Source organism: Vibrio breoganii, assembly GCF_001677275.1.
GTDB lineage: Bacteria > Pseudomonadota > Gammaproteobacteria > Enterobacterales > Vibrionaceae > Vibrio > Vibrio breoganii.
The window spans coordinates 2766139-2807405 of the sequence record NZ_CP016177.1; the positions used below are offsets into that span (position 1 = coordinate 2766139).

Annotated in this window: 32 protein-coding genes, 4 tRNA genes, 3 rRNA genes and 1 riboswitch; of the genes, 13 read left to right on the plus strand and 26 right to left on the minus strand. The window is 45.5% G+C overall.

Annotated elements, in window-relative coordinates; genetic code table 11:
* Nucleotides 1-31: 31 nt before the first annotated feature.
* Entirely contained in the window at nucleotides 32-2203 is a 2172-nt protein-coding gene (uvrD, locus tag A6E01_RS12860) for a DNA helicase II (RefSeq protein WP_017027086.1), read from the minus strand.
* 279 nt (nucleotides 2204-2482) lie between these two features.
* Here uvrD and A6E01_RS12865 point away from each other — a divergent pair, with 279 nt between their 5' ends.
* The 4 genes from A6E01_RS12865 (at nucleotide 2483) to A6E01_RS12880 (ending at nucleotide 4893) form a co-directional block, all read left to right on the plus strand.
* Nucleotides 2483-2743: a BufA1 family periplasmic bufferin-type metallophore gene (locus tag A6E01_RS12865; RefSeq protein WP_017027087.1), complete on the plus strand. Its 261-nt coding sequence runs from the start codon at nucleotides 2483-2485 to the stop codon at nucleotides 2741-2743.
* A gap of 83 nt (nucleotides 2744-2826) precedes the next feature.
* Nucleotides 2827-3681, plus strand: coding sequence for an MNIO family bufferin maturase (bufB, locus tag A6E01_RS12870; RefSeq protein ID WP_065210321.1), 855 nt, complete (start codon nucleotides 2827-2829; stop codon nucleotides 3679-3681).
* Nucleotides 3678-4436 carry an HvfC/BufC N-terminal domain-containing protein gene (locus A6E01_RS12875; protein WP_017027089.1) on the plus strand — a complete coding sequence of 253 codons (759 nt, stop codon included), beginning with the start codon at nucleotides 3678-3680 and terminating at the stop codon, nucleotides 4434-4436. Before bufB ends, A6E01_RS12875 begins: the two co-directional genes overlap by 4 nt.
* A 1-nt stretch (nucleotide 4437) precedes the next feature.
* Nucleotides 4438-4893 carry a DoxX family protein gene (locus A6E01_RS12880; RefSeq protein ID WP_017027090.1) on the plus strand — a complete coding sequence of 152 codons (456 nt, stop codon included), beginning with the start codon at nucleotides 4438-4440 and terminating at the stop codon, nucleotides 4891-4893.
* 28 nt (nucleotides 4894-4921) lie between these two features.
* On the opposite strand, the gene tsrA is transcribed toward A6E01_RS12880, so the two are convergent.
* Nucleotides 4922-5203 (minus strand): H-NS-like global regulator TsrA, encoded by a 282-nt coding sequence (tsrA, locus tag A6E01_RS12885; protein ID WP_026012783.1) that lies wholly within the window; start codon nucleotides 5201-5203, stop codon nucleotides 4922-4924.
* Between the two features lie 223 nt (nucleotides 5204-5426).
* On the opposite strand from tsrA, the gene A6E01_RS12890 reads away from it, so the two are divergent.
* Nucleotides 5427-7208 carry an aminopeptidase P family protein gene (locus A6E01_RS12890; RefSeq protein ID WP_017032899.1) on the plus strand — a complete coding sequence of 594 codons (1782 nt, stop codon included), beginning with the start codon at nucleotides 5427-5429 and terminating at the stop codon, nucleotides 7206-7208.
* Nucleotides 7209-7297: 89 nt separating this feature from the next.
* Here the strand turns inward: A6E01_RS12890 and thiH are convergent, their stop codons facing one another.
* The 16 genes from thiH to A6E01_RS12970 form a co-directional block, all read right to left on the minus strand.
* Nucleotides 7298-8410: a 2-iminoacetate synthase ThiH gene (gene thiH / locus A6E01_RS12895; protein ID WP_017027093.1), complete on the minus strand. Its 1113-nt coding sequence runs from the start codon at nucleotides 8408-8410 to the stop codon at nucleotides 7298-7300.
* Nucleotides 8407-9189, minus strand: a complete 783-nt coding sequence (locus A6E01_RS12900) for a thiazole synthase (protein ID WP_017032898.1) — start codon at nucleotides 9187-9189, stop codon at nucleotides 8407-8409. The genes thiH and A6E01_RS12900 overlap by 4 nt, the downstream gene beginning before the upstream one ends.
* 2 nt (nucleotides 9190-9191) lie before the next feature.
* Entirely contained in the window at nucleotides 9192-9401 is a 210-nt protein-coding gene (gene thiS, locus A6E01_RS12905) for a sulfur carrier protein ThiS (RefSeq protein WP_065210322.1), read from the minus strand.
* Nucleotides 9394-10155: a HesA/MoeB/ThiF family protein gene (locus A6E01_RS12910; RefSeq protein WP_065210323.1), complete on the minus strand. Its 762-nt coding sequence runs from the start codon at nucleotides 10153-10155 to the stop codon at nucleotides 9394-9396. The genes thiS and A6E01_RS12910 overlap by 8 nt, the downstream gene beginning before the upstream one ends.
* Nucleotides 10145-11329, minus strand: coding sequence for a thiamine phosphate synthase (locus A6E01_RS12915; protein WP_065210324.1), 1185 nt, complete (start codon nucleotides 11327-11329; stop codon nucleotides 10145-10147). The genes A6E01_RS12910 and A6E01_RS12915 overlap by 11 nt, the downstream gene beginning before the upstream one ends.
* Before the next feature lie 79 nt (nucleotides 11330-11408).
* Nucleotides 11409-11522: riboswitch (TPP riboswitch) on the minus strand.
* A 39-nt stretch (nucleotides 11523-11561) separates the two neighbouring features.
* Complete coding sequence (gene crcB, locus A6E01_RS12920; RefSeq protein ID WP_017027098.1) at nucleotides 11562-11945, minus strand: fluoride efflux transporter CrcB; 384 nt, start codon at nucleotides 11943-11945, stop codon at nucleotides 11562-11564.
* 229 nt (nucleotides 11946-12174) lie between these two features.
* A tRNA-Ser gene (locus A6E01_RS12925) sits at nucleotides 12175-12265 on the minus strand.
* Nucleotides 12266-12347: 82 nt separating this feature from the next.
* Nucleotides 12348-12463: ribosomal RNA gene (rrf, locus tag A6E01_RS12930) — 5S ribosomal RNA — on the minus strand.
* 91 nt (nucleotides 12464-12554) lie between these two features.
* Nucleotides 12555-15444, minus strand: a 23S ribosomal RNA gene (locus tag A6E01_RS12935).
* Between the two features lie 338 nt (nucleotides 15445-15782).
* Nucleotides 15783-15858: transfer RNA gene (locus tag A6E01_RS12940), tRNA-Val, on the minus strand.
* Nucleotides 15859-15922: 64 nt separating this feature from the next.
* Nucleotides 15923-15998 (minus strand) — tRNA-Lys (locus A6E01_RS12945).
* A 2-nt stretch (nucleotides 15999-16000) separates the two neighbouring features.
* A tRNA-Glu gene (locus A6E01_RS12950) sits at nucleotides 16001-16076 on the minus strand.
* Nucleotides 16077-16206: 130 nt separating this feature from the next.
* Nucleotides 16207-17759 (minus strand): 16S ribosomal RNA (locus tag A6E01_RS12955).
* Together the 16S, 23S and 5S rRNA genes with 4 tRNA genes alongside form the textbook arrangement of a ribosomal RNA operon.
* A 501-nt stretch (nucleotides 17760-18260) precedes the next feature.
* Entirely contained in the window at nucleotides 18261-18797 is a 537-nt protein-coding gene (hemG, locus tag A6E01_RS12960) for a menaquinone-dependent protoporphyrinogen IX dehydrogenase (RefSeq protein WP_017029826.1), read from the minus strand.
* An 11-nt stretch (nucleotides 18798-18808) separates the two neighbouring features.
* Complete coding sequence (locus A6E01_RS12965; protein ID WP_017029825.1) at nucleotides 18809-20266, minus strand: TrkH family potassium uptake protein; 1458 nt, start codon at nucleotides 20264-20266, stop codon at nucleotides 18809-18811.
* 7 nt (nucleotides 20267-20273) lie between these two features.
* Complete coding sequence (locus tag A6E01_RS12970) at nucleotides 20274-20891, minus strand: YigZ family protein (RefSeq protein WP_017029824.1); 618 nt, start codon at nucleotides 20889-20891, stop codon at nucleotides 20274-20276.
* Between the two features lie 197 nt (nucleotides 20892-21088).
* On the opposite strand from A6E01_RS12970, the gene fadB reads away from it, so the two are divergent.
* From fadB to acuI, 3 genes are all read left to right on the plus strand, one after another.
* The gene (gene fadB / locus A6E01_RS12975) at nucleotides 21089-23260 is read left to right on the plus strand and encodes a fatty acid oxidation complex subunit alpha FadB (protein ID WP_065210325.1); all 2172 of its coding nucleotides are present in this window, start codon (nucleotides 21089-21091) and stop codon (nucleotides 23258-23260) included.
* A 20-nt stretch (nucleotides 23261-23280) separates the two neighbouring features.
* Nucleotides 23281-24444, plus strand: a complete 1164-nt coding sequence (gene fadA, locus A6E01_RS12980; protein ID WP_017029822.1) for an acetyl-CoA C-acyltransferase FadA — start codon at nucleotides 23281-23283, stop codon at nucleotides 24442-24444.
* Between the two features lie 177 nt (nucleotides 24445-24621).
* Nucleotides 24622-25605, plus strand: a complete 984-nt coding sequence (gene acuI / locus A6E01_RS12985) for an acrylyl-CoA reductase (NADPH) (protein WP_017029821.1) — start codon at nucleotides 24622-24624, stop codon at nucleotides 25603-25605.
* A gap of 46 nt (nucleotides 25606-25651) precedes the next feature.
* On the opposite strand, the gene A6E01_RS12990 is transcribed toward acuI, so the two are convergent.
* Nucleotides 25652-26593: a LysR family transcriptional regulator gene (locus A6E01_RS12990; RefSeq protein WP_017029820.1), complete on the minus strand. Its 942-nt coding sequence runs from the start codon at nucleotides 26591-26593 to the stop codon at nucleotides 25652-25654.
* 297 nt (nucleotides 26594-26890) lie between these two features.
* Between A6E01_RS12990 and tusA the strand changes: the two genes are divergently transcribed.
* Nucleotides 26891-27139: a sulfurtransferase TusA gene (tusA, locus tag A6E01_RS12995; RefSeq protein ID WP_017029819.1), complete on the plus strand. Its 249-nt coding sequence runs from the start codon at nucleotides 26891-26893 to the stop codon at nucleotides 27137-27139.
* Between the two features lie 10 nt (nucleotides 27140-27149).
* Here the strand turns inward: tusA and A6E01_RS13000 are convergent, their stop codons facing one another.
* Nucleotides 27150-27704: a TMEM165/GDT1 family protein gene (locus A6E01_RS13000; RefSeq protein WP_017033081.1), complete on the minus strand. Its 555-nt coding sequence runs from the start codon at nucleotides 27702-27704 to the stop codon at nucleotides 27150-27152.
* A 376-nt stretch (nucleotides 27705-28080) separates the two neighbouring features.
* On the opposite strand from A6E01_RS13000, the gene glyQ reads away from it, so the two are divergent.
* The 3 genes from glyQ (at nucleotide 28081) to A6E01_RS13015 (ending at nucleotide 32465) form a co-directional block, all read left to right on the plus strand.
* On the plus strand, nucleotides 28081-29004 hold the full coding sequence (gene glyQ, locus A6E01_RS13005) for a glycine--tRNA ligase subunit alpha (RefSeq protein ID WP_017029817.1): 924 nt from the start codon (nucleotides 28081-28083) through the stop codon (nucleotides 29002-29004).
* Nucleotides 29005-29006: 2 nt separating this feature from the next.
* Entirely contained in the window at nucleotides 29007-31073 is a 2067-nt protein-coding gene (gene glyS / locus A6E01_RS13010; RefSeq protein ID WP_065210326.1) for a glycine--tRNA ligase subunit beta, read from the plus strand.
* A gap of 129 nt (nucleotides 31074-31202) precedes the next feature.
* Nucleotides 31203-32465 (plus strand): valine--pyruvate transaminase, encoded by a 1263-nt coding sequence (locus tag A6E01_RS13015; RefSeq protein WP_065210327.1) that lies wholly within the window; start codon nucleotides 31203-31205, stop codon nucleotides 32463-32465.
* A gap of 53 nt (nucleotides 32466-32518) precedes the next feature.
* Here the strand turns inward: A6E01_RS13015 and A6E01_RS13020 are convergent, their stop codons facing one another.
* Nucleotides 32519-32875, minus strand: a complete 357-nt coding sequence (locus tag A6E01_RS13020) for a group I truncated hemoglobin (protein WP_065210328.1) — start codon at nucleotides 32873-32875, stop codon at nucleotides 32519-32521.
* 15 nt (nucleotides 32876-32890) lie between these two features.
* A complete protein-coding gene (locus tag A6E01_RS13025; RefSeq protein ID WP_065210329.1) occupies nucleotides 32891-33412 on the minus strand; it encodes a hypothetical protein in 522 nt (173 codons plus the stop codon).
* Between the two features lie 137 nt (nucleotides 33413-33549).
* On the opposite strand from A6E01_RS13025, the gene A6E01_RS13030 reads away from it, so the two are divergent.
* The gene (locus A6E01_RS13030; protein ID WP_065210330.1) at nucleotides 33550-35496 is read left to right on the plus strand and encodes a winged helix-turn-helix domain-containing protein; all 1947 of its coding nucleotides are present in this window, start codon (nucleotides 33550-33552) and stop codon (nucleotides 35494-35496) included.
* A gap of 71 nt (nucleotides 35497-35567) precedes the next feature.
* On the opposite strand, the gene A6E01_RS13035 is transcribed toward A6E01_RS13030, so the two are convergent.
* The 4 genes from A6E01_RS13035 to dnaN all read right to left on the minus strand — a co-directional run bounded on the left by A6E01_RS13035 (nucleotide 35568) and on the right by dnaN (nucleotide 41252).
* A complete protein-coding gene (locus A6E01_RS13035) occupies nucleotides 35568-36020 on the minus strand; it encodes an Hsp20 family protein (RefSeq protein ID WP_017029811.1) in 453 nt (150 codons plus the stop codon).
* A 353-nt stretch (nucleotides 36021-36373) separates the two neighbouring features.
* On the minus strand, nucleotides 36374-38791 hold the full coding sequence (gene gyrB / locus A6E01_RS13040) for a DNA topoisomerase (ATP-hydrolyzing) subunit B (RefSeq protein WP_017029810.1): 2418 nt from the start codon (nucleotides 38789-38791) through the stop codon (nucleotides 36374-36376).
* A 273-nt stretch (nucleotides 38792-39064) separates the two neighbouring features.
* The gene (recF, locus tag A6E01_RS13045; protein ID WP_017029809.1) at nucleotides 39065-40147 is read right to left on the minus strand and encodes a DNA replication/repair protein RecF; all 1083 of its coding nucleotides are present in this window, start codon (nucleotides 40145-40147) and stop codon (nucleotides 39065-39067) included.
* Between the two features lie 4 nt (nucleotides 40148-40151).
* Nucleotides 40152-41252, minus strand: coding sequence for a DNA polymerase III subunit beta (gene dnaN, locus A6E01_RS13050; RefSeq protein WP_017033074.1), 1101 nt, complete (start codon nucleotides 41250-41252; stop codon nucleotides 40152-40154).
* Nucleotides 41253-41267 lie beyond the last annotated feature (15 nt).

Sequence of the window (41267 nt, forward strand, 5' to 3'; positions counted from 1 at the left end):
AAGCCCCAGCATTCACTGGGGCTCATTCAAATTACAATCTCTCAAGTTTGGCGTACTGGGTAATCAGCCACTTTATTCCTTCGCCGTTAAAGGCCACCTGAACACGGCTTTGCGCACCACTTCCTTCAAAGTTAATAATGGTGCCCTCTCCAAATTTTGGATGGCTCACCCGCTGCCCTAAGCTAAATCCAGTCTCATTAAAGCTTTCTTTCTTAACCGTTTGGCTAAAGCGTCCACTATTGGTTGGTCGACTCACCTGCGCCTTCATACGTACTTCTTGCACGCACGCTTCTGGCAACTCTTTAATAAAACGAGATGGCTTGTGATACTTATCTTGGCCATACAAACGGCGCATCTCAGCATAAGTGAGGTACAGTTTCTGCATCGCTCGAGTCATTCCCACATAAGCAAGCCTGCGCTCTTCTTCGAGTCGACCCGCTTCCTCTGATGACATTTGGCTCGGGAACATCCCCTCTTCTACGCCCACCATGAAGACCAAAGGAAACTCTAGACCCTTGGCACTGTGTAGGGTCATTAATTGCACCGCATCATCAAATTCATCAGCTTGACCTTCGCCAGCTTCTAGAGCAGCGTGGGTTAGGAAAGCGGTAAGATCACTCATCTCATCCGCCTCTTCAGGCTTTTCAAATTGACGGGTGGCCGTGACCAGTTCCTCAAGGTTTTCTATGCGAGCCTGAGCCTTTTCGCCCTTCTCCTGTTGATACATAGTAAACAAGCCAGAGGCTTTGATGGCATGGTCAGTTTGCTTGTGCATTTCCATTGAAGCGGTATCGTCTTCAAGGGCATTAATTAATTCGACGAAGCGCCCTAGAGCACCTGCGGCTCGACCCGCAAAGACCTTTTCTTCTAGAAGCTGATTACTGGCTTGCCATAATGTTGCGCCACGATCTCGCGCTGCAAAACGAATGGTTTCTAACGTCTTTTCACCTAGACCACGAGTAGGAGTGTTCACCACCCTTTCAAAGGCAGCGTCATCATTTCGATTCGACATTAAGCGCAAGTAACCCAATGCATCTCTGATTTCTTGACGCTCGAAGAATCGCATTCCGCCGTAGATGCGATAAGGCAACCCAGCTTGAATCAAAGCTTCCTCGATCACACGCGACTGGGCATTATTTCGATACAAGATTGCGGAGTCTTTTAGTGCCCCACCAGTATCCTGCCACTCTTTGATCTTATTGACCGCAAAGCGAGCCTCATCGAGCTCATTGTAGGCTGAATACACAGAGATTAGCTCACCATCACTGCCATCCGTCCACAACTCCTTACCCATACGCTCAACGTTGTTGGCAATCAGATGGTTAGCAGCGGTAAGTATGTTCTTAGTAGAACGGTAATTCTGTTCAAGGCGCACGGTTGATGCTTGCTTAAACTCATTCAGGAAGCGTTGAATGTTTTCTATCTTAGCGCCACGCCAACCATAAATAGATTGGTCATCATCGCCGACAATCATAACGTTACACTCAGGGCTCGCCATCATACGCAACCAAGCATACTGAATGTTGTTGGTATCTTGGAATTCATCCACCAAGATATGCTTAAAGCGAGCCTGATAGTGTTCACGAATATGTTGCTTATCTCGCAGAAGCTCATGGCAACGCAGCAAAATTTCAGCAAAATCAACTAAACCCGCTCGGTCACACGCTTCTTGGTATACCGAATAGATACGTAGCCAGGTCTTAGTCACTGGATCGTGATAGCTATCGATATGTTGAGGTCTTAGCCCCTCGTCTTTTTTGCCATTGATCCACCAAGCTGCTTGCTTTGCTGGCCATTGCTTTTCATCTAGATTTTGCGCCTTTATCAAACGTCGCAGTAAGCGCTGCTGATCATCAGAATCAATAATCTGAAAGTCTTCTGGCAATTTAGCATCAAGGTAGTGGGCGCGAAGGATACGATGACAGATGCCATGGAAGGTACCATTCCACATCCCAGAAGCAGTGCCTTGCATCAGTTCTTCAATACGGCCACGCATTTCAGCGGCGGCTTTATTGGTGAAGGTTACCGACATAACCGAAAATGGCGATGCTTGCTCTACAGACATCAGCCAAGCAATACGATGAACCAATACTCGAGTCTTACCACTTCCCGCGCCCGCTAGGATCAATAGGTTGCCCAATGGGGCTGCAACGGCTTCTCGTTGTTTATCATTGAGCCCGTCGAGTAATAATGATGCGTCCATCGTACCTTTCCAATCAATTACTGTTTATTTATACATTAAAGCTCAGTATACAGGGTTACAGGTACAATCTCTAACCTGTGTTTCTGTCGTTTATGCGTAGAAAAATAAAAATTAATTCCTCTTAATTTTCAATGGCCTACATTGAAACCTTCATTTTATTGTATTTTTTTGAAAGATTTTCGTGATCCAACCCGTCCTATTTAACAGGCATTCGCAACAAACCGTTAACATTAACCCGCGATTGCTCAGACAACTTAGAATCATATCGAGGATGAAATTATGAAAAAGTCTAATCTTGCAGTTACAGCGGCAGTTACTGGTTTATTAGCTCTAGGTGGCACCATGCTGACTGCAACACATGCAGTGGCAGCTGAGAAAGAGAAATGCTACGGCGTATCAAAGGCAGGTAAAAATGACTGCGCAACGAAAACAAGTTCGTGTGCGGGTACATCAAAAGAAGATCACCAAAAAGACGCCTTTGTCGTAGTGCCTAAAGGGCTTTGTGACAAGCTAGCCGGTGGTAGTACATCATCTTCGTAATCTAGCGACGAATTAGATTTAAGGTCTGGGGCACACCTATTAAACGTGCCCCTCTTTTTCGCAAATTTTCGGAGAGTACAACGATGCACAATGCAGGGATTCATAACAGTATTGGGGTGGGTTTACGTCATCCTCATCTCAACTTCTTTGAGCATAACCCTGGTCATGTGTCTTGGTTAGAGGTGCATAGTGAGAATTACTTCGAAATCAACTCCCCAGCACGACAGCAGCTTAGAAACATTCGTCAGCAGCATCAAATCTCTTGCCACGGCGTAGGACTTTCCCTTGGCTCAGTGGGAGAAATAGATAAATCCCATCTACAATCTTTGGTAGATTTGATTGATGAGATCGAACCCTCACTGGTCTCGGACCACTTAAGCTGGAGTGAAAATGGCGGTGTGCATTTTAATGACCTGCTCCCTCTTCCCTATACAGAAGAAGCTCTAGAGGTGTTTGTTCGAAATGTACTTCAGGTACAAGATGCCATCAAGCGCCCGCTGTTAATCGAAAACCCAAGCAGTTATTTACGCTTCAATCATTCCACCATTTCAGAGTGGGACTTTCTAAACGAAGTACAACAACGCTCTGGATGCCAACTGCTACTCGACCTAAATAACATCTATGTTTCTTCATTAAACCATGGCTTTGATGCGCTTCATTACCTGAATGCCATCAACCGACAAGCGGTTCAAGAGATTCATCTTGCTGGGTTTACCGTCAAAGAAATACAAAACTCAAAGATATGGATTGATACACACAGTACCAAGGTGTGTGATGAGGTGTGGGAACTATATCGTATATGGAGTCAATCCAACCCAAACACTGCCACCCTAATAGAATGGGACATGGATATTCCGTCACCAGAGGTACTATTAGGTGAGGCCGAAAAAGCATCTGTGATTGCAAAGCAGTTTGCTGATATGAGGGAAGCCTCATGATCAGCCTGTCTCAACTGCAGAGTAACTTTGCCCGCTCCTTAGTCTATCAAGGAGAGGTGTCTGACTGTCACATTCACAGCGACCACTTCACTGATGAACAGCGCATTCAAATCTATCGAAACAATGTGGTGCATAGTTTTACTGATGTCCTGAAGGCCATGTATCCCTACACATTAGCTTTGGTGGGTGAAGAATGTTTTGAACAGATAGCACGATCCCACGTACTGAATACGCCCTCATTAAGCGGCAACGTATCCGATTATGGGCAAGGGTTTGAGCAAACCCTATCGACATTTCCAAAAGTTATTGAGGCTGCCCCTTACATCACAGAGATCGCTAGGTTTGAAGCCTTAGCTGATGAACTTAAACTGACTCTTCACAACGCAATAGAGAATGAGCACCAACCCCTTGCAGCGCTGAGCCAGTTGAGCGACCAACAGCAACAAAATATACGCTTAGTTTCTAAAGCCAGCGTCCGCAGCTTTGAATCAAATTATTCGATATTCGACCTTATCGAGGCCATTGACCAAAACACTTTCGATGAGTTGCAACTCAACCAACCACAATATGGTTACGTTCAAGCAACGCCCGATGGACACCTTCATTTCCATCAGCTCGAACACAATGACTTTTTGTTGTTGAGAGCGATCGAAAGCCAGCAACCGTTATCACAAATCAATGAACAGCAACTTCCTTCTATACCGTCATTGGTAGATCGAATGCTGATCGCCGGCTTTGCACAGCTAAGGAGTTGATATGAACAGTACATTCCAATCCAAATACCGAGCTTATGAAGGGATCGTTGAGAACCTTCAAGGCCTAGCAGTACCTGCCCTTTTGCTTTTCTGTCGACTTTGGGTTGCTTGGGTTTTCTTTAATGCAGGACTGGTGAAGATAGGAACCTGGGACAGTACCCTCTTTTTATTCGAATACGAATATCAGGTGCCTATTCTTCCTTGGGAAATCGCGGCTTATGTAGGAACCGCAACTGAACTTATCGTTCCTATTTTTATCGCGCTAGGCTTATTTACACGACCATTTGCAGCGATATTATTCATATTCAATATCATGGCCGTGGTGTCTTATCCCGTTCTGTGGGAAAAAGGATTTTATGATCATCAACTATGGGGTTTAATGATCTTAATTAACCTAATTTGGGGAGCAGGAATATTATCTGCCGATCATATTCTGGCGAAGCGGTTCAAACAATAATAATGATAATAAGCTCCTGTATAGGAGCTTATTTATTCATATATGCTTTTAAGTCTTCGATAGAGATACCATCTTTTACGAGTTCTTGCGCGAGTAAGTCAACTTGCTCACCCTTTCGAGATTCAATGACTCTTTGAAACTGATAAACGATGTCTTTTAGAGTGTGCAAGGGTAATTGTTTTGCTGCACTTCTAATTCTTTCTTCACTTTGATTGCCTAGCTCCCTCAGTAATTTGCCATACATTACTTTTTCAGGAGACTCTTCCATCTGCTCCATTATACGAGCTAATTCATAAGTCGTTAATGCCATATTATTTCACTTCAATAAGAACTTGTTGTGTTTTGAAGAAATCAAAACTCGCGGTGGGACGGAAATATTGTCTGTATATAGAATATACTCTTTTTACCGTAACTAGAACAGTTTTCATTTGCGATATGCAACGTCATTTTCCGCACTCTGAAATTGCACACAGGCCTTAAAAAGAGTAGCTTAATCGCCATGCGCATAAAGGTAGTAACGAAAAGGAGAGATTATGCCAGCTCAGATAAAAAGCCGTGTTGCAGATTTTCGCAACTGGTTAAGTACAAATGGATTAGACGCCTTCATTGTTCCTCATGAAGATGAATTTCTTGGTGAATACATTCCAGAGCATAATGAACGCTTACACTGGCTGACTGGCTTTACAGGATCAGCAGGAGCAGCAGTAATCTCAACTAACGATGCGGCTATTTTTGTCGATGGTCGTTATACCGTTCAAGTAACGAAACAAACCCCTGCTGATGTTTATTCATATCAACATCTTGTGCAAACTCCACCTGTAGCTTGGATTACTCAAAACCTCGAAAAAGGCAGCAAGGTGGGGATTGACCCTAGAATGCACTCTGGTCGTTGGTTAGCTTCAACCAAGCAATCCCTTTCTGAAGACTACGAACTCGTGTACATCAATAGCAATCCAATCGATACATTATGGAGTGATAGACCACAGGCTACGCTTTCTACATTGCGTCTAATGGAGAATGACTGGGTTGGTGTTGGTAGCCAGGAAAAGCGCACGTTAATTGCTAATGAGTTAACAGCACAAAAAGCGGATAGCGCCGTTCTTACTGCACTAGATTCAATTTGTTGGTTATTGAACATTCGCGGTAGCGACATATCTCGTTTACCTGTTGCCCTCTCTCACGCCATTGTTCATAGCAATAGTGAAGTAGAATTCTTTATTGATTCTGAACGTGTGCCAACTCAGTTTGATGAGCACGTTGGTTCGGGTGTTACGGTCTACTCTCCATCAGAACTTGAGACTCGCCTCACTGCCCTTAAGGGCCGCAAGGTAATACTTGATCCGGCAACCAGTAACGCATGGTTTGAGCTAGTGCTTAACCAAGTGGGTGCGGAAGTACTTCCAATAGCCGACCCTTGCCTAATTCCTAAAGCGGTTAAAAACAGTGTCGAAGCACAAGGAATGAAGAACAGCCACGTTCGTGATGGCGTTGCCATGATTAAGTTTTTGTCTTGGTTCGACAAGCAAAACGATAAAGGCGAGTTTCTCAATGAAGCACAACTATCGGATAAGTTAGAAAGCTTCAGGAAAGAAGATGCTTCATTGGCGGATCTAAGCTTCGATACTATTTCAGCCGCCGCTCACAATGCAGCAATGTGCCATTACAATCACAACAACGAGCCTACTCCAGGTGTTGTTTCTGACAACTCCATGTACTTGGTAGACTCTGGTGGTCAATATCCAGATGGAACGACAGACATTACTCGAACCATCGCAATTGGCAACCCGACACAAGAAATGAAGAAACAATTCACTCTTGTATTAAAGGGACATATTGGCCTAGCTCAAGCTCGTTTCCCTAAGGGAACTAAAGGACATCAATTGGATATCCTTGCGCGTCAGCATTTATGGGCGAACGGATTTGATTACGACCATGGTACAGGTCATGGTGTGGGTCACTTCCTTAGTGTGCATGAAGGGCCACAACGTATCGCGAAGGTATACAATGATACGGCGTTAGAAGCAGGTATGGTTCTGTCTAATGAACCGGGTTACTACCGCACCGACGAGTTTGGTATTCGCATCGAAAACCTAGAGATTGTTGTTGAGGTTGAAACAGCCGGCGATTTCTCGGTGTTAGGCTTTGAATCCCTGACGCGCTGCCCTATCGATACACGTAACATTGACCTCTCGCTCTTATCTGCACACGAAGTTGAGTGGCTAAACACGTACCATCAAAAGGTATGGAACGACCTTTCACCGCTTGTAGATGGCGAAGTGAAACAGTGGCTTGAACAAGCAACGAGCGCCATTTAATCTTCGTAGTCAGTTACGAACAAAAAAACCAGTGGTTACGCCACTGGTTTTTTATTTTGGTTTCACGTGAAACATCTAGCTCGAAACGCTTAGCCCGAGTATATCGAAGTCCAATCTCTCCACACTGGTTCCAATCCTCTATTTCTGATCGCCATTTCCACTTCTGCGGCTGAACGTTCATCTGAGATTTCAAACTGTTCCAGTTCTTCAGTATCGACCGCGTAGCCACCTGGCTGGGTTTTGGATGCCGCTGAAACTGTAGTTACACCTAATGGCAGAATGTTGTCTCTAAAGGTGGCTGACTCGCGTGTAGAAAGAGAAATATCAACGTGCTGATTAAAGAGGCGGTAGGCACAAATAAGTTGCACCATCTGCTTATCATTCAATATTGATTTAGGTTGTACCCCTCCCTCGCAAGGTCTCAATCTAGGTAGAGAAATACTGTAGCGAGACTTCCAGTAGGTTCTTTCTAAGTATTCCAGGTGGGTAGCAACAAACAAACTATCAACACGCCAATTGTCCAAGCCGATAAGCGCACCTATGCCAATCTTATCAATCCCTGCTTTGGCTAATCTATCGGGTGTTTCCAGTCGATAGTAGAAGTCCGTTTTAGAGCCTTTAAGATGATGCTCTGCATACGTCGAAGGGTTATAGGTTTCTTGATAAACCATGACCGCATCTAGGCCAAGTGTCTTTAGTTCGGCATACTGTTCTTGATCCAGTGGCTGTACTTCCATCGCTAGATAATTGAAATCCTTTTTGATCTCAGGAAGTACTTGTCGGAAATAATCCATACCGACTTTGCTCTGGTGTTCTCCCGTTACCAACAAAACACTGTCAAACTTCATTGCCTTAAGCGCATCGATCTCCAAACCAATCTCGTCCAGATCAAGCGTCTTACGCTTAATCTTATTCTTCATGGAGAAACCACAATAAGTGCAATCGTTTGAGCAAAGATTCGATAGGTACAAAGGAACGTATAGTCCGACGGTAGAACCGAAACGCTGTCTTGTTCTCTGGTAAGAAAGCTGTGCCATCGATTCTAAAAACGGTTCTGCGGCTGGTGAGATGAGCGCTTTAAAATCTTCTATATCGAGCCTAGGTTTCGCTAGCGCTTTTTCAACATCCATTGCTGTCTTAGACATAATGGATAGATAGCTCTCACTCCAGTCAGTAGATTTAAAGACATCTACAAAACTCATAATTTGGCCTCATACTGAGAGTCTAGAAATGCGGTCATAGGGCTAGAAGCTACCGCACTTAATTGCTGAGCACCTAAGCCTGCTACGTAAGCCATTCTACCCGCCTCAACCGCTAGCTTAAACGCTCGACTAATAGCAACCGGATCGCCCGCTGTAGCCATTGCGGTATTAACCAAAACGGCATCTGCGCCTAATTCCATCGCTTGTGCTGCATGAGACGGAGCGCCTATACCTGCATCGACGATAACAGGAACGTTAGCTTGCTCAATGATGATTTTCAGGAAATCGATAGAAGCCAATCCTTTATTAGTACCGATTGGCGCCCCTAGCGGCATAACGGCAGCACAGCCCACTTCCTCTAGGCGCTTACATAGAACTGGGTCAGCATGGCAATAAGGTAGAACGATAAAGCCATCCTTAACCAATTGTTCTGCAGCCTTCAATGTCTCGATTGGATCTGGCATCAAGTACTTTGGATCAGGGTGAATCTCTAGCTTAAGCCAATTTGTTTGCAGGGCTTCTCTAGCGAGGTGAGCGGCAAAAATTGCATCCTCTGCATTCTTTGCACCGGAAGTATTGGGTAAAAGGTTAACGCCAAGGTCATTCAGTGGCTTCAAGATATCATCTTGTCGATCAAATACGTCAACACGCTTCAGTGCCATGGTCACTAACTCAGACTCAGAGGCTTCGATTGAAGATGCCATCAAGGTGTTATTAGCGTACTTACCAGTCCCGGTGAACAGTCTTGATTTAAATGTCTTATCTGCAATTTTAAGCATTGTTAGCCTCCAGCTATCGCACGGAACACAGAGAGTGTGTCGCCTTTTTGTATTTGAATAGTGTTCCATTTTGATTTTGGAATCACCTTGTTGTTCACCGCAATAGCACAGCCCTCAGAAGGAATGCCTTGCTTATCTAATACCTCTATAAGATTGGATTCCATACCAATATTGATTGGCTTATCGTTAATGGTTACGACTACTTCATTCATTGTTGTTTCCCTCGCTACATACCGCGCAACTTTCATCTTTCTCAATAGCAAATTTTTGGTAGCTCATCTCTCGTCCGTTAAACACCGTCAATTCGCCGGTATTCAGTGTTTCAGGCTCTATGATCGCTCTTATTGCGAGCATAGATTGAAGACTGCCTATCATGTTTACACTCGGTCCCATGACACCGGTATCGCTGCATTTTGTGGCTTGATTGGACTTACTGAACGGATATAGGCAGTGATAACAAGCACTCTGATGTTGCCCATCAAAGTAAGCAACTTGGCCGTCCCAGCCTATCGCTGCACCGGACACTAATTGGGTTTGGTTAGAGATACAGGCCTTGTTGATGTCTTGTCTTGTTGGGAAGTTATCACTACAGTCGACAACGAGATCGACCATACTGACTTCGATGTTGAGTAAATCTAAAGACATTCGTCTGATTACACTACGAGTACTGATCGATGGATTGAGTCGTTGGATTTGTCCCGCAAGCGCTTTCGCTTTTGCTTGGCCAAGGTCTGATTCTCTGTAGCTTAGTTGACGATGCAGGTTACTTAGTTCAACACTATCATCATCACAAAGCACTAACTTACCTATACCTGCACCGGCCAGTTGCAACGCCACTGCACTGCCTAAACCACCACACCCAACGATAAGTACCTTGGCATCGAGCAATAATCTCTGCCCATTCTCTCCCAACTCAGGCAGCATGATCTGACGTTGATAGCGCAAAAACTCCTGGTCAGACAGCATCAGAAGCCTCTTCTAATCGGATTGCTTTTTCATTGAGGTGTTCGAACAGTTGTTGGAATTGTGCAACAGCTTCATGCTTATCGTGCGCTTGTGTTACCGCCCTCACCACGGCCACACTCGTTACACCTGACTCTATGACTAACGGAGCGCGCTCTAGGTTAATCCCGCCAATCGCTACGGAAGGCAGTATTTCACCTCTTTGTTCACCGATAGAGGTGATCAGAGCCTGATATAAGTTAAGCTTAATTAGGCCTTGTGGAGAAGACGGCATATCTTTTGTGGTAGTAGGAAAGATGTGCCCTAGTGCCAAATACGAAGGCTTGTACTGCAACGCATTGATGATTTCATAATACCCATGCGTTGATATCCCTAAACCTGTGTCACTACTTAACAGACGGCTGTCAGCTAACTCTGCTAGGTCTTCTTGCCCTAAGTGAATGCAAGAAGCACCATGCTCTAACGCCAGCTCCCAGTAATCATTAATGACAACATCCACTCCGCGCTGTTTACCGATCTGAATTGCTCGCCTCACATCTTCAGATACCGTCTCATTAGACTGATCTTTAATTCTAAGTTGGAGAATGTTCACATCGCTTTGGGCAATTTCATCGACAAGCTCAAGGCTATCAAGCACTGGATATAAGCCAAAGCATCGCGCCGATTTTCGAGCCGACACTTGTTGATGGGTTGTGGCTAATTGAGGAAAGAATTTGATGTGGTTCGGCCATGTTTCACATGAAACATGCAAGGCGCTTTTGGCAATAAGAGCAGCATCTTCAATAGTGAACTCTAAAGACAAAGCGGTGAGAATCCATGCTAAATAGTCGTCACAACTGGTCAGGTAATCTTCAGGTTTATATGTCCACTCAAAGGAGCTACCATCACTCAGAGTGATTGAGTCCTGCCCTTTAGCATGAAGAACTATCAGGGAAGCAAGCTTATTATTCTCTGAATCGACTATAGTTGCAGAAAACTGCTGTTCTACATTTGTCTCAACAACAAGCTTAAATGTTTGGTTAGGAGTGACTACAGCATAACTGTCTCCAGCAGAGATCGCAGTTATCACATTGCTAAAGCCAGCAGTAGTTGCCTTACTAGCGACAAGTGAGAACGCTTTATCAAAAGCAGGAGTTATCGTTGGAGATTGTATATAACTATTTAGCGGGGATTCCATCGCCCTATCCTTCTGTAAAAAACACAGCTTGTCGGATAGATTGATGGTACAAGTATTAGATAGAAACCCAATAGCTTTTCGAAGTGACCACCTTGTTTCCTTCGCAGGTATTACCCTGTATCAGGTTCAACGAATTCCGTATTCACGGTCTCAGCATCTTGTGATTAACACTTCAGCACTCCGACAAGCAGTTCCATTATATATAAACTACGAGAAGAACAAAGCAAACATGTTAGTTTTTGAAGACTAAATGGAATCCAATCATTGCAGCAGAGATACTGAACACCACATTAAGCACAATGTTCAATCCAGCCTTCCAGTAGTCCCCTTGTTGGAACATAAGGACATTATCCATAGAGAAGGTAGAAAAAGTCGTTAACGCACCTAAGAAGCCAAGGCCGATGATTTGACGCCAAGGGTCGACAGCAATCACTTCATTTTCAAATAGGGCAATCAATGTTCCCATGATAAATGAACCTACAATATTGACCGTCAAGGTACCATACGGAAAACCACGCCCTAGCAATACAACACACAGTTCAGAAATCAAATATCGCGAACAAGCACCAAAAGCACCACCAATTGCGATAAATCCAAGGGTTGCAAGCTGTCCCATTCCCTAGTTCTCCTTCGTAAAATACGATTACATTTAAAAAGTTACACCTGTCACTTATAGGTGCTTTTATGTGATATAGATCGATAGCATAGCAAACATATGCATCGCATATCGTGCAAAAGTTTAGATTGCATAAAATAACGACAAAAGACTGGGGAGTTTATAAAAGAGGATTTGAAATACTACAGATACAAAAAAACCGCTGACGAATCAGCGGTTTTTTGTAATGTGGCGGAGAGATAGGGATTTGAACCCTAGAACCGCTATTAACGGTTGCCGGTTTTCAAGACCGGTGCTTTCGACCACTCAGCCATCTCTCCACAAATTGTTACTAGTTAAGGTCTTATAAATGCCTTATCCAGTATTTGCTTTCAGATCGTTAAATCTAAAAACTTAATTAAAGCCTGGCGATGTCCTACTCTCACATGGGGAAACCCCACACTACCATCGGCGCTATTATGTTTCACTTCTGAGTTCGGCATGGAATCAGGTGGGTCCACAATGCTATGGTCGCCAAGCAAATTTTAAAATTCGGAAAGCTAATATCTAAAAGTTTTTATCACACATTCAAAGTTCTACTTTGAGTCCACAAAACCCCTTGGGTGTTGTATGGTTAAGCCTCACGGGCAATTAGTACAGGTTAGCTCAATGCCTCGCAGCACTTACACACCCTGCCTATCAACGTTCTAGTCTCGAACAACCCTTTAGGACACTTAAAGTGCCAGGGAAGACTCATCTCAGGGCTCGCTTCCCGCTTAGATGCTTTCAGCGGTTATCGATTCCGAACTTAGCTACCGGGCAATGCCATTGGCATGACAACCCGAACACCAGAGGTTCGTCCACTCCGGTCCTCTCGTACTAGGAGCAGCCCCCTTCAATCTTCCAACGCCCACGGCAGATAGGGACCGAACTGTCTCACGACGTTCTAAACCCAGCTCGCGTACCACTTTAAATGGCGAACAGCCATACCCTTGGGACCGACTTCAGCCCCAGGATGTGATGAGCCGACATCGAGGTGCCAAACACCGCCGTCGATATGAACTCTTGGGCGGTATCAGCCTGTTATCCCCGGAGTACCTTTTATCCGTTGAGCGATGGCCCTTCCATTCAGAACCACCGGATCACTATGACCTGCTTTCGCACCTGCTCGAATTGTCATTCTCGCAGTCAAGCGGGCTTATGCCATTGCACTAACCACACGATGTCCAACCGTGTTTAGCCCACCTTCGTGCTCCTCCGTTACTCTTTGGGAGGAGACCGCCCCAGTCAAACTACCCACCAGGCACTGTCCTCATCCCCGATGAGGGGACTAAGTTAGAACATCAACACTACAAGGGTGGTATTTCAAGGATGGCTCCAACGATACTGGCGTACCGTCTTCAAAGCCTCCCACCTATCCTACACATGTAGGGTCAATGTTCAGTGCCAAGCTGTAGTAAAGGTTCACGGGGTCTTTCCGTCTAGCCGCGGGTACACTGCATCTTCACAGCGATTTCAATTTCACTGAGTCTCGGGTGGAGACAGCGTGGCCATCATTACGCCATTCGTGCAGGTCGGAACTTACCCGACAAGGAATTTCGCTACCTTAGGACCGTTATAGTTACGGCCGCCGTTTACCGGGGCTTCGATCAAGAGCTTCGACCGAAGTCTAACCCCATCAATTAACCTTCCGGCACCGGGCAGGCGTCACACCGTATACGTCATCTTACGATTTTGCACAGTGCTGTGTTTTTAATAAACAGTTGCAGCCACCTGGTATCTGCGACTCCTAGTAGCTCCATCCGCAAGGGATTTCACCGCCAAGAGCGTACCTTCTCCCGAAGTTACGGTACCATTTTGCCTAGTTCCTTCACCCGAGTTCTCTCAAGCGCCTTGGTATTCTCTACCCGACCACCTGTGTCGGTTTGGGGTACGATTTCTTATAATCTGAAGCTTAGAGGCTTTTCCTGGAAGCATGGCATCAATGACTTCACTGCACGTAGCAGCTCGACATCGTATCTCAGCGTTAAGAAAGTCCGGATTTACCTAAACCTTCCGCCTACATACTTGAACCTGGACAACCATCGCCAGGCCCACCTAGCCTTCTCCGTCCCCCCATCGCAATTATAAGAAGTACGGGAATATTAACCCGTTTCCCATCGACTACGCCTTTCGGCCTCGCCTTAGGGGTCGACTTACCCTGCCCCGATTAACGTTGGACAGGAACCCTTGGTCTTCCGGCGAGGGGGTTTTTCACCCCCTTTATCGTTACTCATGTCAGCATTCGCACTTCTGATACGTCCAGCAGCCCTTACAGACCACCTTCAACCGCTTACAGAACGCTCCCCTACCCCGCATACAAAAGTATGCAGCCGCAGCTTCGGTGTATAGCTTAGCCCCGTTACATCTTCCGCGCAGGCCGACTCGACCAGTGAGCTATTACGCTTTCTTTAAATGATGGCTGCTTCTAAGCCAACATCCTGGCTGTCTGAGCCTTCCCACATCGTTTCCCACTTAGCTATACTTTGGGACCTTAGCTGGCGGTCTGGGTTGTTTCCCTCTCCACGACGGACGTTAGCACCCGCCGTGTGTCTCCCGGATAGTACTCAATGGTATTCGGAGTTTGCAAAGGGTTGGTAAGTCGGGATGACCCCCTAGCCTTAACAGTGCTCTACCCCCATTGGTATTCGTCCGAGGCGCTACCTAAATAGCTTTCGGGGAGAACCAGCTATCTCCAGGTTTGATTGGCCTTTCACCCCTAGCCACAAGTCATCCGCTAATTTTTCAACATTAGTCGGTTCGGTCCTCCAGTTGATGTTACTCAACCTTCAACCTGCCCATGGCTAGATCACCTGGTTTCGGGTCTAATTCTAGCAACTCGACGCCCAGTTAAGACTCGGTTTCCCTACGGCTCCCCTATACGGTTAACCTTGCTACTAAAATTAAGTCGCTGACCCATTATACAAAAGGTACGCAGTCACGCTTCGAGGCGCTCCTACTGCTTGTACGTACACGGTTTCAGGTTCTATTTCACTCCCCTCACAGGGGTTCTTTTCGCCTTTCCCTCACGGTACTGGTTCACTATCGGTCAGTCAGTAGTATTTAGCCTTGGAGGATGGTCCCCCCATGTTCAAACAGGATATCACGTGTCCCGCCTTACTCGTTTTCACTTAAAATGCGTTGTCGGTTACGGGGCTATCACCCTATACTGCGAGACTTTCCAGACTCTTCACCTGACGCATTAAAAGCTTAAGGGCTAATCCAATTTCGCTCGCCGCTACTTTCGGAATCTCGGTTGATTTCTCTTCCTTCGGGTACTTAGATGTTTCAGTTCCCCGAGTTTGCCTCATTAACCTATGTATTCAGTTAATGATACGTGCTTATGCACGTGGGTTTCCCCATTCAGAAATCCCAGACTCAAATGGTTATTACTACCTAATCTGGGCTTATCGCAAGTTATTACGTCTTTCATCGCCTCTGACTGCCAAGGCATCCACCGTGTACGCTTAGTCACTTAACCATACAACCCCAAAGGGTCTTGCTTAACGCATTGCAGTTGCTACGCTGCAGTATGACGTTTCCAAGGTGCGTTATCTCTTTATTATGAGCGAGATAACATTCGATTTTGCCGGACTCAAATTTGAATGCATCCTGGCAAGGATACATTCCCAAGAACACTTGAATGTGTGTTGGTACCTACATCCCTCTCTATTTAAAAAGAAGTACATAGGATTTGAGAACTTTTAAATTTGAACAACAATGAAATCACATTGTTGTTCGTCAGCTTTCCAAATTGTTAAAGAGCGAGATTCAAACAAATGAACCATTTTTAAACACACTCGAAAGAGCGCTTAAAGATGGTGGGCGATACCGGGCTCGAACCAGTGACCCCCTCCTTGTAAGGGAGGTGCTCTCCCAACTGAGCTAATCGCCCACATTGTTTGCTATTTGTGTTCACTATAAAGTGAATTCAAACAACTTCCTTTGTGGAAAGGAAATGGTGGGTCGTGCAGGATTCGAACCTGCGACCAATTGATTAAAAGTCAACTGCTCTACCAGCTGAGCTAACGACCCAATGGTATCCCGTAGGGGAGTCGAACCCCTGTTACCGCCGTGAAAGGGCGGTGTCCTAGGCCTCTAGACGAACGGGACACTAGATTTATCTTTACTCCGAAGAGCAAACATAAACTGTTGAAACACCTTGGGGGGTGTTTCAAAAATCTCTCTTTACTTTCTAAACCATATCAATCTGTGTGGACACTCATCGTGAGTAATCATCGTATAAGGAGGTGATCCAGCCCCAGGTTCCCCTAGGGCTACCTTGTTACGACTTCACCCCAGTCATGAACCACAAAGTGGTGAGCGTCCTCCCGAAGGTTAAACTACCCACTTCTTTTGCAGCCCACTCCCATGGTGTGACGGGCGGTGTGTACAAGGCCCGGGAACGTATTCACCGTGACATTCTGATTCACGATTACTAGCGATTCCGACTTCATGGAGTCGAGTTGCAGACTCCAATCCGGACTACGACGCACTTTTTGGGATTCGCTCACCATCGCTGGTTGGCCGCCCTCTGTATGCGCCATTGTAGCACGTGTGTAGCCCTACTCGTAAGGGCCATGATGACTTGACGTCGTCCCCACCTTCCTCCGGTTTATCACCGGCAGTCTCCCTGGAGTTCCCACCATTACGTGCTGGCAAACAAGGATAAGGGTTGCGCTCGTTGCGGGACTTAACCCAACATTTCACAACACGAGCTGACGACAGCCATGCAGCACCTGTCTCAGAGTTCCCGAAGGCACCAAGCTATCTCTAGCGAGTTCTCTGGATGTCAAGAGTAGGTAAGGTTCTTCGCGTTGCATCGAATTAAACCACATGCTCCACCGCTTGTGCGGGCCCCCGTCAATTCATTTGAGTTTTAATCTTGCGACCGTACTCCCCAGGCGGTCTACTTAACGCGTTAGCTCCGAAAGCCACGGCTCAAGGCCACAACCTCCAAGTAGACATCGTTTACGGCGTGGACTACCAGGGTATCTAATCCTGTTTGCTCCCCACGCTTTCGCATCTGAGTGTCAGTATCTGTCCAGGGGGCCGCCTTCGCCACTGGTATTCCTTCAGATCTCTACGCATTTCACCGCTACACCTGAAATTCTACCCCCCTCTACAGTACTCTAGCCTGCCAGTTTCAAATGCGGTTCCGAGGTTGAGCCCCGGGCTTTCACATCTGACTTAACAAACCACCTGCATGCGCTTTACGCCCAGTAATTCCGATTAACGCTCGCACCCTCCGTATTACCGCGGCTGCTGGCACGGAGTTAGCCGGTGCTTCTTCTGTCGCTAACGTCAAACGTTGAAGCTATTAACTCCAACGCCTTCCTCACGACTGAAAGTACTTTACAACCCGAAGGCCTTCTTCATACACGCGGCATGGCTGCATCAGGCTTGCGCCCATTGTGCAATATTCCCCACTGCTGCCTCCCGTAGGAGTCTGGACCGTGTCTCAGTTCCAGTGTGGCTGATCATCCTCTCAGACCAGCTAGGGATCGTCGCCTTGGTGAGCCATTACCTCACCAACTAGCTAATCCCACCTGGGCATATCCTGAAGCGAGAGGCCCGAAGGTCCCCCTCTTTGGTCCGTAGACGTTATGCGGTATTAGCCATCGTTTCCAATGGTTATCCCCCACATCAGGGCAATTTCCCAGGCATTACTCACCCGTCCGCCGCTCGACGCCCAACAAATCACCCGAAGGGTCAATGTTGTCGTTTCCGCTCGACTTGCATGTGTTAGGCCTGCCGCCAGCGTTCAATCTGAGCCATGATCAAACTCTTCAATTAAAGTTTTGTTGAAGCTTACGCTTCGGCTCAATGAATACTGACTTCAAAACTGTTCCTTACTCGAAAGTAAGAAGTAATTTTAAAGCTATTATCGTTCCAACAGAACGATAATGAATTGACTGTGCCAATGACTAAAAGTCATCGTTTTGGTCACTCAGTTCATTGATAAATCTTTTCGATTATCATCAACGAGTGCCCACACAGATTGATAGGTTTAAATTGTTAAAGAGCGTTGCTTTCGAGGCTTGCCTCTCAAGCGGACGGCCATTCTAGCGATTTGAATCTCAGTGTCAAACACTTTTTTGAATTTATTTTCGAAGAAAAGTTAAACTCAAATGATTCAGCTACTTAGCCTACTGAAACACTGCGAAGCGTTGTCGCCATTGCCGTGTCAGTGGGGCGCATTATAGAGAGCTGAGTCACATTGGCAAGCCTTTTTTAGCGTTTTTTTTGAATTTATTGTTGTTCGGCTAGTTTTGCATCACTAGAGGCTAAAAATGACTATTTTCTATCCATTTCTGCCACTTTTTGCGTGAATAAAGAGACCTTTTCCCAGTTGGTGTACTCGACCTCTTTACTTGTATCCGTTTCTCCACCCGTCATAGACATAATGAAGCGAATCATAAATTTGTCGAAGAAGTTATAGCGGGGATAACGTAGAGCTCCGGCAAAGACCCCTATTAGCTTAGGCTCCCACGGTGATTTCTTTAGGAAGGTTTTAATGTAGGCACTTCCCTCTGGAGTATCTTTACCTTGGTCTTCTTTTCTCGCTGTAAGGTTCACACAGAAGAAAGCGGCATTGACTTGCTCAAGTTGTACTAGGTGCTTTTGAATGAATTGGTACAGTTTCTTGTTCAAGTGCCCATAACGTATTGAAGCACCAATCACTACGCGGTCAAATTTAAGTAAATCCAGCGTATCTATAGAGGCTAGATCAAAAGACTCACATTCAAATCCTTCTAGTTCACTCTCTATATGAGCGGATATCTTACGAGTCTGTCCATCGCAAGTGGAATACAATAATGCTGCCTTTTTCAATGGTTCTTCCTTTAGCTTTTCCAAAATGCAGGAGTAAATAGGATCAATAGTGTGAAGACCTCGAGTCGGCCAAACAACATAGAGACCACCAAGACCCATTTTGCAGAGTCACTGATATCACCGTAATGCAGTGATACTTCACCTAGACCTGGGCCTAGGTTATTTAATGTTGATGCTACCGCTGAGAATGCGGTGAGTTCGTCCATACCGGTTGCGATCAGGGCCAGCATACAGATAACAAACACAAGCGCGTACGCTGAGAAGAAACCCCAGACCGCATCGATAACCCTTGATGACAGCGCTTTATTACCCAGCTTGATGGTAAATATGGCTCTAGGGTGAACAAGACGCTTGAGTTCACGAAACCCTTGTAATGTTAATAGCAGTACTCGTATTACCTTCATACCACCACCCGTCGAGCCAGCACAGCCCCCTATAAAAGAAGAGAAGAGCAAAAGCACAGGTAAGAACAATGGCCACTCGGCAAAACCCGTCGTCGTAAATCCAGCGGTTGTGGAGATAGACACACTTTGGAACAAGGCTTGGTCAAAGGCTTCATAGTAAGTGTCGTAACTATGATGGTTGAGTAGCACTAAGAAGCAAATCGCGAACAATATGACCTGAACTCCGATAAAGGCTCTAAACTCAGGGTCTCTTAAATAGTACTTGGGATGGACACCACCGGAGGCAAACGCCGCGAAGTGCAAAGAGTAGTTACACGCAGAGATAAGTAAGAAGACTACAGTGATCATATTCACTGCGTAGCTATCGAAGTAAGCCATACTCGCATCGTGGGTAGAGAAGCCACCAATAGCGATGGTAGAGAAACTGTGTCCGACCGCATCAAAGAAGGTCATGCCGGCCATCCAAAAGGCAATGGCACAGGCTACCGTCAAGCTAAGATAGATATACCAAAGCGCCTTAGCCGTTTCAGCAATCCTCGGCGTCATTTTACTGTCTTTAACTGGACCGGGAATTTCTGCGCGATAAAGCTGCATGCCACCGATACCTAAGACCGGCAATATAGCTACCGCTAACACGATGATCCCCATACCGCCAAACCACTGTAGAAACTGCCGATAAAAAAGCATTGCTTTGGGCAACTCATCTAACCCGACAAGCACAGTGGCACCAGTAGTGGTTAATGCAGAGAAGGACTCAAAGAAAGCATCGGCAACACTTACGGCGGCATTGTCGACAACAAGGAAAGGAAGCGAACCTGCGCTGCCGATAACGGTCCAAAACAAAACAACGATAAGAAAGCCATCACGTGCTTTTAAATCTCGCTTGTGATGCCGATTAGGGAACCAGCAGGCAAAGCCACATATCAACAAAATGACAAAGGTCACCACGAAGGGAACACCTGCACCATCGCGATAAATTAGAGCCACCCCTGCAGGTGCCAACATAGATACGCTAAACAGCGCAAGTAGCAGGCCTACTATTCGAATAATGGAACGAAACTGCATACTTGGGTTAGCTCATCCTTGAAACTAAGGCTTTCGCCCCTGTTTTATTAGTCATGGTTTGGATAAAGTCACTTTCATTGAGGACTTCAATCTCCACAATCAGTTTAGCCTTGATATCGTAGGAGGCTGAGATTTCCACTGCCTCATACTGCGCCATAATAGACTGAGTTAATGATATGAGAGAGTAATCAACCTCTACTATTAACTGAGTTGTGATTTTCTTTTCGATTGTCTCTAGTAGTTTAAGGGCTTGTTGAACCCCTCCACCGTAGGCTTTAACCAGCCCACCAGTGCCTAATCGAATACCACCATAGTAACGAGTCACTACTGCAGTGAGTTCGCCCACTCCCGAACCCGTCAGCTGAGCCAATATCGGCTTACCTGCAGTACCAGAGGGTTCGCCATCATCGCTGAAGCCCCATTTCATTGAATCCTCAGGACGACCAGCAACAAATGCCCAGCAATTGTGTCTCGCGTCATTATGTTTCGCCTTTATTTCATCTACAAATGCTTTGGCTTGTTCAATAGACGGAGTGTGAGCCAAGTAGGTAATAAACTGACTCTTCTTGATCTCTTCTTCAAAAATCGTCGATTTTGCGGGTATTAGATAAGGAGAGGCATTCATTAGAACTATGTTTTATTTAGGTAATCCTATGAGTTTATCACGAGAACGCATTTCGATTAATAGTGACCGAAGCAACACTTGTTAACAACTTGTTGAACAAATGTATTGAATTTTGCTTATTAACTCGTCAAACTTAACTGGTCTTACCACGATCTTTAGCTCGCCTTTAAGGCTGACCCGACTCATGGAGAACACGGATGATCTATCAAGCAGAGACCCTCACGGTCAAACAACATCAAGATGGCATAGCCGAAATATGCTTTAGTGGGGCGAACTCCGTCAATAAGCTCGACCTTAAAACACTAGAATCCCTTGATATTGGCATTAAGTCATTACAGCAACTTAAAGACCTCAAAGGTGTGATTGTTACCAGTGATAAAGAGGCCTTTATTGTTGGGGCTGACATTACAGAGTTTCTTGGACTTTTTGCTAAGCCAAAAGAAGAGCTAAGTCAGTGGCTACAGTTCGCCAACTCCATCTTTAATAATCTTGAAGACTTACCTGTTCCCACCATTTCGGTCATTAAAGGACACGCTCTTGGTGGAGGCTGTGAAGCCATTCTAGCGACAGATTTCCGCTTAGCCGATAAGACAGCCAACATTGGATTACCGGAAACCAAGCTAGGAATAATGCCCGGATTTGGTGGAACCGTTCGACTACCGCGCCTGATCGGTGCTGACAGTGCAATGGAAATCATTACCGCTGGCAGTTCAAAGCGAGCGGAGCAATTACTAAGAATAGGCTTAATCGATGCCATTGTAGATACAGACAAACTGTTTGATTCTGCTGTATCGCTTATTCAAGACGCCAATCGCGGTGCTATCGACTGGCAGGCTCGTCGCAAACAAAAAACCTCACCATTAGGTCTAGGCAAGCTAGAAGCCATGATGAGCTTTACCACAGCTAAAGGTCTCGTTGCTCAAAAGGCGGGCCCTCACTATCCCGCACCAATGATGGCCGTAAAAACCATTGAAAGTGCTGCTAGGTTTGCTCGCGATGAAGCTCTGACTATAGAAAGAGAAAACTTCATAACCCTGACTCAAACAGAGGTCGCAACTTCACTAGTAGGTTTATTCCTCAACGACCAATATATAAAAGGTCTAGCCAAGAAAGCCGCTAAAGCATCGAATAAACCTACCGAGCGAGCAGGCGTGCTTGGTGCAGGTATTATGGGTGGCGGTATCGCCTACCAATCCGCACTCAAGGGCGTTCCTGTACTAATGAAGGACATTGCACAGCCCTCTTTAGACCTAGGTTTAGATGAAGCCTCTAAATTGCTGAATAGTCGCCTACAACGAGGACGCATTAAGGCAGATAAAGTCGCTAAGGTTCTCACCTCTATTACACCTAGCCTTCACTACGCGGGTATTGAACAAGCTGATGTGATTATTGAAGCAGTAGTAGAAAACCCAAAAATCAAAGCAAGTGTTCTCGCTGAGGTAGAGCAATACGCCGACAAAGACGCTGTAATTACCTCTAACACCAGCACCATTCCTATCAATCTCTTGGCCAAATCATTAGAACGTCCAGAAAACTTCTGCGGTATGCACTTCTTTAACCCTGTGCATCGAATGCCTCTAGTGGAAATCATTCGTGGAGAGAAAACCTCTGATGAAACCATTAATCGCGTTGTGGCTTATGCCGCCAAAATGGGTAAATCACCTATCGTGGTCAATGACTGTCCAGGGTTCTTTGTAAACCGTGTTCTATTCCCGTATTTCAATGGGTTTAGCCAGTTAGTCAATGATGGTGCTGATTTTCAGCATGTCGATAAAGTGATGGAGCGTCAATTTGGCTGGCCAATGGGACCTGCCTATTTACTCGATGTTGTTGGACTCGATACCGCGCATCATGCTCAGCAAGTGATGGCCAGTGGATTCCCTGAGCGGATGGCAAAGCAAGGCACCGATGCCATTGATGTTCTATTTGAGCAACAACGTTATGGCCAAAAAAATGGTGCGGGTTTCTACGAATATCAGCCTGACAAAAAAGGTAAACCTAAGAAGTCTTTTAATCCAAAGGTTAGTGAGCACTTAGCTACGCTAAACGCACCAAATAAGCAATTCAGTGATGAAGAGGTACTTCATCGTATGATGATTCCTATGATCAACGAGGTGGTGTTGTGTCTTGAGGAAAACATTATTTCCTCGCCACAAGAAGCGGATATGGCCCTGGTATACGGCCTAGGGTTCCCACCATTTAGAGGGGGCGTATTCCGTTACCTAGACAGCTTAGGAATCAAAAATTACCTAGCGCTATGTGAGCAGTATCAATCACTAGGTCCACTGTATAAAGCACCACAACTGCTTCACTCAATGGCCGATTCTGGCGATAGCTTTTACGCAAACCAACAAGCCACCAGCGTGTAATCAATAAGAGGGATTAGAAAATGAAAAATGTCGTAATTGTTGATTGCATTCGTACTCCAATGGGACGCTCTAAGGGTGGTGCCTTCCGTCATGTTCGAGCTGAAGATCTGTCTGCTCATCTCATGAAGGGACTTTTGAAGAGAAACCCAGCGGTTAACCCTAGCGAAATTGAAGATATCTATTGGGGCTGTGTGCAACAAACTCTTGAACAAGGCTTCAATATTGCCAGAAATGCCTCTCTACTTGCGGGCCTTCCTATTGAAATCGGAGCAGTGACCGTAAATAGATTATGTGGTTCTTCCATGCAGGCACTGCACGATGCGAGTCGCTCTATCATGGTGGGTGACGCTGATATTTGCATCATTGGCGGTGTTGAGCATATGGGCCACGTTCCAATGAATCATGGCGTCGATTTCCATGATGGTTTGGGTAAGAGTGTCGCCAAAGCTTCGGGCATGATGGGACTGACTGCTGAAATGCTAGGTAAGCTACACGGCATACCAAGAGAGCAACAGGACGAGTTTGCCGCACGCTCACATGCGCGCGCTCATCAAGCCACCTTAAACGGTGCATTTAAGTCAGAGATCTATGCTACCGAAGCACACGCGGCGGATGGTTCGCTTATTTCTCTCGACTACGATGAAGTTATTCGTCCCGAAACCACGGTAGAAGGATTATCGCAACTAAGGCCTGTTTTTGACCCTGCAAACGGCACTGTGACTGCAGGATCATCATCAGCCTTGTCTGACGGTGCCTCAGCAATGCTGATAATGAGTGAGGAAAAAGCTAACGAGCTTGGCTTGACGATTCGAGCCAAGGTTAAATCAATGGCCATTGCCGGCTGCGATCCTGCCACAATGGGCTACGGTCCTGTTCCGGCAACCAAGAAAGCCCTAAAGCGTGCGGGGCTTACCATTGACGATATGGATGTGGTTGAACTTAATGAAGCCTTTGCAGCACAGGCCCTTCCGGTAGCCAAGGACCTTGGGCTGCTCGAAGTAATGGACGAAAAGGTGAATCTCAATGGTGGCGCCATTGCCCTTGGGCATCCACTGGGTTGTTCAGGTGCACGAATCTCCACAACATTGATTAATTTAATGGAGAGTAAGGATGCGAAATATGGTTTAGCAACCATGTGTATTGGTTTAGGCCAAGGTATCGCAACTGTATTTGAACGACCATAGCCCTCCCTCTGCATGCGGCTCTAACATTGGTTAGAGTCGCACTTCCACTCAGATCATAAATTAACCATAATTAATGCACAAAATGCATACTTAAAATGATAACAAATCATTTTTTTTATTGGTAAATAGTCTCTAAACTTATCAGCAATCAAGCACGTTAACCCTTTGGAGTTACTAATGTTTAAAGCACTTGTTCTAAACCAAGAAGACAAAAAAACCCTTGCTGCTATCGAGCAGGTTGATGAATCACTATTACCAGAAGGTGATGTAGAAATCGCAGTAGATTACTCATCTCTAAACTATAAAGATGGTCTAGCGATTACGGGTAAGGGCAAAATCATTCGTAACTTCCCTATGGTTCCAGGTATCGATCTCGTCGGTACAGTGACCACTTCTGATGACGCTCGCTACCAAGCTGGTGACAAAGTCGTACTTACTGGTTGGGGCGTAGGTGAAAACCATTGGGGTGGCATGTCAGAGAAAGCGCGCCTTAAAGGTGATTGGCTGGTACCGCTAGTAGACGGTTTATCTGGTCAGCAAGCAATGAGTATTGGTACTGCGGGTTTCACCGCAATGCTATGTGTACAAGCTATCGTTGATGGTGGTGTAAAACCTGAAGACGGTGAAATTTTAGTAACCGGCGCTAGCGGTGGTGTTGGTAGCGTAGCCGTAACCCTACTAAACCAACTAGGGTATTCAGTGGCAGCAGTAACTGGCCGTGCATCTCAAAATGGCGACCTGCTGAAAAGCCTAGGTGCTTCTCGCATCGTTGAGCGCTCTGAATTTGCAGAACCGGCGAAACCACTAGAACGTCAAGTATGGGCGGCAGCAGTAGATACTGTAGGTAGCAATATGCTGGCTAAAGTACTAGCACAGACTAACTACAACGGCGTTGTAGCAGCATGTGGTCTTGCAGGCGGATTCGATCTTCCGACCTCAGTGATGCCATTTATCTTGCGTAACGTGCGCTTGCAAGGTGTTGACTCTGTAATGTGCCCAAGAGAAAAACGCATTCAAGCTTGGGAGCGTTTAGTGGAACTGCTTCCTGCATCATACTTTGAGCAAGCCACTAAGCTCATTAATCTTGAAGATGCAATTCAAGCAGCCAATGACATCACTAATGGCCAAATCACTGGTCGTGTTGTGATTAAAGTAAGTTAGATTGCTGGGGGCAGCATTCTATAAGCCAGCGAAGAGATTCGCTGGCTTACTCTAAACCTAAATCCATCACTCGCTTCTCTATTAACCTTCCACATTCATTCTTTAGTATCCCTCGTAACCACTTTTGCGCCGGAGATGTATCGCATCTCGAATGCCAGATAAGAGAATAATCAAAGGGAATAAACTCAAATGGCAATGGCTTTATCACTAAGTCATGTCTTTCTGATACCAGATAAGCCAAATCGGCAGGAACGGTAATCACCAAAGGTAGGCGATCGACAATCGCTAGTGCTGCCTCTAAATGATACGCCCGCATGATCAGATTCATTGAGCCATGAGGCTTTAAACTCTCATCAATCAGAGATTTAACACCATCACTAATCGCTATCATGGCGTGAGGTAGTGTCAAAAAGTCATCAATGGTCAAAGGCTTATCCGCTAACGGATGATGCTTTGATAGTAAACAAGTAACGCCCACTTTACCGAGCACTTCTCTACGCAAAGGCACCATTTCTGAAACGGGTCGGCAGATAGCCATGTCCGCTCTTTCTGCAGTCAATTGATGATAGATGTTGTCATGCTGCAGTGGCTGAAAGTCCAAGGAGATATTTGGCGCTTCTTCATAGATCTTAGGTAGAGCAAACGGCAGTATGGTTTGCATTGCATAGTCAGTGGTCGCCACCACGAATCGTTGCGTGCACTGTGAGGGATCAAAGTCTGTGGGAGTGAGTAGATCCCTTATCGCTTCTAGCGGAAACTGAATCTGCTCATTTATCAATAATGCTTTTTCTGTGGCTATGAGGTTTTGTCCATTGCGAGTAAACAGTGGATCATTTAACAGCTCTCTTAGTCGTCCCAACACGCGACTCATCGCCGACTGGCTGAGATTAAGCCTAAGGGCTGCTCGACTCACACTTCCCTCTTCTACCAAAACCCTTAAGGCGATAAATAGATTAAGATCTCTGCGATAAATATCTTCTAGTTCCATGTAACCTCAAACACCAACAAAGCGTATTGTTTTATAGTACCAGTTAAGTGAATTCGTGTTTACAATTAACCAATTTGGGTAGGATACTGAATTTTAGACAAAAAAATCCCGCATCGGAGTGCGGGGAAGCCCAAGAAAAAGGGATAGTGTCGGAATATCTGCTCAACTCGACTGTTATCAAGTTGTTAAATACAAGTTAAATTAACAATACACCCTGAGCTGAAGATTGCCAAGTTGATATTGAATATTTTTTATACTCGAGTATGATCGCGGTCTCATTTTTTGGGAGAGGAAGCTATGTCGTTTAATCCAGAAGTTGCAAATCACATCCTAGAGGCAGAAGGTTTACGCTGCCCAGAGCCCGTTATGATGGTCAGAAAGACCATTCGTAATATGCAAGATGGCGAAGTATTGCTAGTTAAAGCAGACGACCCTTCTACGGTGCGCGATATTCCAAGCTTCTGTCGCTTCATGGATCATCAGCTAATCGCTGAAAAAACCGACGCAGCCCCATTTGAATACCTAATCAAAAAAGGGCTGGCTTAGTCTCGCCTCTCTAGTAAATGGCTGCGCTTACCGCAAGTATTGCAAATAGTGCGGCCGTTACCTTTCTGATCATTGCCAGTGGCAAGCGCTCTGCTGATAACTTCCCAATAATCACAACTGGCACATTCGCAAGTAACATCCCAATCGTTGTGCCCAGCACAACCATCATCAATGCATCCGAGTATTGCGCCCCTAAGATTGAGGTCGCAATCTGTGTCTTGTCTCCGATCTCAGCCACGAAAAAAGCAATAAAGCTGGCCACAAAGGGACCTTTGTTCGAAATAGACTCATCTTCATCTAGTTTGTCGGGAATAAGTACCCACAAAGCCATAGCGGCAAAGCTTGCTACAACAACCCACTTTAGAATCGCCGGGCTTAACAAATCAGAGACGAGTACGCCAAGCCAAGCTGCAACCGCATGGTTCGCTATAGTGGCAAAGAAAATGGCGGCAATGATAGGCAAAGGCTTGCGATAACGGCTTGCCAATAGAAGAGACAAAAGTTGGGTTTTATCACCGATCTCCGCTAAGGCAACAGTGGTGATAGAAATGGCTAGTACGCTCAAGGAATTCTCTCTTTAGGTGGGGATAACAAACAATAGACAAGTCTCACTCCCCACCTTGGTTCATGATTCTTATCTAAGGTCTTGCTAAACAAGTTGTCTCGAACGCCATGATGATTTTGCATCAATTATGTTGACGGACGAACCGGACAATTGATTGCCACGGTAAGCTACTCCCCAAAGATGCGGGGGATTTTAATCGCGCCGAAGGTCATAATCAAGTAGCAAATCCACCGCAAAGACTAGGATAAGCCCTTTCATTGCTGTTAAAGCCCGTTTGAACAAGGTATTGATGCTTTTTTCGCTACTCCAAAGGACAATTCATGGGTATAATTTGAAGTTATTTCATTTTCAGACAAAAGAATCGCGCGAAACGACTATGCAAAAATACGATATCAAAACCTTCCAGGGAATGATCCTCGCGCTGCAGGATTATTGGGCTCAAAACGGATGTACTATTGTTCAACCGTTAGATATGGAAGTAGGTGCTGGCACCTCTCACCCAATGACATGTCTGCGTGCACTTGGCCCAGAGCCAATGTCTACGGCATATGTTCAGCCATCTCGTCGTCCGACTGACGGACGCTATGGTGAGAACCCAAACCGCCTGCAGCACTACTATCAATTCCAGGTAGCTCTTAAGCCTTCTCCAGATAATATTCAGGAGTTGTACCTTGGCTCACTTGAAGTGCTTGGTATCGATCCATTAGTTCACGATATTCGTTTCGTAGAAGACAACTGGGAAAACCCAACATTGGGTGCCTGGGGTCTTGGCTGGGAAGTTTGGCTAAACGGCATGGAAGTGACTCAGTTTACGTACTTCCAGCAAGTGGGTGGCCTTGAGTGTAAGCCAGTAACCGGCGAAATTACTTACGGTATCGAACGTCTAGCGATGTACATCCAAGAAGTAGACTCTGTTTACGACCTAGTATGGAACGTTGCTCCTGACGGCTCTAACGTGACTTACGGTGATATCTTCCACCAAAACGAAGTAGAGCAATCGACTTACAACTTCGAACACGCTGATGTTGATTTCCTATTCACATTCTTCGACCAGTGTGAAAAAGAGTGTAAAGAACTCCTAGAGCTAGAGAAGCCATTACCGCTTCCTGCTTACGAGCGTATTCTAAAAGCTGGCCACGCATTCAACATTCTTGATGCTCGCAAAGCTATCTCTGTAACAGAGCGCCAACGCTACATCCTCCGCATCCGCAACCTAACAAAAGCTGTTGCAGAAGCATACTACGCATCGCGTGAAGCACTTGGCTTCCCTATGTGTAAAAAACAAGGTGAGGAGAAGTAATCATGGCAAAAGAATTTCTAATTGAACTGGGTACCGAAGAGCTACCACCAACGGCACTTCGTTCTCTAGCAGAAGCATTTGCTTCTAACTTTGAAGCGGGTCTTAAATCAGCTGAGCTTTCTCACGAAGGCATCAAGTGGTATGCAGCACCTCGTCGCCTTGCACTTAAAGTAACTGCACTGGCTGAAGGCCAAGCGGACAAAGTCGTTGAAAAACGTGGTCCTGCTATTTCTGTGGCCTTCGATGCTGAAGGTAACGCAACGAAAGCGGCACAAGGTTGGGCTCGTGGTAACGGTATTACTGTTGAGCAAGCTGACCGCCTGAAAACAGACAAAGGCGAGTGGCTTCTTTTCAAACAAGAAGTGGCTGGCAAACCTGTTCAAGAATTGGTGATGGACATTGCAGCGAAAGCACTAGCTGGCCTACCAATCCCTAAAGCAATGCGCTGGGGTAACTCAGACATTCAATTTATCCGTCCAGTGAAAACACTGACAGTACTGCTAGGTGATGAGCTTGTTGAAGGCGAAATCCTAGGCGTAGCATCTGCTCGTACTATCCGTGGCCACCGTTTCATGGGCGAACAAGAGTTCACAATCGATTCTGCTGACCAATACCCTGCGATCCTAGAAGAGCGCGGTAAAGTAATGGCCGATTACGAAGCACGTAAAGCCATCATCCTTGCTGATTCTCAAAAAGCGGCAGCAGCGGTTGGCGGTAAAGCTGACCTAGAAGATGACCTTGTTGAAGAAGTAACGTCTCTGGTTGAATGGCCAGTAGTATTGACAGCGAAGTTTGAAGAAGAATTCCTAAAAGTACCTTCTGAAGCTTTGGTTTACACCATGAAAGGTGACCAAAAGTACTTCCCTGTTTACGACGAAAACAAGAAGCTACTTCCTAACTTTATCTTCGTATCAAACATCGAGTCTAAAGAGCCTCGTCACGTTATCGAAGGTAACGAGAAAGTTGTACGTCCACGTCTTGCTGATGCTGAGTTCTTCTTCAACACAGACCGTAAGCGTCCGCTGATCGACCGTCTTGCTGAGCTAGACCAAGCTATCTTCCAGAAGCAGCTTGGTACTATCAAAGACAAAACAGACCGCATCACAGAACTTGCTGGCTACATCGCTGGGCAAATCGATGCTGACGTTGAGAAATCTAAGCGTGCAGGCCTACTGGCTAAATGTGACCTAATGACATCTATGGTATTCGAATTCACGGATACACAAGGTGTAATGGGTATGCACTACGCGACTCACGATGGTGAAGACGAGCAAGTTGCACTGGCGCTTTACGAGCAGTACATGCCTCGTTTCGCTGGTGACGATCTACCAAGCACTGGTATCTCTTCAGCAGTAGCAATGGCAGACAAGCTAGACACTATTGTTGGTATCTTCGGTATTGGCCAAGCACCAAAAGGTTCTGACCCATTTGCTCTACGTCGTGCATCACTAGGTGTGCTACGTATCATCGTTGAAAACGGCTACAACCTAGATCTAACCGATCTGATCGGTAAAGCGAAAGAGCTACTAGGCGACAAGCTAACCAACGACAATGTAGAAGCTGACGTTATCGACTTTATGCTAGGCCGTTTCCGCGCATGGTACCAAGATGCTGGTTTCAGCGTTGATATCATCCAAGCGGTACTCGCACGTCGTCCAACTAAGCCAGCTGACTTTGATCAACGTGTAAAAGCAGTTTCTCACTTCCGTGAACTTGAAGCAGCAGAGGCACTAGCGGCAGCCAACAAGCGTGTGGGTAATATCCTAGCGAAATTCGATGGCGAGCTAGCGGAAGAGATCGACCTTGCTCTTCTACAAGAAGATGCTGAGAAAGCACTAGCAGAAAACGTTGAAGTCATGGCTGAAGCGCTAGAGCCTGCATTTGCAACGGGTAATTACCAACAAGCCCTAAGCAAACTTGCTGATCTACGTGAGCCTGTTGATGCCTTCTTCGATAACGTTATGGTTATGGCCGATGACGAAGCATTGAAAAAGAACCGCTTAACGCTGCTGAATAAGCTGCGTAATCTGTTCTTGCAGATTGCTGATATTTCTCTTCTGCAGAAATAACCCATTTAAAGCCCAGCACTCGCTGGGCTTTTTCTTTGCAAATAATTATTCCAGCTATTGAGTAACCCCCTCCCTCTGAGCTAAGGTTTGTCTCTTTCCTATACTTTTAAGAAATAGTCAGGGCTTTGCATGTCTTCTTCGAAAATCTATTCAAAATTCGGCGAAAAATTTAATCGCAACTCAGGTATCACTCAGTTGATGGGTGACCTTAATGACGGCTTGCGTACACCTGGTGCCCTCATGCTCGGCGGTGGCAACCCTGCTGCTATTCCAGAGATGATGGACTACTTCTCAGAAGTCACCTCACAAATGCTAGCCAACGGCGAGCTTGTGTCTGCAATGGCCAACTATGATGGCCCTCAAGGCAAAGACACCTTTGTTAAAGGCTTAGCAAAGCTACTCAGAGATACCTATGGCTGGGACATCAGTGAAAAAAACATCTCGCTGACCAATGGTAGCCAAAGTGCGTTCTTCTACCTATTTAACCTGCTTGCAGGTAAGCAACCAGATGGCAGCCATAAAAAAATACTACTACCACTCGCACCTGAGTATATTGGTTACTGTGACTCTGGCATTGAAGACGACATCTTTGTCTCTTATAAGCCAGAAATTGAGTTGCTAGAAGATAGACAATTTAAGTATCACGTTGATTTCTCACAACTGAAAATTGATGAATCTGTCGCGGCCATTTGCGCATCTAGACCTACAAACCCAACCGGAAACCTATTGACCGATGAAGAGGTTTACAAGCTAGATGAGTTGGCACGTAAGCATAATATCCCTCTGATATTAGATAATGCTTATGGCACGCCATTTCCCAATATTGTGTTTGAAGAAGCTACGCCATTTTGGAACGACAACACCATATTGTGTATGAGTCTTTCCAAACTGGGTTTGCCCGGTTTACGCTGCGGAATTGTGATTGCCAATGAAGAAACCACACGAGCCTTAACCAACATCAATGGCATCATAGGATTAGCCCCAGGTAGTATAGGCCCTGCGGTGGCTCAACATATGATTGAGTCAAATGACCTACTGCGATTAAGCGATGATGTCATCAAGCCTTTCTATCAACAAAAATCCATAAGAGCGGTATCGCTTTTGCAATCAGCGATTGTTGACCCAAGATTTAGAATTCACAAACCTGAAGGGGCTATGTTCCTTTGGTTATGGTTTGACGAACTGCCGATTACCACAATGGAACTGTACAAGCGTCTGAAGGCTAGAGGTGTATTGATTGTTCCTGGAGAGTACTTCTTCTTTGGACAAGAAGACCTGTGGGATCACTCTCACCAATGTCTGAGAATGAACTACGTACAGAATGATGAGGATATGCAAAAGGGTATTCAAATCATTGCTGAGGAAGTCAAAAAGGCTTATCAAGGCGCATAATACGCCATATAAAAACGACGATAACCGATAAGCGTCATCGTCGTTTACTCTCCTCAAACCAATATGACATCAGAGCGCATGCTATAAAGAACAAAGAGCACTTCTTCTTGCTCTCTCTGCCCCACATTATTTTTATTCATGGCCTCAAGAGCGTCATCTAACACGGCTACAAATTCAACAGCAGAAATATTCATGCCTTTATGTACAGCAAGCATGTCTTTTCCCTTATACAGGTTAGGACCTCCAGTCCCCGTAATAAAGAACTCTGCCACCGACGTCTTTAATCGCGATAAGTCAGAATCAGCAAATCGAGTGCTGATCGCCTTATTGGCAAGGTGAAGGTCTACAATATCACTGGAGATTTGAGTAATAGACTCTGAGCCTCCCAATCTTTCATACAATGTCGACATAACTCTATTCCTTCATTATTTATTCTTGATGGGCACCATAATGTGAGCATAAGGTGTGTCCCTCCACATTACATAAGGCCCTCCATTAAAGGGGTCATCACTCACCCCTTTCAGAAGCTCTTTTGGCACAACAATCATTAGATGTGGCCCCTCTTTCACCCATACATCACCATTGTCAGGATCCGTAGCGGCTGGGTTGGAGTTACTCACATACGCATCACCCTGCATCATGTATGAAATGCCTATCCGGTCGGTTTCAAAGGGCTGACCGGTAGCTGCGGCCTTAAGTAATTTAGACCACACCGCATCGTTACACATCGGGTGCATATCTCCGGGCACAACAGGGATGCCTGGAACACAATGCCAATGAGGGTTCCCCTCACGCAGAACTGAGCCATCGGTATCAAGGATAGTCGCTTTTGAGCTAAGGTCGCTATGTGCGGCACTTTCTGCACGCTGAACCTTTTCCTCTGCAGCACTACTCGTAAAACCAATCAAATAACTTCCTAGCACTAGGCCTATTAGCAATTTACTCATAGGAATTCCTTACGTTTCATCTATGTAAGACACTTACAAGGATAAAACTTGATAGCGACTATAATTATGAGGATTTAATGAGATTTGCATGAAGTAGCGTGAATAAGAAACCCGACAACCTCACCTAGGCATTGACTATGGACACAGCTGTCATTGAAAAGACTCGATCCAGAGAGCTAGAGTTTTTGGCTCAAAGTATGCAGTTCTATGGCCCTGATGTGATTGGCTTATATGGCATTGCTGGTGTGGGCAAAAGCACGCTTCTTAATCAATTCGCGACTCTCTACCCTAGCCGCTGCTTTAAAATCAATTGCCAACAAATAGAACCAACACCAAGAGCCTTCTTGCAATGTCTTCAGCAGATAACCATGAGTGATGAAGCAAGCTTAAGCTCTATTTCTGCGGCTCTCGATGCGGCAACAATGCCAACCCCGCCTGTGTTACTGCTCGATCAATTTGAGTCCATAAACTTAATCGAATCTTGGCTAAGACAAGAATGCATGCCGGCTCTTTTAGGAAGGATAAGGCTCATATTTTGCGGTCGATTACTGCCTGCCAACCAGTGGATAATAAACCCAAGCGCTGAGCTAAACTACCTCAGCTTAAAGCTAGAGTGCTTATCCTTTAACGATTCTATTCGCTTCCTACAAGCTCAGGGGCATTCAGTCAGTGTCGCATTGGGAATCAACCAATTTGCTAATGGTCACCCCCTTGCGTTGAGGTTGGCTAGTAACGCGGTCTTGGAACGACCTCAACGCCAGTTGAGCGAACAACCTCCCAATAACATTATTCATTCATTGGTGCGTTTTTTTATTGAAGACATTCACGACCCTGAGTTACAGCAGGCATTACTTGCCTGCTCGGTGATCAGACGAATGACTGAGCCTTTACTCAAGGCCATGCTGCTTTGTACTCACTCACAAGCCAATAAGCTGTATGAGGATTTAGCACAGATCGATTTTGTAGAGGTCAATGAAGATGGCTTGAATTTGCATGAGGTACTGAAAAAGACATTAAGCTCGGATCTGAAGTCCCGCTCACCACAACAATTTAGTGTTTTTCGCCAAAGAGCGAGCCAGCAGATTCGTACCGAGCTAGAGAGTGCAAGTCTGGGTCAGATGTGGCGCTACACGGCCGACATTATCTATCTGGTAGAAAACAGTGTCATTCGTAACGCCTTCTTTCCTCCCAACGATCAGCGCGAATATAGCATTGAGCCCGCTTGTGAAGCCGATAAGCCGTCTGTGATGGCTATCATTACAAATCATGAGCCACAACAGGCAATATCCATCTACGAACATTGGTGGCAAAAACATATTAATGCCTTTCATTGTGTTAAGGATACACAAGGAAAAATAGCAGGATTCTACTGCTTACTGAAAACGACAGAAATACTGACCCACCAGCTAGATGAAGACCCTATAACCAAAGCCTGGGTTACCCACTTAAACGAGACTGAAGCGCCAGACGGCAATAATGCAGAGCACATTTTTATTCGTCGTTGGCTATCCCTAGATAAAGGAGAATCATTAAGTGGCGTACAAGCCGCATGCTGGCTCGACATAAAACGAATCTATCTGGAAATGAGGCCTCAACTTAAACGCGTCTATCTCACTCTGCAAGATCTCCAGCCCTATGCCCCTGCGGCGCTTGAGCTAGGTTTTCAAGTTCTTGATATAGAAGTCGATATTGACGGTATCCCCTATTACTCAGCCATGCTAGACATGGGAGAAGAATCCGTGAATGGCTGGGTATCTAAGCGACTGCTTCATGAACTCAGCTGTCAGGAGTCCATCATCGCCCGCCCATCATGGTTTGATGTTGATGCAAGGCAGATCCGAACGAGCCACTCGCAAATCGACCTGACACCACTGGAGTTTAATACCTTGTCTCTATTAATCTCACATCAGGAAGAGGTGGTATCACGCAAGCTGTTGCTCAAAGAGGTGTGGGGGATTGAGCATAATGGTTCAAGTAATGTGGTAGATACCATTATACGTTCATTAAGAAGGAAGCTGGGTAGTAACTCAACGCACATTCAATCTGTAAGAGGTACGGGATACCGGTTTAATGTTGATGCGTAAGCAATAAAAAAGAGCGCCTTAGGCGCTCTCTCACTACTTTATTATGTTGCTAGTTACTTTTCTATTACTAACTACTTTGCCGAGTCAGTGTTGCTCTCGATAAGATTGCTGCCATTGATTGCAATTTTACGTGGTTTCATCGCTTCTGGAATTTCACGCTCTAAATCAACGTGCAGTAAGCCATTTTCCATCGTTGCACCAATCACTTTCACATAATCAGCTAACTGGAATTTACGTTCAAAATCACGCTCAGCGATACCTTGGTAAACATAGGTTTTACCTTCTTCGGCTTTACGCTCACCACGTACAATAAGTACGTTTTCTTTTTGAGTAATATCCATTTGGTCATCAGAAAAACCTGCTACCGCCATTGTAATGCGATACTTATTTTCATCTTGCTGTTCAATGTTGTACGGAGGGTAACCGCCAGAAGTATTCTTCGCGTTTGATGTTTCCATCATGTTGAAAAGACGGTCAAAACCAATAGCGTTACGGTATAAAGGAGTGAAATCTACAGTTCTCATATAACTATCCTAATCTTTAGCAATAGCCTTAACTCAGAGTGGCGAGTTAAGGGTGTTGTTTCCATTCCATCTAGGACATGGGTTCAACAGGTTTAAGTTGTGTGCTTTTCTCTGTCCTTCCTCTCATGAGCGAAGCGAGTTAAGCGGTTCAGAAGACCCATCAGGCATCCTCTTCACAACTAGATATAGGGATGAGCAAAATCTGTTTCAAGGGATTATTTTGAAATTTTTTAGCAACTATTTATTTTTCAGATAGTTAGAAAAGAAAAAAGCACCACCAAAACGGTAGTGCTTTTCTTTAGTTCTGTGTGCTCTAAGATTCTGAACTTTCGTCAGAATGACGGCAACCGTTACTAAACGTCTAGGTTAGCTACTTTCAGTGCGTTATCTTCGATAAAGCGACGACGAGGCTCTACGTGATCACCCATTAGAGTAGTGAACAACTGGTCTGCGCCCACTGCATCTTCGATAGTCACCTGCATCATGCGACGAGTATCCGGGTCCATAGTGGTTTCCCAAAGCTGATCTGGGTTCATCTCACCTAGACCTTTGTAACGCTGTAGTGAAAGACCACGACGAGACTCTTTGGTTAGCCACTCTAGTGCTTCTCGGAAGGTGGTTACTTGCGCGGTACGCTCACCACGTTTCACATAAGCATCTTCTTCTAGCAGGCCTTCTAGCGCCTCAGAAAGAGTCGCTAGCTTGTTGTATTCTTTCGTCGCAAGTAGCTCTAGGCTAACCACATACTCGTAGTGAACACCGTGAGTACGAACAACAACCTTAGGCAAAGAAACATTCAGCTCTTGGTGTTTTTCAACTTCTAAGCTGTATTGGCTAGCGCCTACTTCTTTTGCATTAAGTTGAGCCACTAAACGCTCACCCCAAGCCGTTACTGTCGCTTCATTTTGACACTCTTCAGCAGTAAGACGAGGTACATAAATGAACTCTTCCACTAGCGCTTTTGGCAATTGACGAGCCATACGTTCAACGAGCTTAGTCGCTTGGTTAAACTGAGTCACTAGAGCCTCTAGAGGCTCACCCGAAAGAGCGGGTGCTTCAGGGTTCACATACAGTGCAGCGTTATCAAGAGCCAGCGCCGTTTGGTACTGAGTCATTGCATCTTCATCTTTAATGTACTGCTCTTGCTTACCCTTCTTCACTTTGTAAAGTGGTGGCTGAGCGATGTAGATGTAACCACGCTCAATCAGCTCAGGCATTTGACGGTAGAAGAACGTCAGCAGTAGAGTACGGATGTGCGAGCCATCGACATCGGCATCGGTCATGATGATGATGTTGTGGTAACGCAATTTGTCCGGGTTGTATTCATCGCGACCGATACCACAACCTAGTGCTGTGATAAGAGTGGCAACTTCTTGAGAAGAAAGCATTTTATCAAAACGTGCTTTCTCAACGTTTAGGATTTTACCTTTAAGTGGCAAAATTGCTTGGTTCTTACGGTTACGCCCCTGCTTGGCTGATCCGCCAGCAGAGTCCCCTTCCACTATGTATAGTTCAGAAAGAGCAGGATCTTTTTCCTGACAATCGGCAAGTTTACCCGGAAGACCCGCTAAATCTAGTGCACCTTTACGACGTGTCATTTCACGTGCTTTACGCGCTGCATCACGCGCACGTGCTGCATCGATAATTTTGCTACAAACTATCTTAGCTTCACCTGGGTTCTCCATTAAGAACTCAGAAAGCTTCTCACCCATCGCAGTTTCTACTGCTGATTTAACTTCAGAAGAAACCAATTTGTCTTTTGTTTGGCTCGAGAACTTAGGGTCAGGTACTTTAACAGAAACGATGGCCGTCAAACCTTCACGCGCATCATCACCTGAAGTGGCGGTTTTCGCTTTCTTAGAGAAACCTTCTTTATCCATAAAGCTGTTCAGTGTACGCGTTAACGCAGCACGGAAACCGGCTAAGTGAGTACCACCATCACGCTGAGGGATATTGTTGGTGAAACAGTAGATATTCTCTTGGTAGCCATCATTCCACTGCATCGCTACTTCAACTGAGATACCGTCTTCACGCTCAGAATCAAAGTGGAATACTTTTTGGATGATAGGCGTTTTGTTCGTGTTTAGGTAATCAACGAACGCTTGTGTACCACCTTCATACATGAAGTGATCAAACTTATCTTCTTCACGTTCATCCATTAACTTGATTGATACGCCAGAGTTCAGGAATGAAAGCTCACGTAAACGCTTCGCTAGAATATCGTAATGGAATTCGATATTGGTGAACGTATCTTCACTTGGCCAGAAACGAATCTCTGTACCTGTTTTATCTGTTGTACCAACTGCAGCAAGCGGTGCTTCAGGTTCACCATGATGGTAAGTCTGCTTATAAATTTCACCCGCGCGTTGAATGGTCAGAGTGACTTGCTTAGACAGTGCGTTTACAACTGAAACACCTACACCATGAAGACCACCCGATACCTTGTATGAGTTGTCATCAAATTTACCACCCGCGTGCAATACGGTCATGATAACTTCGGCTGCAGAGACTTTTTCTTCTTCGTGCATTTCCGTAGGAATACCACGACCGTCATCGCTTACAGAGACAGAGTTATCTTCATGGATAGTTACGATAATGTCGTTACAGTGACCTGCTAACGCTTCATCAATAGAGTTATCCACTACCTCGAATACCATATGATGAAGACCTGTTCCGTCGTCTGTGTCACCTATGTACATACCTGGACGCTTACGAACCGCATCTAGGCCTTTTAGTACTTTAATACTCGATGAATCGTAATTTTCTGCCATGAGTTACTCTCTATTTGGGTCTATGTATCATCCATGTTACGGCCAAACCAAAGTGACGCTTTGGTGAGCTCGCAAATACCGATAATAGCCATCTATATTGAATATGTTCTACTACGCTAGGAATCTAAAATCTCTAGCTGTTAAAGTAGCATAGTAAGACCTAAACCTAGTATTTGAGGGGCTTTCATCCCTCATTGGTTTAAATCTCGATTTTTCGTCAAATTTGTCTAATTTGCTCAGCTACAACAAAGGGGTCGATGCATAATCTAACCCTTATTCTACTAGCTCTATTTTGCCACGTTCCACATGAAACATCTTGCTATTTTCGCTGTTCATTTCAGCAATTTGGCTTTTTGTAATAGAGCTTACAAATACTTGTGCTCCAGTTTCCTTTAAGCAGTCCGCTAAGCGTGCTCTTCGTTGACTATCAAGCTCTGATGCAAAGTCATCGATGAGATATATGCACTGTTTTTCAGTCAACTTTGTTAGGTGTTGGCCTTGGGCAACTCGCAATGCACATACCAATAGTTTTAGTTGTCCTCGAGACAGGATATCTTCTACTGGTGTGCCGTTGACCCTAATTTTTAGGTCAGCCTTATTTGGTCCACTAAAAGTATAGCCAAGGTGCTGATCTCTCTCGAAATTTCTTTCCAATAATTCGGCATAATCCGCTCCTTTCTCCCAACCTTGGTAAAAAGAGATAGAAACATCAAACTCTGAGAGAAAATCCTTACACAGTGGCTCGGCCACTTCTTTCAATTGCGCCACATACTGAGCACGCCAAGTGGAGATCATTTCCGCCAGCTTTGCCAGTTCCTGATCCCAGTAACTCAGCTCTCGATAACTGCGGGCAGTTTTGAGTAAGGCGTTGCGCTGCTTGTTGAGGCGCTTTATTCGCCCCCACACCTCATAAAACTGAGGTTCACAGTGAAAGACGCCCCAATCAATAAAAGCGCGGCGGTGCTTAGGTCCATCGGTAAGTAAATCAAAGCCTTCGGGGTGAATCAGCTGCAAAGGTAACACCTTAGCAAGCTCAGCCAGCTTTTGGCCTGTTTCACCAGAGATCTTCACCTCTGTACTGCCATCACGACGCTTGTTGATACCAATAGGAAGTTCAAATTGCTGTGGGTTCTGTAATCTGCCATGAACAAACAAGTCACTGCAGTCGTGCTGAATAATACGACCGGTAATCGAGCTCTTGAATGAGCGACCATGTCCAAGTAGGTAGATGGCTTCTAGCAAGCTGGTTTTACCGCTGCCGTTAGCCCCTATAAGAAAATTAAAGCCTGGCGATGGGCTAACATCGCAGGCTTCAATATTTCGGAACTGTTTAATAACAAGACGAGTAAGAGGCATACCGTTATAGACGGATCGGCATTACCACGTATTGAGCGCTTGAGTCTTCAGCGTTCTCAATCAAGGCACTCGCATTCGCATCAGACATAGAAAGGGAAACCTTCTCACAGCGTACTGCGTTTAATACATCCAATACATAGCTAACGTTGAAGCCAATCTCTAGATCATCACCTTGATAATCAACATCAACCACCTCTTGTGCTTCTTCTTGCTCAGGGTTGTTGGCTGTGATCTGCATAGTGCCACTAGAAAGGTTTACTCGCACACCACGGAATTTCTCATTGGAAAGAATAGCGGCGCGAGAGAATGCCTGACGTAGGTCTTCACAATCCGCAATCACAGTCTTAGTGGTGTTTTGTGGCATGACTCGGCGGTAATCAGGAAAACGTCCATCGACTAGCTTAGAGGTGAACACAAAGTTAGCGACACTTGCTCGAATGTTTGAAGAACCAATCAACAAGGTGACAGACTCGTCCGGCTGGTCAAGGATCTTCATCAGCTCAAGAACCCCCTTACGAGGGATAATCACTTGCTGCTGAGGGTGACTGTCAGAGAGCGTTGTTTCAGAAACCGCCATACGGTGGCCATCGGTGGCCACAGAGCGCAACGTACTGCCATCGATATCAAACAACATACCATTAAGGTAGTAGCGCACATCTTGGTTAGCCATAGAGAATTGTGTCTTCTCTATTAGTGCTCTTAGGTTACCTTGAGTCAAAGTCAGCTCTGTATCAGACTGCCAATCTTCAATGTTTGGAAAATCTATCGCAGGTAGCGTCGCTAAAGAAAAGCGGCTTCGACCTGAACGAACGACCACGCGCTCTGCATCAAGTGAAAGGGTAATATCCGCATTATCAGGAAGACCACGACAAATATCGAAGAACTTACGTGAAGGAACGGTAATGCTTCCTGGCTCAAAGTCATTCTCTAACTGAACCTGACTGATCAGCTCAACCTCAAGGTCTGTAGCCGTCATAGATAAGAAGCCGTTTTCAACCTTGAGTAATACATTGCCCAAAATAGGTAAAGCAGGGCGACCTGCTAGCGCACCAGAAACCTGTTGCAGGGGCTTGATCAGAAGCTGACGATTAATAGTGAATTTCATTCTATTAATTACCTA

What these genes read in the sequence shown, in the direction of transcription:
- uvrD (WP_017027086.1), bottom strand. Translation starts at nt 2,203, where the DNA reads ATGGACGCATCATTATTACTCGACGGGCTCAATGATAAACAACGAGAA.
- A6E01_RS12865 (WP_017027087.1), top strand. Translation starts at nt 2,483, where the DNA reads ATGAAAAAGTCTAATCTTGCAGTTACAGCGGCAGTTACTGGTTTATTA.
- bufB (WP_065210321.1), top strand. Translation starts at nt 2,827, where the DNA reads ATGCACAATGCAGGGATTCATAACAGTATTGGGGTGGGTTTACGTCAT.
- A6E01_RS12875 (WP_017027089.1), top strand. Translation starts at nt 3,678, where the DNA reads ATGATCAGCCTGTCTCAACTGCAGAGTAACTTTGCCCGCTCCTTAGTC.
- A6E01_RS12880 (WP_017027090.1), top strand. Translation starts at nt 4,438, where the DNA reads ATGAACAGTACATTCCAATCCAAATACCGAGCTTATGAAGGGATCGTT.
- tsrA (WP_026012783.1), bottom strand. Translation starts at nt 5,203, where the DNA reads ATGGCATTAACGACTTATGAATTAGCTCGTATAATGGAGCAGATGGAA.
- A6E01_RS12890 (WP_017032899.1), top strand. Translation starts at nt 5,427, where the DNA reads ATGCCAGCTCAGATAAAAAGCCGTGTTGCAGATTTTCGCAACTGGTTA.
- thiH (WP_017027093.1), bottom strand. Translation starts at nt 8,410, where the DNA reads ATGAGTTTTGTAGATGTCTTTAAATCTACTGACTGGAGTGAGAGCTAT.
- A6E01_RS12900 (WP_017032898.1), bottom strand. Translation starts at nt 9,189, where the DNA reads ATGCTTAAAATTGCAGATAAGACATTTAAATCAAGACTGTTCACCGGG.
- thiS (WP_065210322.1), bottom strand. Translation starts at nt 9,401, where the DNA reads ATGAATGAAGTAGTCGTAACCATTAACGATAAGCCAATCAATATTGGT.
- A6E01_RS12910 (WP_065210323.1), bottom strand. Translation starts at nt 10,155, where the DNA reads ATGCTGTCTGACCAGGAGTTTTTGCGCTATCAACGTCAGATCATGCTG.
- A6E01_RS12915 (WP_065210324.1), bottom strand. Translation starts at nt 11,329, where the DNA reads ATGGAATCCCCGCTAAATAGTTATATACAATCTCCAACGATAACTCCT.
- crcB (WP_017027098.1), bottom strand. Translation starts at nt 11,945, where the DNA reads ATGGGACAGCTTGCAACCCTTGGATTTATCGCAATTGGTGGTGCTTTT.
- A6E01_RS12965 (WP_017029825.1), bottom strand. Translation starts at nt 20,266, where the DNA reads ATGCAGTTTCGTTCCATTATTCGAATAGTAGGCCTGCTACTTGCGCTG.
- A6E01_RS12970 (WP_017029824.1), bottom strand. Translation starts at nt 20,891, where the DNA reads ATGAATGCCTCTCCTTATCTAATACCCGCAAAATCGACGATTTTTGAA.
- fadB (WP_065210325.1), top strand. Translation starts at nt 21,089, where the DNA reads ATGATCTATCAAGCAGAGACCCTCACGGTCAAACAACATCAAGATGGC.
- fadA (WP_017029822.1), top strand. Translation starts at nt 23,281, where the DNA reads ATGAAAAATGTCGTAATTGTTGATTGCATTCGTACTCCAATGGGACGC.
- acuI (WP_017029821.1), top strand. Translation starts at nt 24,622, where the DNA reads ATGTTTAAAGCACTTGTTCTAAACCAAGAAGACAAAAAAACCCTTGCT.
- A6E01_RS12990 (WP_017029820.1), bottom strand. Translation starts at nt 26,593, where the DNA reads ATGGAACTAGAAGATATTTATCGCAGAGATCTTAATCTATTTATCGCC.
- tusA (WP_017029819.1), top strand. Translation starts at nt 26,891, where the DNA reads ATGTCGTTTAATCCAGAAGTTGCAAATCACATCCTAGAGGCAGAAGGT.
- glyQ (WP_017029817.1), top strand. Translation starts at nt 28,081, where the DNA reads ATGCAAAAATACGATATCAAAACCTTCCAGGGAATGATCCTCGCGCTG.
- glyS (WP_065210326.1), top strand. Translation starts at nt 29,007, where the DNA reads ATGGCAAAAGAATTTCTAATTGAACTGGGTACCGAAGAGCTACCACCA.
- A6E01_RS13015 (WP_065210327.1), top strand. Translation starts at nt 31,203, where the DNA reads ATGTCTTCTTCGAAAATCTATTCAAAATTCGGCGAAAAATTTAATCGC.
- A6E01_RS13020 (WP_065210328.1), bottom strand. Translation starts at nt 32,875, where the DNA reads ATGTCGACATTGTATGAAAGATTGGGAGGCTCAGAGTCTATTACTCAA.
- A6E01_RS13025 (WP_065210329.1), bottom strand. Translation starts at nt 33,412, where the DNA reads ATGAGTAAATTGCTAATAGGCCTAGTGCTAGGAAGTTATTTGATTGGT.
- A6E01_RS13030 (WP_065210330.1), top strand. Translation starts at nt 33,550, where the DNA reads ATGGACACAGCTGTCATTGAAAAGACTCGATCCAGAGAGCTAGAGTTT.
- A6E01_RS13035 (WP_017029811.1), bottom strand. Translation starts at nt 36,020, where the DNA reads ATGAGAACTGTAGATTTCACTCCTTTATACCGTAACGCTATTGGTTTT.
- gyrB (WP_017029810.1), bottom strand. Translation starts at nt 38,791, where the DNA reads ATGGCAGAAAATTACGATTCATCGAGTATTAAAGTACTAAAAGGCCTA.
- recF (WP_017029809.1), bottom strand. Translation starts at nt 40,147, where the DNA reads ATGCCTCTTACTCGTCTTGTTATTAAACAGTTCCGAAATATTGAAGCC.
- dnaN (WP_017033074.1), bottom strand. Translation starts at nt 41,252, where the DNA reads ATGAAATTCACTATTAATCGTCAGCTTCTGATCAAGCCCCTGCAACAG.